We start from the raw sequence: 54,325 nt of genomic DNA, 5'->3' as shown, positions 1-54,325 counted from the left end.
GGATTCCCTGAAAAAATCCGAGGGCGGATCATCGTTCTTGATTCGCGTACAAGGCTGGTTCATGTGGAGGAAAACGAAACAATACGGAAAATCCCCTTTCTGGACATCATGAAGGTGAGTTACGAGTAATTACCAGCGCATGTCTCTCTAGGTATTGATACAATTATATCGGTGATGCTATATGGGGTACCTTCGGCATAACGCGGAATTACCTTGATTGACAACTATTACTTAAAAAAAGGAAAACGCCTCGAATAATCGGGGCGTTTTTTGTATGTATAGATTATTTTACTGAATCCTTTAGTTCTTTACCTGGTTTAAACGCAGGCATCTTACTCGCAGCGATTTCAATTTCTTCTCCAGTTTGAGGATTACGACCCTTTCGAGCAGCTCGCTCCCGCACTTCAAAATTGCCGAATCCAATAAGGGATACTTTGTCCCCTTCTTTTAGCGCATCTGCAATAGCATCTAATATAGCATCTACCGCTTTTGTAGCATCTTTCTTAGTTAATTCGGAGGTTTCAGCGACTTTTGTAACCAGTTCAGTCTTATTCATGAAAACACCCTTTCCTCAAGATATCCTCATTTTACTAGAAAAATAGAGGGAATGTAAGTGTTTGGGGAACATTCGTTTGTGGTATCTGTGATTAATAGCCTGAAAAACGACATACCAGAATGTATCGAAGAGATTGCTAATCTATAAAAAAGAGGCACCTTCCTGGTTTATAGGAGGTGCCTCGTCGTGTTATTTGGTATATTCCATCACCTTAAAGGATTGAATCTTACTGAAAGCTACATAATCTTATCTATAAGTAAATGGCCCCTTATTAAAAACATGTATGTTTCTTTGCCGCGTCTGTCTGCACGGCCATTATACCAGGTGATGAAGTCCTTTACTTCAAATGCAGTTAGAATCAAAGGCAGGTTGTTTTTTTATTTGCTCTATGATGACCCGTGTTCCTGTGTTTAACGGATATCAATCTGACTTTTTATAGATGTCTGGAGGAATTGCGAAAAGTTCAAGCCAGCTTCTTCTTTAGTCTGCTTCAAACTTTTGGGCAATTTTTCGACATTGATTTGGTTGCTTCTACATCTCGGTATGGTGGCATTTAGTTGCCGAGGATACCAATGGGTATAGGTTGAATATTTAGAAAATATAAATTTTGATGAATCGACATTTAGTGACAAAGTGTAAAATATATAGTAAAAATATACAAATCAAGGAGGTAGTTTAAAAGCATGAAAAGAATATTGTCAGTAATATTGGTAGCTTCTCTAGTATTTACTTATTCTGGAGGTGCTCAGGCTGCAAGTCATAATACAAAACTATTGTCGGAACAAAGTGAAGAGCTCAATCACTTTTTCTCAGAAACAAAAGATATCTTTGGAGAAGATGGCGAAGTCATCGGTGAAGAAGTCATAAATGTTTTTAGAAAAGTAGAAGTAGATGAAAATGATACAAAGAAGGTTACAATCACTAAACAAGTAGAAGAGAAATATATTGACGATCGCGATTCAATCAAGAGTGAGAAAACATTTGAACTGGAAATCACAAGCGATGGAAAGTATTTTATTAATGGAGAAAAATTAAGCGAAAAATTTTTACAATCTCCTGGATACGAAGAAAGTAACAACGAGAATAAATCTTCAAAGAAACTAAAGGCAGAATATGATGGTCAATCGGGTGGGATATTCAACATTTGCTCTTACGACGAAATTAATAAGCGCTATTATTAATTAGTTGCAACGCCTGATGCTGATGACTATCTGGAAAGGGGTAAAGGAAAGCGATTAACGAAGTATTCTTATAATGATGAAAACGTAAGCGATTTTAAAAGGTATTGTGATAAAGTAGAAGATGCTAGGGGCGATTTAAGAGAGGCTCAAGCTGAGTTAGCTGTAGTTATAGGTGTTGCTTTGGTAACGTGGGAAATGATACTTCCTTTAATTGCTGAAGGGGCAGCAGGTGCTGTTCTTGCTTACAAAATCTATGATTCCAGTAAATCTGGAAGAGAAGATTTAGAAACTGCATATAACATACTAAAAAATGATATTACTCCATACTAATTAATGTTAAACGATCCGCAGTTAAGTAGTTTTTCTGCGGATCGTTCTTAGATTATAATTATTTTTGGAAGGATATCGGCTAATACTTAAAGAGAAAGGATGGTCAGTCAATATTGTAGCCATCATATTTGTCGTATGCACCTTGTTGTTTTTACTGCTCGTATCATTGTTAATTTTCAAAAAAAATAAGAACCAAAAAGAAATATTTGCTTATATTGTATTGGCTCTAATAATGTTACACCAAGCCATCGATTCGTTTGGGAAAATGAACCAATGATATCATTAAAACGAAACTATAAATAAAATCCTTGCTGAAAAAAAGTTTATTTTAGCTGGCTAGAAAACAACCCGTCCCTGTTTTGAGGAGACGGGATGTTTTGTTAATACCTGTCCATGTAGTCAGCCAAATATACGAAATGCTTTCCTCCACCAATCATGTAGCCCTTGAGTTTCTCACGGAACACTCTGTCAGCAAGTGCCAACTCAACAACAAACGCTTGGGCACTTCCTAGCGACCTATTCCGTTTCGCTCGACCTGAAATAACAGATTTTCCATTATTCCAAAAAAGCGGTTTTGTGATAGAAGCGGTAGGAGTTCGCGATTCTGTTACCAAACAAGCATGAGAGAAAAGGCCATATATTATAAAGCAAAATCCACACAGGAGCTTGGATTACCCCTAGGTGCACTTAATTTGAAGAATATCGAGATTTGTGTTTGCCCACTATTTTGCCCACGAAAATTTGAAAAGGCTTTGATGCCGTTTGAAACAACAGTAGGTGAAACTGTTGATATTATGCGCTTTCCAGGGAGTATTAAAACTGATCGAAAGCCAAGGATATGTTCCGCACACGCGTTCACGACTGGGAGCGCGAGCAATACATGACTGCTTACTAATAAGCGAAACCCCTTGTGCCTGTAGGTGCGAGGGGTTTTTCTATTTGGTGGGCAAATTTGATTTTTTAAGGGGTTTTACATTTTTGCCCACGATTTGCCCACTATTTTTTTCTGAGTACACACTTTCCATGTAGCTTTCAAACTTGTCCATGTTGTCTAATTCAATTTTCTTTGAGATGTGTGCATATACATCCGAGGTGATCTGGATGCTACCGTGGCCTAAACGTTCTTGGATGTATTTCATATCAGTTCCAGTTTCTAATAACAGCACTGCGTGAGTGTGTCTCAGAGAGTGAATAGGGATAGAGGGAATGTTCAATCGTTTAAGTGTACGTGAGAAAGCGTTAAAGAGAGACGATTTAGGGACGATATTACCATCGTCTCTGGTTAAAACGAGATTCAAATCGTGGTGATAAAGTTCGTTTAAAGCCAGCTTTTTTTGGTTCTGGTATTTCATGTGTTGCTTTAGATCATCAGCTAATGTTTTGCTCATACGAATAATTCTAGTTGAGTTGTATGTTTTTGTATCGCCAAATAGCTCACTTTTGTCTTTTGCTTGAAAGTCCAGTGTCTTGTTAATACTTATCGTCATATTCTTAAAATCTATGTCCGACCACTGTAAAGCTCCTGCTTCCCCTTTACGCATACCAGTTTCAATTAGCACTTTAAAAAATAGCCAATAAATGTAGCCGTAAAGGTGTACCGCTTGTAAAAATCGGGGAATGTCACTTGTCTCCATAAATTTTAAACCGGTCTTATTTTTTTCGCGACCCTTGATGGTAACACCGCTGCAGGGGTTTTTCTCGATCTTATTCAAAGTCAAGGCTTTTTCCATTGCGTTGTTTAGAGTTGTGTGGATCAATTCGATAGTTCGCTTACTGTAGTCTTTATCTTCTGCAAGGTGATTTATAAATTTTTGGTACATAAACGGTTTTAATTCTTGTAACATGATTTTTTTGAAATATGGAACAATATGGTTTGAAATGTTTCGGCTGTGTAATGTAAAGGTATTTTTACGCACTGTGTCTTTTTTGTACTCATCTAACCAAATCATAAGAAAATCTTGGAGCGGTAGATCCTTTTGCTCGTATCCCTCCAACAAGCCGTTTTCAAATTCAGTGGCTGCGATTTGTGCTTCTTTCTTAGTTGCAAAACCCCCTTTTGTTTTTTCTTTGTACTCCTGAGTGAAAGGATCAGTGTACTTTAATCGATACTCCCATTTTTTTCCTCGCTTTCTGAAACTCGCCATAACGTTTTCTCCTTACATTTAGAATGTAAAAAAAGCGCATCCGATTGGGTGCGACTTTTTATTGATGCCTTTTTTGAAGCAAAGTAACAATGTAATTGCTCAAGCTTCTGTTTTCATTTTTCGCTTCTTCTTCCAGTTTCTTTTTTAATTCTACAGGCATGGTTATAAGTGCTTTAGTAGTTTCTGATGACATGATATTCACCTCCTATCCAAAGTATAAACAATCTAATATAGTATTGCAATACTGTGAATCTATGTATATACTTTGGATATCTAATAGATATAAAGGAGATATCCATATGGATAAGAGCATGCTTTTAGAAATGCAACCTTTTAGTTATTTTGCTTCAAAAAGGGACCTAAGACAGTCTATCAACGAACGGGTAAGGAAATTAAGAAACAAGCTTACTCCATCAACTTTGTGTGTTCTAGATGTATTAAGGTTACGATCGATGAAAGTTTTAGGAGTCGCATACCTAAAAATCGAAACAATCATTGCTTTAACAAAAGTAAGCCGGGCAAGTGTGGAAAGGGCGATTAGGAAGTTGGAGCAGGAAGGGATTATAAAACGTATCTTTACTTCCAGAAAAACAGGGCTCCAAGGGGCGAACATTTACTATTTTTTACCCTTGAATGACGGGGTTGAAGTGACGGGGTTGGACAAGCCTAAAACGCCTGAAATATCAAAGGTTGAGGCTTCCAATCAGGAATCTAATACAGGGATTTTTAATACTCCAAAAAGACCAAAAGAAACTAAGAAAAATAACGTAAACGGAACGCATCTCGCAAAAGACAGCTCTGTAATTCCTTCTTACATCCCGAAAGAATTCGCTAAGTTGATCCAGCAAGGATTTTCATGCGGAAGAGTAATCAAACAGTTCTGGGGCAAGGTGGTGATGTTTAAACGCGCTACAGGGTGGACTCGTAACGAGAACGTGTTGCCAATTGCTGCCAATGCCTGGGAATACACCAAGATCGAGTACAAGAGGGATAAAAAAGAGTGGGAGCTTGATCGTTTCCTGAAATGCTTCTATGGCACGATGAAGCGGATCGAAGAGAAAAGAGTCGAGGAATATGCTGCTTTGTGGGTGTGATTTCTTAAAAAAATTTTCTGATACAATAAAATTTTGTTAAGGAAAATGTTATACTTGTTAGGTGAAATTTACTTTTATTAACGATCGATCTAAAAACTGGTAAAAGCAAAAAGCCAACGGGGTACGATTGGCCACGAACCTTTCGTACTCTTTACCACCAAGACCAGACCTTGGTGGCGGGCCGAAACCGCTTTCCGTCGACATAAACAATATTTTACAGCTTTGAACAGGATACAACAAGTGGTACAAATTCGGTTTATTACTTAAATCCTGCCATCATAAAATTGGTGTAAGGCTTTTGCTTCTCAAAGGAGAGAAGTAATAAATGCTATATCATAAACGTAAACAATTCGGGCTGTTATTGAAGAATCTGAGAAATGATCGAGGATGGAACCAGGACAAACTAGCCGAAGAGTTGGACGTCTCAAGACAAACGATTGCAAACACAGAGCGAGGCCAAAATGTCCCGAAAGCAAAATTTGTAGAACACGCTTTTCAATTGTTTGGTTCGGAAGAGTTAATCAGGCATTACATCAGTATACAAGAGGACAGGAAAGAACTTATGGCATTGGCCGATGCTGTTGTATCAGATCAATACCATCCTGTTATTAATTCAGTCATGAAACAGGTAATCAAGGAGTCTTTAAAGACTAACGATCTTCACGCTATTTTCTCGACGTTATTCCAGATGATCATGTGGGAATTGAAATTCAAAGGGAAAGTGAATCGCCGTAAAAACGATTGGCTGATTAAGGTAACGCAATATCTTGATCCAGACCCAGAGGCTTTCTTTGAAATGATTGAAAAGCTTTACCATCATTCACGTGAGTCCAGTAACTTCTCTGCTTTTATTACGATTACCGAGGGCATAAAATGCAAGGTAACACTAGGGAATAGTCGCCTGTCACAGATTCTTTGTTACCAAGCCAATGCGTATTTCTACTCTGGTAATATTCGAAAAGCTTACAAAGTATCATCAAAGGCACTGGACACTATGAACGGTGAAGTATATAAGCATACAGCCTTTGCATACCATCGGCACGCCCTGATTTGCATGCAACAAATTGAATTCGAAGAAGCTCTTGAGGCCGAACTGGTCAGTCTTAGTCTCCTGAAGCCAACTGAATATCACCATTCGATTGTTAAAGCAGGGCTTGCTCGTTTGTACTACATGAACGGGGATTATGGTAAAGCGAACGAGTATTGGGAAGATGTATTCACAAAGTATGATGTACTCGATCCGGCTAGGGCGCATTCGTTAAATGACATGATAATGATGGAAATCAAACTGGGTAATCTGGAACAAGCGCACGCTAAGATCGTCGAATGCGATAGGCTCTTAGATCGCGCAAAGAAAAACAAATGGCCACATTACGATGTAGAAAGTATGCTTTTGAGAAGAAACAAAATTATGCTTGAAGCAGTCGAGACTGGAAACTTTCTCTCCCCAGAAGTAGGGAATATTCTTCAAGAACTTAACAACAGCTATTTAAGAGACGAACGTGAGCTAACAAAAAATTTCGTCCTAGAGAGAATGTTTTTATCTAGTAGAATATAGGTATCTCGGAAAAGGAGGGGTTATTATGAAAAAGTTACTTGTTGTACCTGTTACGGCTTTGATGTTGGCACTTGGGGTGTTTAGTGGATCAGCTCTTGCTGGACCACCTGAATGGGCACCGGCACAAGGAGATCCGGTGCTGGTGCCATCTAGCAATGGGAATATTGTAGCTCTTAGCGGCCCACCAGAGTGGTAAGGGTTTCGGTGAATCTAAACATAAATGTAAAGTGATTTACAAATTTTGGAGAAAAAAGTTGTAGCACTTTACAGAAAAAAGAATTTGACTGGTATAAAATAACGTTAGGCATATGAGCCTGGCGTTATTTTTGTTATAGGACTGGAAACAGTTGCAAAATGTGCAAGATACTCACACAATCAAAAGAGAACAAGTGTTCGAAAATAGGGGGATTAGTGCATGGAGAATGTAGCGACACAGTCAGACAAGACTAAGCTCGAAAAACTCAATTACATAGCAACGACCTGTACACCGGAACAGATAAATGAATTATATAAAGCATTTCTGGAATATTCCCAGAAAACGAAATAAAAAAAAAACCGCCCGATTAAGGGCGGTTTTGTGCTTTTGTTTGAAGCGTCCACATGGCAAATTCGAGAAACTTATCTTGTTCGCTTGGGGCCATCTTGGCTAAAACCTCATTAAGGGTTTTGCTGCTAGCAATCATGGCTTCTAAACCTTTGATTGGAGTCCTATTATCTGTCCTGCCTAACATATAGTCTGTACTTACGTGAAAAAATTCAGCAAATCCGATAAGCATATCAAATGTGGGTGTTCTGGTTCCACGCTCATATCCAGAAATAGTTACTTTCCCTACCCCAAACGTTTCGCCAAGTTCCTCTTGAGACATATCCTTTTCCATTCGTAACGAACGCAATCTTTCCCCGAAGAGATTATCCATTAGATTACTCACCCTTATATCATCATATCCCTATTTTAATCAATGTGTTAGCGGACTGCAAACAAAAAAATTGGCATTTTAATAAAATTATAGTTGACTGTAAGCGATTTGCTAACTTATATTAAAAGAACGAAAGCGAAATGCTAACAAAATTTAAATCAAGATAGCAAATTGATAACTGGATGTGATGTTATGCATAACAGAATTCGAGAGTTGCGAGAGAAAAGGGGGTTAAGGCTAGAAGCTCTCGCCAAATTGGTCAATATCTCAAAGGGTTATATGTCCCAAATTGAAACTGGGGCACGCGGGAAAAAGATTTGTTATCCACTTCTGACAAGAATCGCGACCGCTTTGGAAACTACAGCAGAATACTTAATGAATGGTGAAGCGAATGACCAAGAAGCTGAACAAATCGGTTCCAGAGCAGGGCATTGAATACGACAAGCGTGGACGTCTGATGTACCATCCAGACTTTCATCCTAATCAGGGAAAACGATTTACGGATGATGAGACAGCCTACCTTTGTAAATTCTATGAAACTGACTCTTTGAAATCCTTATCACTGGCCCTTGGTCGCCTAGAAAGGTCGCTAGAGTACAGAATCGCATACCTCAAGAAAGCAGGGCTTTTCGATTACTACAGGGTCAAATGGGATCGCCAATTAACGCTTAAAGAAGGGAGTGAATATTATGAAAAAGCTAGTAGCAGTAGATGTAAATGAACAAGAGATAAGAAATATGTGCCGAGAAAAGATTTCGGAATTGATCAAGGAAGTTGATGCAGAGTTGGTGTTTTGGGATAAGAAAGAGCTATTACGTAGAACCATGATGTGCTGGCCCACTATTCTTAATCAGTTCTTTTACGATCCTAGATTCCCCAAACATAAAATCGGCACTAAATGGTACTTCCCAGCTAGGGAGACTAGAGAGTTTTTAACTCAGTGGTTATCCGAACAACCAAAGCATTGATTTTTTTGGTGGACAAGTTTCAAACAGGGGAGGTAAACCGTGTGAGCAAGCTGATTCTCAATCCTGAATACGGTCTTTACGAACGTAATGGTCAGGCATTTTGCAGCAGTCGGCAAGTGGCTGTGGAGTTCGAAAAAGAGCATAAGAATGTCCTTCGCGATATCGAAAATCTGGATTGCAGTGAAGGATTTAGACGGCTCAATTTTGAGCAGTCCTCCTACAAGAACGAGCAGAACAAGAAACAACCCGAATATCTCATGACGAAAGACGGATTCACCTTTCTGGCTATGGGGTATCGCGGAGCAAAAGCAGCTCGTTTTAAAGAAGCTTACATTCGACGTTTTAACGAAATGGCGGCATTCATTCAATCACTGCAAGCAACCAAGATTGAATTTCCGGCGTTTACGGATGCGATCATGTCAGCACATGAAGAGCCGAAACATTACCACTTCTCCAACGAGATAAACATGATCTACCGGATTGTATTGGGGATGGATGCAAAATCATTCAGGGAGCAAAATGGACTCGCTAAAGGTGAGGTCATTAAGCCTTATCTATCCTTGGCGCAAATTCAAGCCATCGAGACATTACAGCGTGTGGATATCGGCCTGATCATCGCAATCCCTGAATACGACCAACGTAAACAGATGCTTGCACAGTATCTTGACCGGATGAAGTTGAAACGAATTGCGTAATGGACAAGCCTGGGAGGAGGAGAGTGGGAATGGATGAAAAACGTATTCGCAAGATTGTTCAGGAGGAAATTGAAAAAGGAAAAGTGGGCGCAAGTAGCACCACGCCCATTGGACAAGCAACAAACGAGTTCATGGATTTGATGAAACGCCACGATTTAACGTTTCGTGAAGCCACGATGATTTTCCGAGATGCAAGGAATCGGCTCTGGCCGTCACTGGAAGATCGGGATTAAACTCTAATCCACTCAGATAGATCCGTAGGGGCATCAAGGACTTGACCGTCGAGTCTGTCCCATGCAGAACAGCCAGTTACATGCATATAAACGTTATCCGCAGCAGATTGAGCACTATCGTGATGGTCATAAATAGTTTGACCAATTTGTAAAGCGTATTTTCCAACTCTCTTATCAAAGTAGATCAACATTACGCCGACACGGCTGTTGTAACGAAACATAAGAGTACTCCTTTCTGTAACGATTTGGTAAGTCTGGACAACTTCCAAATTCGACAAGAAGGGTTGAAATCCTACAAATTAATATCCTGATCGGAGGGACAAGAGCAATGGGCAAATTTACACCTGTTTTTAAAGAACTGGAAATGGAAGTCACCAAAATACTCAATAAGCTGACTGCAATGGGCATACGTGCCACGATCCTGAGCGATACGGTCAGAGCGGTGTCGGAAGAAGTTTACACTCGTACCGTGTTGATCGCTGATTCAATGGGCTTGCATACGGTGCATCAGTTTTGTCATCAATCACCAATAGGTAAGGTCGATGGGTTTGGTCTTAGCGTGAATTGTGTAGGTGTTTCAGATGTTAGAAAGTATACGCGGTATTTGGATGGTGAGGGGGTATGAGGTACGACTTTGATTCTGCGATTAACCGAATAGCAGAACTTTGGAGAATCTACCGTTCTCTGCGCGATCAGCCAGCTGACGGAACTTGGGACTGGTGGATTGTTAATGAAGTAAACGAGCTGGAAAAGGAAATGGCCACTGCTCGCAACAGTGACCAATTCAACACTCAAACAAACTTGAATAGTCCTATCCTACCACAGTTACTTGAGGGTGGACAAGCACTATGACACGAGCTGCTGCAGCCTTTGTCATTGAATCGGATGAGCTGGGATACACGCAATGATCTTGTATCTAACTGAAATTACAGGAGGAATAGGGATATGAAATCAATAGGCGTTGTAAGAAAAATCGATCCTTTGGGACGAGTTGTTTTGCCAATGGAGTTGCGTAACACCCTTGGTCTTCCGGAAGGGACTCCAATGGAGTTCTTCGTGAACAATGACCAAATCATTATTAAGAAGTATGTGCCTGGTTGCGCTTTGTGTGGGAGTGTTGAGAACGTTCAACCTCACAAGAGCGGAAAATTGGTTTGCAAGGCTTGCCTGTGAAACGCGGGCTTCGGCCCTGCGTGCAGCTGATAGAAAAATGTCAGTTGCACGGAGGTTCGAACCTCCAAATACATAGCGAGGTCATCGGGATCAGTCAGCGGAGCTGTACGGCTGGCAGAGAGGTTGGGCTGCTGGCGGCCTCGCAATCAAATAGTGAGGGGAGGTGAATGGGGATGGATGAACAGCAGATCATGCTGCACTTTCAAGAGATCATTGAAGGTTTCAAGTTACACATTGATAAAGTTGGCGTTGAAGATAACGAAACTATTAAAAAGGCGCTCCATGAGGACTTAGATCAATTGTCTTATGTGGTTAACGAAATGAAAACCCGCTTGGAATCAAACGGGTCCTAATGATTACGAAAAATTTCCTCATTGTAATGCTTTCGATTTCTCGGATATGTTAAATACCCAATTTATTGCTGCTTTATCTTTTACCTTAAATCCGCATTTAAGCATTGCACCTTTGAAGGCACCGTTTCCAACGTAATAACCGCCTGTTTTCTCAAAAATGTGCTTCAAGCCATAGGAAGTATGGCGGGTATTGAAAGACTCAATGGGGTCGAGGTTAGCTTTGATCCAATCTGTTAAATGGGATTGTTGACCGAGAGTCAAATAGTCAAAAGCTTCTGGTTGGTTATACAGCTCTTTACCCGTTTCACTGGACAATATAATTCACTCTCTTCTTTAAAAATTGGTATGTCTGGACCATTTCGACAAGAGGGATGGAAAATCCTACAAAACGAAGGAAGACCCAGCGCGGGAACGCTGAGTCCGAAACAAAACACATTTGATTGCCACCATTGTATATCGATGGAGGTCCAAAAACAAGGAGGTAAACATGAACGTAAACATCACCATCCAAGCTCCCGAGCTGGTAAGTGCCATTCAAGCCCTGGCTCATTCGATCACGGGGAATCAGTTGATCGCCGCAGCAACACCACAAGCTGTTCCCACATTCACGCCGCAACCTGCCGCCGTACCACCTTTTACGCCTGTACCAGCACAAACTGTTCAAGATTATTACCAGCAACCGCCGCAAATTGTACCTCCAGTACCTCCGACGTACCAACCGGAGCAAGCTGTACCGGTAACACCATCTGCAGCTCCACCAGTAGTACCCGGGGCAGTTCCTGGCGTCAATCCTGGAGCAGTCCCTACCGAAGCACCGACTTATTCGATTGATCAATTAGCAGTAGCAGCTACTCAACTAGTAGATGCCGGGCGGCGCGAAGAACTTGTCCAACTGCTTTCCGCTTTCGGTGTACAAGCCCTGACAGCTCTCCCTAAAGAGCAATTCGGCGCGTTTGCGACTCACCTTCGAGCCATGGGGGCGAAAATATGAGCACTGTAAGGCATGAGGAGCGTTCACACGCGCTCCTCTCCGCCAGCAGTTCACATAGGTGGCTTCACTGCACCCCGAGCGCGAGGATCGAGGAGACACTTCCTGACACGACATCAAGGTCTGCGGCAGAGGGAACGCTGGCGCATGAGATTGCAGAGCTAAAGCTGCGGAAGTACTTCATCGAACCCATGGGGGCAAGAACGTTCAATTCACGTTTAAAAAAGCTCAAGGAGAAACAGTTCAACGGTGAGCTGGTGTACGAGGAAGAAATGCTTCGGCATACGGATACCTACCTTGAATACGTGCAGGGAATCGTCCACGGATTCAGCAGTCCGCCGTACATTGCAATTGAAAAACGGATCGACTACAGCATGTATGCACCCGAAGGCTTTGGAACTGGCGACTGCAATATAATCGGCGGCAACACGCTACACATCGTAGATTTCAAGTACGGCAAGGGTGTTGAGGTGTCTGCAGTTGATAACCCGCAAATGAAGCTATATGCGCTGGGCGCATTCATTGAATATAGCATTCTGTATCCGATTGAGAATGTCCATCTTGCAATCGTGCAGCCTCGCTTGAACAACATTTCTGAATACCAAATGTCGATCACAGACTTACTGGCTTGGGGAGAGAGTATCAAACCAGTGGCGCAAATGGCTTTCAATGGAGAAGGATCGTTTGTGACAGGCGACCATTGCAAGTTCTGCCGTGCTAAAGCAGTTTGCAGGGCACGAGTAGACGCGCATATGGCTCTCGAAGAGTTCAAGATGATGAAGCCGCCACTGATTTCTATTGAGGAAGTAGGACTCATCCTCGAAAGGGCGCGGAATCTGGCTTCTTGGGTGAAACAATTGAACGATTACGCATTGGCTGAATGTTTAAAAGGGAATGACGTTCCTGGTTGGAAAGCGGTTAATGGTCGTGGTGGAAGAGAGTATAACGACATTGATGCAGCTTTCGCCCACCTCGAAGCCAGTGGGATTGACGGGGCTATGTTGTTTGAACGTAAGCCGCTGACAGTTGCCCAACTAGAAAAGGTTCTCAAACCAAAGCAGTACAAAGAGCTCTTACTGGAAGCCGGGCACGTCAAGACGATTCCAGGCAAACCGACACTCGCGCCATTAAGCGATAACCGTGAAGCGATTAAACGTATAAGCGCAAGCGATGACTTTAAATCCGAGGAGGAACCAAAAAATGAGTAACCAAGACCCAAAACGCGTTGTAACCGGAAAAGTGAGACTGAGCTATGTTCACCTGTTCACACCACGGGCCGGATTGAACGGCGGCGAGCCGAAATTCAGTGTTACGCTTCTGATTCCTAAATCTGATGTGGCGACGAGACAACGTATCGATGCTGCTATTGCTGCGGCGATTCAAGAAGCCACAGGGACTAGATGGAACGGTGTACGTCCTCCAATGGTTGCAACACCGATCCATGACGGGGATGGAGTAAAGGCTGATGGCACTCCATTCGGTGAAGAATGCCGGGGGCATTGGGTTATGACAGCATCCACTCAAGCAGACCGAAAGCCAGATGTCGTCGATATCAATTTGAACCCGATCATTAACCAGTCCGAAGTCTATTCTGGAATTTATGCGCGTGTGTCCATTCGATTCTTCGGATATCTCAGCCAGGGCAAGAAAGGGATCGGTTGCGGACTGGGTAACGTGCAAAAGCTTGAAGATGGTCAGCCGCTTGGTGGCGGAGGCGCTTCCGCCGCATCCGATTTCGGCATCTTGGCAGATCACGCGCCGTCTGTACCAGCGTATCAACCGCCAACATATCCGCCACAAGGGTACGGAGCTCCACAGCAACCTTCGGTCTATGGTCAGCCTCCTGCATACGGCCAGCCGCAAGGGTACCCTCAACAGAGTTACATGCCTCCAGCGCCACCTGTACAGCAACCGACGGGCTATCCACCAATGCAGCAGGGGTATGGTCAGCAACCTCCAGTAGCGCCACCGACTCAGTTTGACCCGATTACAGGGAAACCGTTTAGCGGCGGAATCATGGGACTGTAAGCCATGCGGCATCTATCAATCGACATTGAGACGTTTTCGAGCGTCAACATCAAAAAGGCGGGACTGTACAAATACGTGCAGTCCCCCGATTTTCAAATCCTCTTATTTGCTTACTCTTGGGACGGAGGTCCAGTGCGAATCATAGACCTGGCTCAAGGCGAGCAAATACCTGTAGAGGTTGTCTTCGCTCTTGCTGATCCAAATGTAATTAAGCACGCCTACAATGCGCCGTTCGAGTGGTATTGCCTGAACAGAGTTTTTAACTCGCCGCTGGAACAATGGCGCTGCACGCAACTTCACGGACTGTATTGCGGGTACACTGCCGGTCTTGCGGCAACGGCAGTAGCGCTTGGACTTCCAGAGGATAAACGTAAAATGGGCATCGGTAATGCACTGATCAAGCTGTTTTGTACACCAACAAAGCCGTCAAAAGCAAACGGCCAACGCACGCGAACGCTTCCGCACCATGAGCCTGACAAATGGCGGTTGTTTAAAGAATACTGCATTCAGGACGTTGTTACCGAAATGGAAGTAGATCGACGGCTATCGGCTTTTCCGGTCCCTGTTCAGGAGCAAAAGCTGTGGGAGCTTGACCAGCGTATCAATGCTCACGGTGTTGCTGTTGACATGGGTGTGGTGGAAGGATCGCTCCATTGTTACGAGCTGGTAAGTGGTGAACTGATGACCGAGGCAATTCGGTTGTCTGGACTGGATAACCCGAAAAGCGTTAAGCAGCTCATGACCTGGCTAACGGAAGAGATCGGGGAAGAAGTGGACAACCTCCAGAAAGGGACCGTCAGCAAGCTGATCGACAAGATCGACGAGGGAAAGGCAAAACGAGTCCTAGAGATCCGGCAAGAGCTTTCAAAAACATCGGTCAAAAAATACCAGGCAATGAGAGAGGCTGTTTGTGTAGACGGACGTATCAGAGGGCTCCTGCAGTTCTACGGAGCAAATAGAACAGGTCGGTGGGCTGGCCGTTTAGTACAGGTCCAGAACCTCCCTCGTAACTACCTTGATACCCTGTATCATGCACGCGAATGTGTCAAAACGAAGAAAGTGGATGCTCTGAAACTCATTTACGGTAACGTTCCGGACACACTTTCCCAACTGATCCGCACGGCGTTTATTCCGTCCGTAGGGAATGTCTTGCTGGTATCTGACTTCAATGCAATCGAAGCACGAGTTCTCTCTTGGTTGTCGGGCGAGCAATGGAGACTAGAAGTGTTTTCTACGCACGGCAAGATTTATGAAGCATCTGCTTCCCAAATGTTCGGCGTCCCTCTTGAGCTTATCACAAAGGGAAATCCAGAATATGAGCTGCGACAGACAGGCAAGGTTGCAGAATTGGCTCTTGGGTATCAAGGCGGGGCTGGAGCGTTGATATCGATGGGAGCCTTGGAGAAGGGGCTTACGGAAGAGGAGCTACCGGATATCGTACGACGGTGGCGAGGATCGAACAAGCGAATTGTGGACCTGTGGTACGGCTTAGAAAATGCTGCATTAGAAGTCATGCGAACGGGGCAACCAGTCGGTATCAGGGGATTGATTCTTACACGAGAAATTGACTCCTTCAACCAACAGGATTTTCTCATTATCACGCTGCCGAGTGGTCGGAGATTGTTTTACGCCAGACCGTTTCTATCGAATAACGATTTCGGAAAGGAAGCCCTGTATTATCACGGGGTTAACCAGAAAACGCGCAAATGGGAAGTCGTGCCGACGTATGGGGGTAAGCTTGTGGAGAATGTCACGCAGGCGATCGCAAGGGATTGTTTAGCGGAAAGTCTTGCTCGTCTGGATGCTTGCGGCTATCAAACAGTAATGCACATTCACGACGAGGCAGTTCTGGATGTTCCCTTGGAAATTGCAGACATCGATACGATTACGACAATCATGGGGCAGCCGATCAAGTGGGCGCCAGGCTTACCGCTCCGCGCAGAAGGGTTTGTGACGGAATTCTACATGAAGGACTGATGTAGATGGCAGCTTATCGAGCTAAAAGGGCGGGAACGCCAATCCCCAAAAGGGAAGTCGAATTAAAATCATCCGGCAATGGACCGGTTATCTCGTATCAATTAACGCCAGAAGAAATCGAAAACTGGAAAAGAGAGGGGTTTCACTCCATGTTAACACGAGAAAAGTATTTACAGTCCCGTTTGGATGGGATGTCTCGGACACACATCCAGCGCAACTATTTTCCTAGTAACCCGACGAAGTTCTATGCTCTGCTTTCGGAATGGGGCCTTAAAGAAAAAGATGCAGAGGAACGGGCAATGGATTTGATTACACCTCAAAAACAAGAGGCGGCAGACAATGTGGTTGGTACGAGTCCGCCAGAAGCGCTGACCGCCAAATTGCAAAACCAAATTGCCACTATGGAAAAGGAGATCCAGGACTACATTTCGGAGCTGCACGGGGAGCGCTCAGAAAATGCTCGGCTTCTAAAAGAATTGGATGAAAAACAAAAAGTAATTGATGAATTGAGCGCGGATCGCGAGATGCTCCTAAGCACGATTGATCAGGCCGTAGAACAAGGGCAGCAGGATGATCCTGTAAACCACCCGGCGCACTATACCACCGGAGGCATTGAGACAATCGATATCATTCGTGCCAAGCTGACCAAAGATGAGTTCGTTGGCTTCTGCAAGGGAAACGTGCTCAAATACGTTACTCGTGCAAGTCTCAAAGGTGGCGAAGAGGACCTACGTAAGGCTGCCAGATATTTGGAATTTGTGCTCGAAAAAGAGCGTCTCCATCCAGTAACTGAGGAAACAATGCGTTAGAGGCGGATACGTCAATCTGAGGGAAGATGTGGTCCAGGAATGTCTGCTGCAACAGCATTCCTGGTAGATACCGAGAAACTTAGGAGGCTTGTATCTATGCTATCAGATGCGATTTCGAAATTAAAGGCTGAAATAGAAAGCGAGAAGAAAAAACCGTATATCAAAGTGATCGGTGATTTTCTGATTCAGCACCTAGAAGCTAACCCGGAACAGGCAGAGAATGTAATGACTGGAGACAAAACGATTGCAAAAAGTTTGGAAGCAATGAAGGCCGAGGCGAAGAAAAATCAGCAAAACGGCATGGCAATGTTAACTGACGCCGAGGGATTCGCAATTGTGTTCAAGTATTTCGGCATTAAAGGAGCGATTGCATCAACTCCTGCTCCAGCTGCACCAGTCCAGGCTCCAAAACGAATCGAACAGCCAACAGATGCATCAGACTTCGAAATCAACTTGGAAGATTTTCTGTAAGGAGGGGGTGCTGTCATGGGAAAAAAGCAAAGCCAGGAGTTTCTTGAGTTTAGTCAGCATTTCCCTTCCGATTACAGTCCTGAAATTGTTGATTACGTTACGAACAACGTTTTGCTCGATAGTAGGTACATCTTCACCCGAAGGGCAGCTGGTGTGCAATTTGGACACTGCACTCACTGCAAAAAGAATTTTCCGTCGGTCGCGCTAAAGCATAACGACAAAGCTACATGCCCAATATGTGAATCGTACTGCACAGTGAAAGCAAGCGGTAAGGGGCGTAAATATTTGATAGATCGTGCATATGTCGTGTATTACGAAAAATCAGTCTTGGACCCTCAGGTCATAATAGCGCGTGGATTCAGCGTTCAAAGGGATTATTCGAAGGATTATCTTTCTGTAGAAACTAAGTACATCCCTCATGTTATGTACGTTTTCCAAATGGGCAACAGTCAGATGTTTTGGCAGTCGTTCTACAACGGAGCATGGCGTAAAGAGGACAAAGTAAAATCCATATTCAGTAATTCACAACATGCCAATGACTGGTGCTCCTTTACAAGCATTGAGAAGGCCGTTGTCGGTACTCCTTTTCAGTACAGCACGTGGGAGCAATACCGTGACACGGATATGGTTAACTTCTTTGCTCTCTATTCCTCATATCCATGCATCGAATACCTTACCAAATTGAAGATGCGGTACTTTGTAACAGCCAAGTTGTACGGCGCTAAAACTTATGGAGCAATCAATTGGAGGGGTAAGGGAATAGATCAGGTCCTCAAATTGAATAAGCAGAGGTCGAAAGAAATCATAGCTTCGATTAGTGGGACAAGCCTGCATCCTCTAACACTTCGGTTGTTCCAGATTGCTTGCAAAGAAAGATCAGACCTCGCTATCCCTGAGTTGAATGAGCTTGCCGTTAAATACGATGAATACTTTGAAGAATTCAAGAAAATGTTGAAGCATACAACAATTCGCCGAGCACACGGCTATGTTAATCGGCAAATTGAAAAGGAAAAAAAGGCAAAGCGACCAGCTAGGGTCCGTGACATCCTAATAACTTGGAAGGACTATGTGAGTGATTGCGGTCGTCTCGGGATGGACCTGAAAAACGACAGTGTTCTCTTCCCGTCTAATCTGCATCAGGCGCATCAAAATACAATTAAACAAGTGAAGATAAAAGAGGACGAGGAGCTTACAAGGAAGATTCAGCTTAGACGTGAGACTCTCGCAAAATACCATTTCGAATCTATGGGTTTTGTTATAAGAGCGGCCACTGATTCTAAAGAGCTAATAGAAGAGGGTAAAAAACTACAGCATTGTGTTGGAACATATGCCGACCGTTACGCTGATGGTAGGTGCGACATTCTGGTCATACGGCAATCTGAATCCCGTGACACACCGTTTTACACGATGGAAATACAGAATGGGAAAATCGTTCAGTGTCGGGGATTGAAGAACTGCGGGATGACCGAAGAAGTAGAGCGATTCGTTGAAGTGTTCCGTGAAGCTCGGCTTGAAAAGAAACCGAAAAAGCAGACACGCATTGAAGTAACGGCAATCAATCAAAGGCAGGAGGTAGCGGTATGAGTGAACTGGTAAGAAGTGCAGAAGTTATTGCGGCTGAGATTCGTAGCATCGATGCACAGACCCGAGAAATCGTCCTACGTAGCGCCATTGAGATCGGTAATCGTCTGAATGAGGCCAAGGAGCTTGTGGCTCATGGAGAATGGGGGCCTTGGTTAGATGCCAATGTCCATTACAGTCAATCAACAGCTAACAACTTCATGCGGATCGCGGAGGAATACGGGTCAAATTTCCAAGCGATTGAGAATTTGACCTATACAAAGGCGCTGGCTTTGCTAGGAGTACCGGCTGACGAACGTGAACAGTTCGCACAGGAGAATGACGTTGATAATATGTCGGCTCGAGAGTTGCAGCAAACAATCAAGGAAAAGAAGCAGCTTGAGAAGGAGCTAAAAAAGATCCAGCAGGCGGCGGAGAAGGATCGCAAAGAGCGTGAGGCTCTTGCGGAACAAGTTGCGAAGTTACAGACGGAATTAGCTGACGCGAAGATCCTGGGCGATGCAGAGGAAGCGCAAAAGCTGCAAGATGCGCTTGCCGAGGCGCAAGAAAAAGTGAAGAAACTAGAAAAGGATCTGAAAGCGAAACCCATCGACGTGCCTGCCGTCGTTGAGGTGATACCGCCAAACGTTGAAAAAGAACTGGCTGAGCTTCGGACGTTGGCAGCTCAGCCTAGTAACGAGACGCTGACAAAGTTTAAGGTTCAGTTCGAAGGACTCGGGGCGCACTTCCGCGATCTGCTGGCTACACTGGCAAAGATTAAGACAGCCGATCCTGAAACGTACGAAAAGTACAAAGGCGCGGTGCTTAGGCTGATCGGGAAGATGGAAGACGTGATATGAATTACCTTGGAGAAGCTTCTAAAAGCATTATTCGTTCTTTGTAGTTTTCTTCAAGGCGATCTAGGAAGTCTGAAATATTTCTTAAAACATCGTCACAGAAACGTTCACCCAAATATATTTTGGAATGATCCAGTTCGATATATTTCATTTTAGATAACACACTCGTTATCTCTTGTGCTTTCCTCATCTCATCAACCTCACCTAGAGTGTGAGCGATGCAATTCCTAATAATGTTGTAACCTTTAATCGCATTCCATGATTCAGTGTTATCGGGAAAGGAGATATTTGCGACTTTCTTCAAATATTTCTGGAACTTCTCTATGCCGTTTCCGGCCAAATCTTTATGGGAGATGGTTAATTCTAATTCACTCTCTGCTAATTTGCAGTATCTCAACAAAGTATGTTCTAAAAGTGAATAGGCTTGGGTGAATACGGAGTATCTCAGGACCGTTGGGAATTCTTCTGACATTACATAAATCTTGCCATAGTAGAAGTCCCATAAATCATCTTCCTTATCTACTAGGTCTATGGCTTGTTCCAACTCTGACAACTCTGATTGTAGAAAAGATTCTATACGAGTCACGTAGTCTTGTAATTTCTGAATCTCGAAATTGATTAACCAATGTGTTGTTCGATCTAATGGAAAATTCAAGAACAACCCCTCCTAAAAGTTAGATGAAGAAATTATATCAAAATATGGAAGGGTCGATTAGTGTGAACGCATGGAAGGCTGTCCAGTTGATGAAGAAGTATTCAAAATGCGCGGAATGCGGGAGCGAGGTCGTGGGAAACGGCGAAGGGACTCTTGATATTAACGATGATACTTTCAAGCGCACTTGCAAATGTGGCTGGAGCATTGAGGTCAAGGAATAGGGGGAGACGGAATGGAAAAGCCGCCATTGGGGATTATGCCGCGCTACATTTGGGATCAGCATCGATTGCAAGAACTCACAGCAGCAATAGAACGATATAGAGCGGCAAACCACGAGATACATCCAGATTCGATCGATGAATTTAACGAACTGTTTGAACGCCTGAGTTTATCGGGCGACCTGGATCTTGGGCACGAGGAAAAGAGGGAAAGGGATATCCATGAATGGTTCGAGCTTACGTATGCGCAATACCTGACGATACCGCGAAGTATTCTCCAATCCATGCCTGTTGAATGGCAAAAGAAGTTTGTCGTACTCCTGGAGGAGTTAGATGAAACGCAATGGCTATCTCTGCTACCAAAGGATACCTGCTACAAGGTAGAACTCAGGCAAATGAAAGACTCTCTTAATGGCAGAGGGTGGACATGGGGCAGAAAAGTGGCGGACCCACTCGCTGATTATCAGAGAGGCAGAAGAAATGTGTTTGCTGAGTGATCATTGACAAACCACACGATTTGTTAAATTGTCAGCCTTAAATTCAATCTTGAGTAGGTGAAGAAGCTGTGAAACTCAACCTAACAAATCAACAAAAAGTAGTAATACGGCAGTACGCTGAATGGGCAGAATCAGAAGCCAACAATCCTACTAAAACGAAATTAGCAAGAACCGTTTTGTTAGATCGCGCACTTGCCTACAACAAACTGCTGACAATTGACAATACACATAGTGGTGACATCAAGAAAGAGATCCAACGGGCATTTTAACAAAACAATCGATTTGTAAAGGAGGCGCGAATCATGGATAGGAAGCAGCTTCTTATTGATGCAATCGCGGGGAATAAAGAGATTGTAGCTGAACTGAGAGACTTTGCAGAAAATGAAGGACATCCAAATACGCAGGTGATGTTCGCGGTATGCAGTGAGATCACTAAGTTTGAAAAGCAAATAGTGGAAATGGAAATGAAATTGAATAGCAGCGAGAGTGATGGAGAAACGAATGAGGATAAATACCGTAAAGCACACGATTTAGTTTCAAAATTGAGTATTTGGTACGATGATAAATTGCTAGTTTTATCTGTAATTGAACGGGCTCAGCAGTTGGAAAAAGAGGCTGAGAGACTTGCATTAGAAGTCGAGATACTGAAAAGGGCTTAACACTGTCCCTAGTAATTCACCTATTGAAAGGATGGCTGCCATGTTTTACGACCGACAACTTACCATTTCCTCCGCTGGCAGCCGCAAGGCGACGCACTGGCCAGCGCAACAAATTTACTGGTCAGAGCTGGTGGAGCGACTGCGAGTTGCGGTCCGCGGCACCGAAACGCTTGCCGAATATCTGCAGCTGTCAAAGGGCAAACAGGATGACCTCAAGGACGTCGGCGGCTTTGTAGCAGGAACACTTGCAGGTAATCGCCGTAAAGCAAACGCTGTAACCAGCAGGGACATTATTACGCTTGACCTTGACAATATCCCTGCTGGCGGCACAGCAGAAACCTTGCGCCGTCTGGAAGCCTTGGGGTGTGCCTATACAGTGTACTCCACGCGAAAGCACGAAGAGGCTAGGCCGCGACTCCGCGTACTTGCTCCATTCAACCGGACGGTATCGGCAGATGAATATGAACCGCTTGCGCGTAGACTTGGCTCCATCATCGGAATAGAGCTGTGCGACCCGACGACGTTCCAAGCAGTCCGGCTCATGTACTGGCCGAGCTGTTCAGCAGATAGTCAGTTTATCTCTCACTATGCGGACAAGCCTTTCCTCGACGCTGATGGGCTGCTTGCGACATACACAGACTGGCGTAACGTAAATGAATGGCCACAAGTTCCAGGAGCGCAGCAGGCTCACATTCGTATGGCGGCAAAGCAGGGCGACCCGACCGAAAAGCAAGGTGTCGTTGGTGCCTTCTGCCGACAATACGACGTGTATCGTGCCATGGCAACTTTTTTGCCGGGTGTGTACATAGAGACAGACGACGGATCCGGACGCCTTACCTTTTCGGGCGGTAGCACGACAGGCGGAGCGATCGTTTATGACGACGGCGCTTTCTTGTACAGTCACCACGCAACAGACCCGATAGGTGGTAGGCTCGTTAACGCGTTTGACCTGGTTCGGCTTCACAAGTTTGGTGAAATGGACGATGATGCAGCGCCGGGCACTCCAACGAATCGGCTCCCGTCTTTCACGGCCATGTGTGGCTATGCTTTACAGGATGCAGGCGTGGCCACGCTGTTAAATCAAGAACGTTATGAGAAGGCAGTGCAGGACTTTGGCACTCTTCCAGCAACAGAAGAGGAGACGGCCAACTGGATTAGTAAGCTGCAGGTGAGTGCGACAACAGGGATGCCAGCGAAGACGACTGATAATGTGTTGATCATCATGGAGCATGATCCACTGTTAAAGGGCAAGCTTGCTTTCGATGAATTCGCCAACAGGGGAGCCGTGCTGGGGCCGTTACCGTGGAACAGTAGCACAGAGCGGCGCGGCTGGTCCGATGTGGACGACGCCGGGATGCGGCACTACCTCGAGCGCACATACGGCATAACAGGTAAAGAGAGGATCTTTGATGCAGTCGCCTTGTACGCCCACAGGCACACATTTAATGAGGTGCGGGATTGGCTTGTGAGCCTAAAATGGGACGGCGTGAAGCGGTTGGACATGCTGTTGAGCGACTATCTTGGAGCAGCAGACTCGGTATACACCCGAGCAGTCTCCAGAAAATCGTTGGTGGCTGCAGTAGCCCGTGCGATGAATCCAGGATGTAAGTATGACCAAATGCCGATTCTAGCGGGACCGCAGGGGTTAGGTAAGAGCACGTTTTTGCGCTTGCTGGGTAGGAAATGGTATTCCGATAGCCTACAGACGTTTGAGGGGAAAGAGGCGTCTGAAATGATACAAGGTATCTGGATCAACGAGATCGGCGAGCTGACGGGGATGTCAAAATCTGAATCGAATGCCGTTAAGCAGTTCCTGAGTCGGACAGAGGACATTTATAGGGAGCCGTTTGGCCGTCGTACAAAGGCGTTTCCTCGGCAGTGTGTGTTTTTCGGAACAACCAACGACAGCGAGTTTTTAAAGGATAAAACCGGGAACAGACGATTTTGGCCAGTGGATGTCGGCGTGCAGCCGGTGACAAAAAGCGTTTTCGTCCATCTGGAGGATGAAGTCCCACAGATTTACGCAGAAGCCTTTGCATATTGGCAAATGGGAGAAGCCCTGTATCTCACAGGACAGGCGGAAGCAGAGGCAAAACAGCAGCAAGAGGCCCATCAGGAGAGTAATGCAAAGGAAGGCATCATACGCGAATTCGTGGAACGGCGGGTGCCGATTGGCTGGGATAAACGGTCTTTGGGTGAACGGAGACTTTATTGGTCCGGGGAGTTTGGCCGGAGCGAGGAAGGCACTGTGGAACGGGATCGGGTATGCGCCGCTGAGGTTTGGAGCGAATGCTTGGGAGGCGATATCAAGTTTATGAGGCGATCAGACACCATGGAAATCAACGGGATATTGGCTTCTATACCGGGGTGGAAACGGCATAACAGTACGGCGCGTTTTGGGCCATACGGAATCCAGAAAGGCTTTGTAAAGTTGTAAACTTTCTCTGTAAACTTACTCGATTTTGTAAACTTTCTCTGTAAACGTTGTAAACCTTCCAAACAGAGAAAGTTTACAGGAAAGTTTACAACCCGAGGCCACGCCACTAAAGGGATTTCCCCTACTTGTAAACCTTGTAAACTTTCTAATCTATATAAATAAGAAATAGAGAGATTAGAGGGTATATGTGTATGCCTAAACCGCCTAACGCGCCTAATTATATAAATATAAGGGAAAAACGTGCCGAAAGTTTACAACGTGAAATTGAACGGAGGTTTGAACATGAGGGAAAGTGCCATTGAGAAGTATTTACGTGAACAGGTGAAGGCTGCAGGAGGACGGGCTTATAAATTCGTTTCGCCGGGAAACGCGGGTGTGCCAGACCGACTGGTACTGTTTCCCAAAGAGCGCGCCTATTTCGTAGAGTTGAAAGCACCAGGTAAAAAACCGACTCCTTTGCAGACCGTGCAGGGCGATAAGCTGAGAAAACTAGGATTCACCGTCGAAGTAATTGACAGCAAAAAAGGAGTCGATGAGTTTATCCGAAAGCACGGAGTGAGTGCCTCGTGAAATACGTCCCACACTCCTATCAGAGATACTGCATAAATCGTCTTTTGACGGATGAGGCACTCGGGCTGCTACTTGATATGGGACTCGGTAAGACCGTTATCACTCTTACGGCTGTAAACGATCTTAAATACAACCGCTTTGCGGTAGGAAAAGTATTGGTGATTGCACCGAAAAAAGTAGCAGAGGGAACATGGAGCAGGGAAGCGCATAAGTGGGATCATCTTAAACTTTTGAGAGTTGTACCTGTTCTGGGCTCTTTGCAGAAAAGGGTCAGAGCACTGAATACGCCTGCGGATATTTACGTGATCAATCGTGAAAACGTGCAATGGCTGGTGGAGTATTACCGCAACGCTTGGCCGTTCGATATGGTCGTGGTGGACGAGTTCAGCAGCTTCAAGAACCCTAAAGCCAAGCGCTTCAAGTCGCTGACATGGGTACGGAAACACATCCGCCGCATCGTCGGATTGACAGGCACACCAGCGCCTAACGGATTGCTTGATTTATGGGCGCAAATCTTTCTTCTGGATGAAGGGAAGAGACTCGGACCGGAATACAACGGCTTCCGCGAACGTTATTTCGAACCCGATCAGCGCGACAGAGATCGAATCCACAGTTATGCGCCGAAACCAGGCGCAGATGAAATCATTAGACAGCAAATCAGCGATATTTGCGTGAGTATGAAAGCAGAGGACTATCTGGAACTGCCCGACTGCATTATCAATATCGTACCGGTTATTCTGGACCAAAAAGCGCAGGCTGCCTATAAAGAGCTTGAGAAGAAAAAAATTCTCGAACTGCTTGAAAGCATCGAGGGAGAAAAGAAGGTTATCGATGCAGGTTCGGCCGCAGTCTTGACAAATAAGCTGTTGCAATTATGCAACGGGGCTATCTATGACGAAGACCGGAATGTTTTCGAAGTCCACAAATGCAAGATTGAAGTTTTCATGGAAATGGTCGAGGGGTTAAACGGGAAACCTGCTTTAGTGTATTACAACTTCCAACACGATCTGGCACGAATCAAAAAGGCATTGACCGGATCAGGATTGAGAGTACGAGAACTGAAAGGACCAAATGACGAGAATGACTGGAATAACCGTCAGGTAGACATTCTACTTGCACACCCAGCAAGCGCTGCATATGGGTTGAACTTGCAACAAGGCGGAAATCACATTATCTGGTTCGGTCTGAATTGGTCCTTGGAGTTGTACCTGCAGGCGAACAAACGACTTCATCGCCAGGGCCAGACTGAAAAGGTGTTTATCCACCATCTGGCTGTCGAAGGCGGTGTCGACGAGGATGTTATTGCGGCCTTACAAGCAAAAGGCAGTATACAGGATCGGCTAATGGACGCACTAAAAGCAAGGATCGATAGAGTGAGCGCCTAGCAAAATCCCAAGCGCTTGGGAATTTCAACAGAGAGGGTGAACAAGCATGGCAGAAAAACAAGCACTTAGCCCTGAAATGATCGAAGAGATTACACGCACAGCATTACAAGTGGTGCGGGATTATCAGGAGAAAGAGAAACAAAGGCAGCAGAAGGAAAAACGGGACTGGCGACTCCGCAATACAAAATTGCTGTTGAAACATTATCGGTCATTTGTGAGCCATGTGGAAGGCGCAAGGGAAAAGGTTACGGCGATGGACTATGCTGATGCCATGGAGAGCCTGTACACCAATAGGTTAGCGTTGGAGTCCATCAAGCGTAGCAGGCAACGAACGATTGTCATGGTGAAATTCGTTCAGAAAATGATCGGTGTTTATCAGGCAATGTGTGAAACCTCAGGTCAGCAAGAGGATTTACGTCGATACCACATCATCTACGAGATGTACATTTCAGAGAAGAAACAAACGGTTGAGGAGCTCGCAGAATTTCACAAAATTGAGCCTAGAACGGTTTACAATGACGTGAAAAATGCGGTGAATACCTTGTCAGTTCTAGTGTTTGGCGTAGATGGGATCGAATTTAACTGATTTCATTTTCGTTTCAAAAAGTGTTCATTTTCCATTCAGTGAAACCGTGTTACTATGGTAACATCGATAAATTATGAATAGCGAAACGTGTAAGCCATCCGGCGTGTCGGGTGGCTTTTTGCATGCATTTTGCAAGGAGGAAAAAGGCGTGAACATTCGAAAAATACCTGTTTCTATGATTAAGCCAGCCGATTACAACCCCCGCCTTGATCTTCAACCAGGTGAAGACGAATACGAAAAGCTGAAAAGATCAATCGAGGAGTTTGGGTATTTAGAGCCGGTGATTTGGAACGAAGTCACAGGGAACATCGTAGGGGGACATCAACGGTACAAAATTCTGGTGAACGAGCAGGGCCGTACCGAGATTGAAGTAGTTGTCGTCCAACTGGAGCCAGAAAAGGAAAAGGCGCTTAATATCGCACTAAACAAAATAGGTGGCGATTGGGACCTTCCCAAATTGCGCGATTTGATGATTGACCTGCAAGGGCTTGACTTCGACCATTCGCTAACAGGATTTGATACGGCTGACTTGGATGAATTATTCCAAAGTGAGCCGTTTTCTTTTGAGCCAGAGAATGTAGAAGTGAAAGAGGATGATTTCGATGTCGATGACGAGCTTTCTAAAATCGAAGAGCCAGTCACAAGACCAGGCGATCTTTGGATTCTCGGGAGACATCGCCTTTTGTGCGGAGATTCGACCAACCAAACGGACGTCGAACGGCTTATGGATGGCAAGCTTGCTGCGATGGCATTCACGGATCCGCCGTACAACGTGGATTACACAGGTAAAACGAAGGATGCCCTCAAGATTGAAAACGACAAGATGGCAGACAGCCAGTTCAAGGAATTCCTGATGTCCGTCTATCAAAACCTCTTTCACGTATCTGAAGAGGGAGCGCCCATCTATGTATGTTATGCAGCTACGGAGGGTGCAAATTTTAAATCAGCCATGAAAGAATCGGGATGGCTTTTGAAACAGTGTCTCGTGTGGGTAAAAAATAGTTTTTCTATCGGCCGTCAGGATTACCATTGGAGACACGAACCCATTCTCTACGGATGGAAACCGGGGGCTGCACATCGATGGTACGGCGACCGTAAGCAGGACACGGTCTGGGAAATCGATAAACCAGTTCGAAATGCAGAGCATCCCACGATGAAACCTATTGCCCTGGTATCCCGAGCATTGCAGAACAGCAGCAAGCGAGGAGACATCGCAGTCGACTTCTTTGGTGGTTCTGGATCCACGCTTGTTGCAGCTGAGCAAACCGAACGAGTAGCCTACCTCATGGAGATTGACCCTAAATATTGCGATGTGATTGTAAAACGATGGGAACAGTTCACTGGTGAATTAGCTACGAAGGCATAAGAAAAGGAGAGTGCAGAAACACTCTCCTACTCAAGCCGGGTCACCCCAGCAGAGATAGTGGAACACCGTGGCCACGGATTCTTCAAGCCACTATCTCATTTTCCATATTAAAGGAAAGCTGTGGAGGCATCAATGAAAAAGCAAAGAGACGAACTGTTGATCGACTTTGTTGACACGAATCAGAAATATAGAAAGGTGATCCATGCGGTCATAGCTCAGTGGGTTAAGGATTACCAAAGCGGGAAGATTGCCATTAAATCCGTGCGAGATTTGCAGTGGCTCGTGAAGATGGAGCAAGAGTTGCAGAAAGCGATAGCGGCTGATTCCAAACAGATCGAGGGCGAGTAATCGGGTAGCCCAAGGATATCGCCAAAGAGTATGTGCGACACCAATGAGATATACATCGAATAGAATTGTGTTGAAACTAGACACAATTCAGACGGCTTGGGTCCTTCCGGGAAGTCTAATTCTATGCGGGTCGATCGAGCCCCGAAATCCAGCTAGACTCAAAATTTTGAAGTCACTTCCTATTCACTGATCGTTGCTACTACTGAAAAAATCGCTTCATCTACTGTCCCGAACTGCATTGGGTCAAGAAGAGGAAGCGATTTGTTTTTTACTTCCGAAAGAAAGGAGAGAACTCATGGATATGATTGTGGGCACACAGCAGTTCGCTGATGTGATCGGAAAAACCCCTAAATGGGTAAATACACTCACCCGGGATGGTGTCCTCCAACAGATCAGCAGAGGAAAATACGATCTAGCAGACAACGTTCAGCGGTACATTAAATACGTGCAGCATCTTAGCGATAATACAGACATCGATTACAACGAGGAAAAAGCGCTGCACGAACGTGCCAAACGGAAAATTGCCGAGCTGGAACTGGCAGAAAAAGAATTGTCGCTTATTCAAGTAGATGAAGTGGTGAAGATTCTGGAGCGTATGGGTGGTTTGTTCAAAGCGCGCTGCCTTACAATCCCATCGAAAGTATCTCCTTTGCTCCAATTTGAAACAGAAATGCCGGTAATCATGGGGATATTGCTAAAAGAGATTAAAGAAGCATTGCAAGAACTGGCCGATCATTATACCAATTTTGCTGAAAAGGGCACGGTCGAGCCAACTGGTGAAGAGCATGAATCAGAAACATCGTAAGCTTTACCAGGCTATCGCCCAAATCGTTTCTCCTCCAACCGATTTGACAATTACTGAGTGGGCAGATGCCTACCGTTATCTATCTCCTGAATCGGCAGCTGAGGCAGGGAAGTACAGAAGTGATCGTGCGCCATATCAAAAGGGCATGATGGATGCAGTCAGTGATTCAGAAGTAGAAGAAGTAGTATTTATGATGGGATCACAAGTTGGAAAAACGCTATCCCAGGAAAACATCATCGGGTATTACATTGATCAGGACCCGTCTCCCATGATGCTCGTTGTTCCTACACTTGATATGGGGAAAAGCTTTTCGAAAGACCGACTTAGCACAATGATACGGGATACGCCAGTTCTGACTAAAAAGGTAGCTGATTCGAAAGCCAAAGATTCAGGAAATACCATCTTGCACAAATCATTCCCGGGCGGTCACATCACGATCGTGGGTAGTAATTCACCTGCCTCCCTGGCGAGCCGCCCGATCAGGATATTGCTGGTCGATGAGTTAGACCGATTCGAGGCAACTTCTGAGGGTGACGCATTGGATTTGGCAAGAAGGCGGACGGCCACATTCCACAATAGAAAAATCGTTGTTGCATCTACGCCGACAATTAAGGGCCGTTCGCGGATCGAGCAGCTATACAATAACTCTTCGAAAGGTGAATGGAATCTTCCATGTCCGAAGTGCGAGGCACTCCAACCATTGGAGTGGACTCGGATCGTATTCGATACGGTATCGATGCGCTGCTTGCATTGTGGCTTTGATTCTCCTGAAATCGATTGGAAGAAACAACAGATTGCCGGAAAAGGTGAATGGATACATGAATTCCCGGAACGAAAAGTAAAGGGATTCCACATGAACGCGTTAGCGTCTCCATGGACTCGTTGGCAAGAAATGATCGAAGCCTTTTTGATTGCACAGGAAGAGTTGAAAAAAGGAAATCCCGAGCAGATGCAGGTTTTCGTCAATACGCTTTTGAGTGAGACTTGGGAGGATCGCGGGGATATTCAGGACGAAAACGTTCTCCTGGAACGACGAGAAAGCTACGATTCTGAACTACCGAACGGCGTTCTTATCCTTACAATGGCAGTCGACACCCAGAATGACCGATTGGAGTACGAAGTTGTCGGATGGGGCAAAGAAGAAGAGTCTTGGGGAATCGAAAAAGGAGTCATCTGGGGAAAGCCAGACAATCCGCAAACATGGAGAGAGCTCGATGATAAGCGGGAACGAGTCTGGAAATTCGCCAATGGTGCAGGACTGATTGTAGCATGTACTTTTGTTGACTCTGGAGGCCATTACACCGATGAAGTTTATAAATACTGTGGGCAGAGACTCCAAAGTCGTGTTTTCGCCATTAAAGGGGAAGGCGGTTCAGGCCTTGAGTTAATTCGAAAGGTCTCCAAAAACAACAAATACAAGCTTCCTCTCATCCTTCTCGGTGTGGATTCTGGAAAGACGACGATCATGCAGCGCTTGCTGATCCAAGAGCCGGGACCGCACTATTTTCATTTCCCGATTGAAGAAGAGCGCGGATATGATCAGATTTATTTCAAAGGTCTTGTTTCTGAGCGGCAGGTGTTTCGAAGAAAGAATGGCCAAACGGTCATGGTTTGGGAAAATGTCGCCAAAGACAAGAGGAATGAGCCGCTGGATTTACGGGTCTATGGTCTTGCAGCGTTGCGTTTGCTGAAACCAGACTTTGAAGCACTCGAAAAACGCTTGCGGGAAACTGATCCTCCCGTAAAACATACACCTGCAGCAAAGCAAATATCAGGCTATCAAGCAAAGCAGCTAGTCAAGCGCTCAAAACTTTGGTGAGAGGTGTAGGATATGGCTTATGATCCGAGACAACAGAAAAGGATAGAAGATGAGCTAGAAATTGTTAAGGACCGCCTGAGTAAATACTACGAAGCTGAGACAGCCATTCTGACAGGCGCACAGGAATACCGTATCGGGTCCAGGAATTTCCGGCGTGGCGACTTGAAACTCATTAAAGATGAGATCGAGAAGCTACAAGACCGAAAAAAAGAACTAGAAATTGCAGTAGAATCGGGCGAGAGCCCGTCAAAGCGTAAGGCATTTCGAGTCATCTATCGAGACTTGTAAGGGGGTGAGTAATTTGTGAAGTTCATAGACAAAACAATTGAATGGCTATCACCAACTATGGCGCTAAGGCGAGAGGTGAATCGCGCAAAGCTATCGGCACTTCGGAAGGCTACGAATAGTGGTTATTCGAATAGCGGAGCCAGTCGAAGAAAAAACTCAATGAAAGGCTGGAACAGCGATAGTAAAAGTCCGCAAGAGGACATCGGGCAAAACCTTGCTGTGCTTCGGGAACGTAGCCGTGACCTTTACATGGGTGGCGGTCTTGCTACAGGGGCCATTAAGAAGAATCAGTCAAACATCGTGGGTTCGGGACTCACACTCAAATGCCAACTCAATTACCGTTTACTGGGCATTACGGCGGAGCAGGCAAAGGAGTGGGAAGATCGCACAGAGTTTGAATTTAATCTTTGGGCATCATCCAAGATCGATAACACCGGGCTGAATGACTTCTACGATGCACAACGGATCATGTTGACCGGATGGCTACTGAACGGTGATTCCCTTGCTGTTATGAAATATGCAGATGCCGCAGAGCGGCTAAATCCGTATCGTATGCGGCTTCATCTTATTGAGGGCGACAGGCTCAACAATCCGAATCATACGCAAGGATACTCCCCAATCCTTACTACTGAGGGCTTCTCGCTTTCTGAATATGTGGAGCTATCAGATGGCCGTGCTATCCGTAATGGAGTCGAGACAGACCCGAACGGTAAAGTGATCGCTTACTGGATAAGCAATAAACACCCGAATAGTACGATTCCACAAGGACATATCACACAATGGGCGCGCGTTGAGGCACAGAATCCGGTTTCTGGATTACCAAACGTGCTTTTTGTGATGGATGCGGAGAGGGCAGAGCAATATCGCGGTGTACCCTATCTTGCACCTGTCATCGAGCAAGTCAAACAAATGGATCGTTATGCCGAGGCAGAGATTGCAGCGGCGATCATTAATAGTTTTTTCGCTGCCTTTATTACACGAAAAGAAGGAGCAAAAAACGAAATACCGTTTTCCAATCCCATTCCTGAAAGTGAGCAATTGAAACTGTCACCAGAGGAGCGTCTTTCCAGTTACGAGTTGGGGCCGGGAACCATCAACATGTTGGCAGAAGGTGAGGAAGTGACCTTTGGCGATCCTACGCATCCGAATGCTGGCTTTGATTCGTTTACAAAGATCATGGCTCAGTTAGCAGGCGCAGCGCTGGACATGCCTTATGAAGTGCTGCTTTCTGTGTTCAACAGTAGCTATTCAGCGAGTCGAGCTGCACTCTTGCAAGCGTGGAGATCCTTCCGGGACCGTCGTGATTGGTTCTCGCATGATTTCTGTCAGCCGACCTACGAGACGTGGTTGTTTGAAGCCGTGGCAACCGGACGTATTAAGGCTCCGGGATTCTTTAACGATCCAGTCATGCGAAAGCTTTGGAGCCAAGCCATTTGGATTGGACCGAGTCCTGGTCAAATCGACCCTGAGAAAGAAGTAGATGCTGCCGTGAAACGAATCAATAACGGATTTAGCACGCACGAACGGGAAACGGCGGAGCTCACAGGGATGGACTGGGATAGCAATATTGACGTGCTAATGCGCGAGTGGGAGGCACGTCGGGACCTGCCACAAGCACATATTCCGGGCATGAAAGGAGGTGACAAACAAAATGCCAAAACGGATTGAAGTTAGAGGCGTAATCATACCGAATGACCATCAATGGATTTATGACTTATTCGAAATGGATGCAACAAGCCCTGGAAAAATATCGAAAGCGATCGCGGAAGCAAACGGCGATGATCTTGAGGTTATTATCAACTCAGGTGGTGGCGATGTTTATGCGGGCAGTGAAATCTATACCATGTTGAAAAGTCATCCAGCTGGTGTTGACGTCCAAATCGTTGGCGTGTCAGCTAGTGCTGCTTCTGTCGCGTCCATGGGCGGAAAGAATGTAAGAATGTCACCAACGGCACAATTCATGATTCACAACGCAAAGACTCGGACTCAGGGAGATAAGTGGGATCATCGGCACACAGCGGATTTCCTCCAAGCGGTCGATAAGTCCATTGCGAATGCATACCGACTAAAAACAGGGTTGTCTCAGAACGAATTGAGTACCCTCATGAACCGCGAAACGTGGATGACGGCACAAGAAGCATTGGCGAAAGGCTTTATCGATGAAATCATGTTCGACGAGTCGAATCAACTCAGTGCTGTTGCACATGCAGGCATCGAAATGATTCCCCAACAGGTGATAGACCGTGTCCGAAATGAAATTATGAAGTTCCAAACGGAAGGAGCGAGCATTATGCAAGTAACCAATCAAACACAAGTAATCGATCCACAACCACCGACTGCATCAAATACTGCACCACAGCCACCGACAGCATCAAATACAGCACCACAACCACCCGCGCCGAGTCAGGCACAAAATACTCAAGATGCAGCTGCACAAGAGAGAGAGCGCCTTCGCGCCATTGACGCTATTGCAGCAAATATCGATCCTGCTTTGGTAAACGAGGCGAAGTATGGGGAAAACCCAATGACAGCCGCTGATCTGGCGCTTAAGGCTATGCAAGAGGGCAAGATGATTAATAACGGCCTATTCAATGCGGCAGTAGTAGCTAATCAAGCGTCTGGAGCACTTGATGTGACAGCTCAATCACAACAACAAAATACGGAAAAAGAGTATGACATGAACAACTTGAAAGACGTGAATGCAGTCTTCCAGCAACTCGCGCATGCACATTCAATGCAGCGTCTACAAAGATAAGGAGGAATAACCATGGCAAACATTTCTACTACATTTGGCACGGTAGATAATCAGTCTTTTTTTGCGGGAACGGAAGTGTCCGCAATGACCACAGCAGTGACATTACTTGCTGGTCAAGGGAAGCTCAAAGCCGGATCGGTACTCGGCAAGATCACAGCCAACGGGAAGTATGCGTTGGTAAACAAAGCAGCAACAGACGGGAGTCAGATCGCGTCATTGGTTTTATCTGAGGACGTGGATACAACCGGAGCTGATGTAAACTCAGTAGCGTATAAAACGGGTGTTTTTCGGTATGATGCCCTGAAAGTTGCTGCCGGCGACTCAGTGGCTAACCACAAAGAGGAGCTTCGTACTGTAAATATTCATTACAAAACTGATCGGGGGTAAACAACAGTGAAAATTAGACAATCCGCCATTGCAGGACGCTTTATGAGTCCACAAAATGCCGCAACCGTTACAGGTGGCAGCATCAGCATCTATGAACCACAAACCATGCTTCCATCGTTTCAACGAAGAATGCCAGTTACAACGTTCCTTCGGGACATGTTCTTCCCTGGAGAGGCGACTTTCGATACAAAGCATGTCCTAGTGGATTTCTACAAAAACCGCCAACGTGTTGCACCACTTGTTGCAGAAGGCAGTATGCCAGTTAATATCAAGCGAGATGGATTTGAAACGAAAATTTATACGCCACCTTTTATCAACCTGTCTTCCCCAATTGATATCAGCATGCTACAAACTCGCATGCCTGGTGAAGCGGTATTTGGCGGTATGTCGCCAGATGAGCGAGCTGTACAACAGATGAACCGCGACTTTTTGGAGCTCTCTGACATGGTCACGCGCCGCGAAGAGCTGATGGGTGCAGAACTTATGCAAACGGGGAAAGTGACCGTATCTGGTTACATCGATGATGCTGCAACAGTAGTTCGTACTGATATCATTGACTTTGGATTCGACAACATGATTAATCTTACAGCTGGAAGCCAGTGGAACCAGTCTACGTCCAAAAAGTATGAAGACTTAGAGGAAGCGGTCAGAAAATCTCGTAAGGCAGGATACAATCCAACTGTCGCCCTCCTTGGTGATGAGGCGTGGGCTAATCTTCGAGCAGACGAAAATTTTATGAATAAGTTTATGGACCTGCGATACGCCCAATTCGGAACGATCAATCCCCAACTCAACATTGAGAATGGAAATGGTTTTACTTACATTGGCCGTTTAACCGAACTTGGACTCGACTTGTACCGATATGATGCGTGGTACTACGATGACACAACGCAGTCTCTTAAACCATACATCGACCCCGAAAAGGTCATTGTCGCGCCACGAAATATCGGAGAGCTTTTGTACGGTGCGAATACATTCATCCCGGAAGATAGTATCAACTACGTAACGGTAGCAGGACCCCGTGCGACAAAGGTAACGGTCAATCGTGATACCGATGTGAAATCTCTTATTGTGAAGAGCCGCCCATTGCCGAAGCCGTTTGACGTTTCTGCATGGTCTGTTATCAAAACACGCGTGTAGGAGGACACTATCATGCGATTTCGAGTGCAAATTGGAACAGTGAAACATAATGGTGTCTTTCATGAGAAGGGCGCCATTTTTAATGCTAACAAAAAGGATGTAGCGCATCTGATCGGTGATGGCGCGGTATCTGTGTTTACAGAGACAGATGTTGGCGGAGACGTTGAAGTAGGATCTGATGAAGTGACAAACGAGGATAGCGAACAGGACGAGCATTCCGACGATAATCAAGAGATTGTCTTCGAACTGAATACGGACGAATTGATTGTAGATGCTCCCCAAGGTAGGAAAGGCAAAGACGAATGAGCGCATTCAAGGATCAACTAAAGGCGGATGCTGCAGTCTTTCTCAATCCGGGTGAATTTGCAGATCAAATCGACATCGATGGGAAGAAGATTACCGGATTGATTGAACCTGTCGCAATCGGTGGGGGGAATAGATCGTACTCCTACCCGACCCATGACCGCGAATACACGGAAGAAATAATGCTCTATGTGAACCGAGCCGATTTCACATTCATTCCAGCAGTTGGACACACGTTAAAAATCAATAAAAAAGCGTATGTGGTCGTAGCTCCACCTGCTGATCTTGATGGCATTTTGGAAATCCGCCTTGGCGGGAATTCAAACCCATGATTGATTTCGACAACTCCATTAAACAGAGGCTGAAAGAAGCAGCAAATCTTCTGGCACATATTCCGAAGCAAATTCCAAAGGTACAGGCACGGGCTATGAACCGTGCCCTGTCCAGCGGGAAAACGGAAGCGGCAGCCAGGGTGAGAGACACGTATCTTGTCCGAAAAAAAGACGTCAGCGAGACAATGGAGCTCAAAAAAGCTTCCGCGAATGATCTGAATGGCCGTCTGGAATCAAAGGGGCATGTGATGCCACTGATTCGGTTTCGTGTCACGCCGAAAGCACCGCAACCTGGTAGGAAAAAACCAATCTTGGCCCAAGTATTACGAGCAGGCGGGAAATCTCCGATTCCTGGTGCGTTTGTTGCGAAAGTCAGAAATGTGGCCTCTGTATACAGACGAACGACACCGAAGAGGTTCCCAATCAAAGGACTCTACGCGCCTGCTGTACCGCAAATGCTAGACAACGAGAAGGTACGAAAATCAATACAGAATAAAATGCTGGAGACATTGGACAAGCGTCTCGAGCATGAAATAGGACGGGTGCTAGATGGTTAATGTTGTCCTAGTTAATAAGCTGAAAGAGCGTATTGAAACGCTCGTGAAAGATTTTCTGCTACCCACCAACGTAGATGGCCACGATCACAAAGCCCCACAGGTAGTTAGCGGGTTTCTGAGTGAGAGCAAACATTCACCTGTAGCCGATCCGCAAGAAATCAAAGCGGAGCTGCCCGCCGTTGTCGTTCGTTTCCTGAGAGAGAACGACGGGAGGCAGGCAAACATCGTTAAAATTCGAGTAATCGTCATCACATACAGCGAAGATGAACAAAACGGCTGGATTGATAGCCTGAATGTCGCGAATCGGATAAAGATTGGGTTAAAACGAGATCCGATCATTGATGAACGCTTTCAGATCGACGACGAATCGTTCGAAATAGAGCAGCCAGACGAGCAGCCATTTCCTGAGTGGGCGACTTACATCGCGTTTGACGTACTGGTTCCGCAAGTACAGTCGGAATTTGATTGGGAGGTATTTTATAAATGAGCAGAGCAGAACCAAAAGTGACTGCAAAAGAACCAATGCACGTCATCTACTGCGGGAGTAGTTTACGTGATGGCACACTTCATCGATACGCACTATTTACGGACGGAATTCCACAACATCTGAGCAAGCACGTCGAAGCATGCCCAGCCATCAAGAAAATGTTTGTGCCCGTTGAAAAACTGTCCCAAACAGAAGCAGCGATCAGAGATCATGGCACACCAGAGAGCGTCTTTTTTCAGCAGACTGCTGATTACGCCGTAGGAAAGAGAGTTGAGGAATAGTGGCATATAAACACCAGATAGGCGTCTCTGAGAGTGATACGAGTATTCTTTCTCCTGTTGAGGCTACAGCCGGACTGCCCGTATATTTCGGTACGGCGCCTATTCATTTGACAGACAATCCAACAGCATACGTGAATAAGCCGGTACTTGCCTACAGCTATGAGGAAGCGGTGAAGGCTCTCGGGTATCATTCCAACTGGGACGATTATACGCTGTGCGAAGCAATCAAAGCGCAATTTCAGCTTTTCAATGTTGGCCCAGCGGTATTCGTCAATGTGCTTGATCCTTCCATTCACAAGGTAAACGTGAAGGACAGCACAATTAATCTATCTTTGGGTAAATACACGATTGCTGCCGATGGAGTTCTATTGGCGAGCCTCATGGTTAAGCTCACAGGTGCTGGTAATGCGCTAGTCCGTAATAAGGACTTTACAGTGGTATTCAATAAGTCGGGCCACCCTGTTATTTCGCGGGTGGATGGTGGAGACATTCCAGCAAACCAAGTCGCATTGATTGTATCCTACGATAAGCTCACGCCTTCAGCTGTAACGGATGCCCAAATTATCGGGGGAATTGATTCGGCAACAGGAAAGGTGACTGGGCTAGAATTGATCAACAAGATTTTCCCATTGTATCGGTTGGTGCCTGGACAAATTGTTGTGCCGAAACACTCAAAAAAGCCGGCCGTTGCTGCAGTCATGAAAGCAAAAGCTGTGGGAATTAATAGCCTATTTAAAGCCATGGCAATTGCCGATATTGATTGCTCGCCAACAGGTGCGGCCGTTTACACAGATGCGCCCGCATGGAAAAACTCCAACAATTACAGCGACCCTTATCTAATAGCTTGCTATTTGAAACCGAAATTGGGTGACGAGAATTATCACGAGATTTATCACCTTTCCACGCAATTTGCAGCATTGAATAGCAGAGTTATTGCTGACAATGGCGACGTTCCCTATGTATCTCCTTCTAACAAAAACATTCAAGCAAACGCGTTGGTGAATGAAGCTGGTACTGAGATCAATCTTGGCGTAGATCAGGCAGCGTACCTCAATGGCGAGGGGATTGTCACAGCAATCAACTTTACTGGTGGACATAAGATGTGGGGCAATAATACGTCCACTTACCCAGCCAATACAGACGTGAAAGACAGATTTATACCCGTCCGTCAGATGTTCAACTGGATCGGAAATACGTTGGTTCTGACACACTGGCAAAAAGTTGACAACCCGACAAACAGAAGGTTGATTGACACGGTTGTGGACTCAACAAACATCTGGCTGAATGGACTGGCAGCGCAAGGTTCCATACTCGGCGGGCGTGTAGAATTCCGAGCAGTAGATAATCCGGTCACATCGCTACTGGACGGAAAAGTTTCCTATCGGTTGTTCCTGGCGGCTCCCGTACCGGCTGAAAACATCGAGTTCAAACTTGAATTTGATGTGGCATATCTAAAAAATCTCTTTGCAGCCTAATCATACAAGGCAGGTGGATAAACAATGGCAAATAAAGCAATTCCTGATCGCGTAAAGGATTTCATGATATACAAAAACGGTACAACAGACCTCGTGGGGGTGGCAGATATTCAGTTGCCATCCTTTTCTTTTGCTACAGAGGAAGTCAAAGGAGCTGGTGTATTTGGCAGTTTTGAATCCTCGGTAGGGCATTTCGGTAGCCAAAAAGTCACATTGAATTGGCACACGATCACCGATCTACTGTTTGACTTTCTGGAGCTGGGTGCCCATCGACTAGATTGTCGTGGAGCACTACAAGAGCATGATCGTAGCTCTGGTCGTCCAATTACACGTGCGCTACGGATCGTTGTTCAAGGGCACACCACCGGTGGGGAACTGGGAAAGCTAGAAAAAAACGCAACAACAGACAGCAATACAGAGTTGGAAATCACTTATATAAAGATCGAAATGGACGGAAAGAACGTTCTGGAGCTCGACAAACTGAATTACATCTATCGAGTGAACGGCAAGGATCAATTAGCTGATACGCGCCGGGCGCTTGGACTATAGAAGGGAGTTTTGCGAATGATTATGCCGTTGAAAAAACCATTGAAGGTGAATGAGAAGGAGCATACCTCTCTATCGTTTGATTTCGATAGTCTGACAGGTGTAGATATTATGGCGGCTTCAGAAGAGGCACGACACATCGGGGGAATATCCGCGCATGAGATGCAATCATCGGTTTTCCGAGCTGTAGTAGCAGCGAAAGCTTGCGGAGTCCTATACCATGACTTACTAAGACTCAATGGACGGGATTTTTATCTTGTAGTAACAGCGGCACATGCTTTTTTGCTCGGTATGGATTTGAAGGAGATGGAGGAGATAGAGGAGACGAAGGAATAATAGAGTTTCGTAAACTTGTACTCAACATGGCGAGGAACACGTATACCAGCATGGAGTTTTTCCTTGGCATACCCCTGTACGAGTTGAATGCATGGATACAGGCAGCCATGGAAAATTCGGAGGGAGGCGAAACGGATGGGTAGGAAACTGTATGAATTCACGATCAAGATGTCTGGGAAAATGAATAGATCGTTCACCGGCGCGTTCGATAACGCTTCCCGTCGCATGCAGGATATGCGAAAAAAAATCAGCGACTATCAGTCTTCTATTGAAAAAGCAAACAGCAAGCTGCAATCCATGACCAGTTTGCACACGAAAATGTCGGCCGCGATTGATAAAACCAAGCGCGGCCTTGCTGCTTTGGAGCGGAAATACCGAAGTGGCGCGATTAGCGAAGAGGCGTACAGACGGGAAAGTACGAAGCTACAAAACGACCTTCAACGGTTTACCAACGTACAAAGAAGAGCGTCCTCACAGGTCGATAAGTTTAAACGGAACATTGCCGAATTAAATCGAGAAATGAGAAGTGAACAAAACAATCTGAACTCTTATTCTCGTCAACTTCAAAGCATGGAAGCAACAGCACTTGCAGCGGGATTCTCTATCGGTGAAATAGCCATGGCCGGGGCAACGTTACTCCCACTTGGGGGCTACCTGGCAACTGTTGGGGTAGGATTGGCTGGAATTGCTGTAGGGGCCAAGACGGCTAAATCTGCTTTTGATTTGATGATGGATAGCGTTAAGAAAGCAGCGGATAGAGAATACAACATTGAAGTCATCGAATCATTGCTTCGGGACCAAAAGAAAGCAGACCAGCTATTCAACTGGATGGAGAAGCGAGCCATCGAATCCCGTTTCGGGATGACGGACTTCTTCGAATCGGGTAAAGCGTTTCTGTTTAAAACAAAAGACCTGAGACAAGTCCAAGACTTGCTGGATATATCCGAAAAGTTAGGGACAATCAATAAATTACAAGGTATGCAGGGTGCGGCAATCGCCCTCAACGAGTTATTAATTGGCGATACTGTCTCCATTGTTGAACGTTTCAATATGCCCCGCTCAGACATTAAGAAGTTTGCGAAAAAGGATATTGATGGCATTATCAAAGGCATGAATGAGCTGCTAAAAAAACAGAACATCGATGCCAAGTTGTTGAGTGATGTCGATACTACTGGTCTTGTTATGTATGAACAGCTCGTGGAAAAGCTCCAACTGACATGGACGAAGATGGGGGCCGACGCATTAGATTCATTGAAACCAGCCCTAAAGGAAATAGACAATTTGACCAAGACAGAAGCGTTTAAAGACTTGGCAAAGTTGGGATCAGATGCTTTTGCGGAAATGGGAAAAACGATTACGAAGTCCGTTCAGTTTGCCTCGAATCGCTTGCAGACGATTTTCAATAATCCGGAATATAAGAGGTTGGATGTTTGGGGGAAAATCGAGTTTATCGTAGCGGATGCATACGAGACGTTCAACAAATGGTGGAGCTCGGGAGGGAGTGAAGCCACGCAACGTGTCACTTATGAAATTGCATCGAAGCTCGGCGAGTTGATCAAGGCGGCAGCTGTACCTCTCATTCCTATTGCTCAAGAGGTAGGGTATGATGTCGGCAAATCTATCATTCAAGGCATCTGGGATGGAATGTGGGGAGAAAACAAGCTGGAAACTCCCTTTAGCAAACTGGAAGCCCGAATAGAGAGAATGAGAGCTGCTGGTCAAGATCCGAAGACTACACCCGTTTACGGTGGACCAAACGCAACCATGACGGCAGGGCCGGAACCAGCATGGTACGAAAAAGCGTGGGATTGGGTAAATGGTTCCCACGCAAACGGACTGCCCTACGTCCCGTTCGATGGATACCGTGCGGAGCTCCACGAGGGTGAGCGGGTATTGACTGCCCAACAGAATCGCAATCTCGATTCAAACTTATGGTCAAGAGCGAATCAGGCGTTGTCGTCACGCAACGGGAATCAGACGCTTGTTTTTCAGTTCTCGCCAAACCTTTCAGGAGGCAATCGGGCGGAAAACGAGTCGATGCTTCGAGACTCTTATCCTGAATTCAAGGCGAATATGCAGCGGTTCATAAGGAATGAGAGGGCGGTGAGGTTTTCCTGATGGCCGGAACATATACAACGAATGCAGGAGACATGTGGGACTGGATCGCGTATAAAACGATGGGCAGCGAGTATTTCATGCCACAGTTAATTGAAGCCAATTTAAAGCATCGAGAGACGGTAGTCTTTTCATCGGGAATCGTCCTGGTTGTTCCAGACAGTGACACCGGCACGGAGCAGGACACATCAAATCTGCCTCCTTGGAAGAGGGAGTGATGACGGGTGGCACAGCCGAGACGAGTTAACTTTGAACTTTTCTATGACAATAAGAATATTTCTAATGATCTGCAGCCGTACCTCATCTCGTTTGAGTACACCGATAATCTCTCTGGCACGGCGGATACCATATCTATCAACCTAGCAGACCGGGAACGCCTGTGGTGGGCAGCGTGGATGCCAGAATTGTATGCAAGCATAAAGGCAAAAATCATTCGTGAAAATTGGATCGATGACGGGAAAACGGATGCTTTAAATTGCGGGTATTTCGAAATCAACGAGATCAGCCTAACAAGTCCACCCAATGCGGTCGCCATACAAGGCGTGTCTGTGCCAGATGCATCGACGATTCGGGCACAACGAAAATTCCGCGCATGGGAAAAAACGCGATTGTCTGTGATCGCAAAAGATATTGCAGGCAAGAATGGCCTCAAACTTCTTTTTGACGCAGAAGACGAGGACTATGATCGGATTGAACAAACAGAGGAAACCGATCTTGGTTTCCTCATGCGCCTGTGCGATGATGCTGGCATTGCTGTTAAGCTGACAGGCAAACAGATTAGTTTATTTGATGAAGCCAAATACGAGGAGAAACCTCCTGCTTTTTCGCTCAATTACGCAACGTCCAAGATCAAAAGCTTTTCGGCACAGGTGACCACGACAGGTATCTATAGTCGCGCTGTTGTGAACTATCACAGTCCGAAGGGGAAAAAGAAGATCCACTACACCTATATGCCCCCCAACGCCCCAAAAACGGGTCGTACGCTGTATATCAATGAGCGCGTAAAGGATGGACGTCAGGCAGAACGAAAAGCCAAAAGTGCGCTGCGCCAAGCGAATAAGGACCAGCACAAGGCAAGCATTACTTTGATGGGAGACGTTAACCTGGTAGCTGGTATGACGTTTATGCTGAACAATTTTGGGGCTGTGAGCGGGAAATACATCATTACCCAGGCGGTTCATGCTTATAGCGGAAATGGCTACGAAACTTCGCTTGAATGCAGAAAGGTATTGGGTTGGTAATGGATATGAAAAACATATTGCGTGTCGGCATTGTATCGAGCGTAGACGAGAGGGATGCGACAGCAAGGGTCGTCTTTGGTGACCGCGAGGATGTGGTGTCCAACAAAATGGATATCCTTTCTCGTGGTTCTTTTTTGTTAAAAGATTACTGGCTGCCGGATGTGAATGAACAGGTATGGTGCCTATTTTTACCGACAGGGAACGCAGATGGGATTATTCTCGGATCAACGTACAACCAAGAGGACCCAGTGCCAATCAAGAATAAAAATAAACGCCACATCCGTTTTGGAGATGGGACATTCATCGACTATGATCGAGAAACGCATACCCTGACGGTCGATTTTCTTCATCCTGGGAAAATCGTCTTCAATAACGCCGATATCACATACAACCAAACGACGCAGCGAGGTGAACCAGAATGGCGGTCATCGGAAGTCTTGGAGAAGTGATTTTTGAAGTATCTTCCCAGCGTGTGCGTACTTTTGATGAACTGACAAGAAACGGCTCGAGCCGATGGGTAACCCATGACATCCATCGAAATAAACCGATTCCGGAATTCGTAGGTCCTGGTCTTGAAGAAATCAGTCTTTCTATTCAGTTGAAAGCCTCGCTCGGGGTAGATCCAGAAGCAGAACTGAAAACCTTGAGGACCAAAAGGGATACAGGACAAAGGGATTTATTGGTCATCGGAAACAAACCTATTTCAACTAGCCAATGGGTTACCGAGTCGGTCAGCGAAGAACACACAAACTATGACGGCCGTGGTCGTTTACTATCTGTTAACGTTGAGCTGCGTCTCAAGGAGTATCCGAAAAAGGCGGGAAGCTAATGGCTCAAATCGTAACGATAACAAGTGATTTTAATGAGGTTATTTTCGGTGCGACTGGAGAAACAGAAGTTATTCAAAATGTGAGAACGATCATGAGGAGTATGATTCATACGTGTCCAATGTATCGTTTATTCGGGTGGGACCCAAACATTGATGCTCCTGTAAATGCCTATATGGCAATCACTTCGGCACGACTCATTGAAAAAATCCAACAGTATGAGCCGCGCGCAGAGGTACAGGAAGTTACGTATGAAGGTGATGAAAACGGGATGTTAAAACCTTCGGTAAAGGTGGCGATAAAAGGTGTCTAGGTTTGACTTTTTACCAGATGTATCGTTCGCCAATAAATCGCCCCAACAGATCGAAGCGGATCTGATCGCAAACTATGAAAAAGAATACAAAAAACCACTTTCACCAGCCGATCCGGTACGACTCTTTATCAAGAGCATCGTGCCTTTTTTTGTACAGCAAAGAGTCATTATCGACGACTCTGCTAAACAGAACTTGCTTAAATATGCGAGAGGAAAGTACCTGGTCCTTATTGGTATCTTGCTGAACGTATTAAGAATACTGGCTACAAAGGCTAAGACCACGATTCGTTTTACCTTATCGACACCAGTATCCCAGACTATCCCAAAAGGGACTCGAGTCACAGCAGGGGACAACGTATTTTTTGCAACAACCGCGGACGTCACAGTCACAAGCGGGGAAACGAAAGTAGAGGTCAAAGCGGAATGTGTATCCGTGGGCGAAATTGGAAATGGGTATCCAGTGGGGAAACTGAACCAATTGGTTGACCCTCTGCCATTTGTACAATCGGTATCTAATGTCACAGAATCGGGCGGTGGGGCAGATGAAGAGGACGACGATTCATATGCGGAACGAATCCGGCAGGCACCTGAGAGTTTTTCCGTGGCTGGCCCATCGGGTGCCTATGAGTTTTGGGCAAAGTCAGCCAGTACGCTTCTGGGGGACGTGAATGTATCAAGCCCAAGGGCTGGAGTGGTAGAGATTCGACCTCTGCTCAAAACGGGCGAAATACCTGATCAGACAATCCTCGATCAAGTCGCGGCTGTTTGCAACGATAGAAAGATTCGGCCACTCACCGACCAGGTATTTGTTTTGGCCCCGTCTCAAAAAACATACAACATCGAGGCCACATACTGGATTGATACGGACAAGGAAAGTGCTGTTACCACGATTCAGGCAAATGTGAATAAAGCCATCGCTACCTACCAACTTTGGCAAAGAGCCAAGCTTGGCCGTGACATCGATCCGTCCGAGCTGGTTTTTCAAATGAAAAAGGCGGGAGCTAAACGGGTATCTGTGACAAGCCCGGTTTTTACCACACTGACTGAATCGCAAGTAGCCAAAGAACACACGGTCAACGTGGTGTATGGAGGATTGGAAAGTGGTTGATATCTACAACGCAAAGCTGTCGGACATCCTTCCATCGTCCATAAAAGAAGATAAGAAGATTCGAGCGTTGGCTGCAGCCATTACAAAGGAAATGCAGGACATATCCTCCGATATGAAACTGGTGCTAATGTTTGCCCGGATCGATGAACTAGATTCAAATGTTGTGGACATTTTAGCCCACCAATTGCACGTCGATTTCTATGATTCAACGTTATCCCTTGAAAGTCGGAGAGAGCTCGTCAAAACGGCAATTGGAGCTCATCGATATAAGGGCACGCCTTGGGCAATCGAGCAGGTCGCATCCATCGTGTTCAAAAACTCATCGGTCCGCGAATGGTTCGAATATGGTGGGGAACCACATCATTTTCGAATTGAGACGGAACAACTGGTATTTGCGCCAGGCGACCTAGCAAAGTTCCGCCGCCTTCTGGAAGGTGTGAAGCGCAAAAGCTCCTGGCTTGACGACATTGTTTTCAAGATCATAGCAAGTACGATCGAAGTGAATGTTTCCGCTAAAAAATTCAGAGTTGATTACTTTGTGTGTAATACCTTTTACCCTGACGAGGTTGTTGTCAATGCTCCAAGCTTGCCCGTCTTTGTTGCGCCTGGCATGCCTATGTTTACAGCAACGGAATGATGAAGGAGGGAATCAGATGCCAATTGGCACAAGACATATATTACGTGACGGCGGTCTACTCCCGGTCCCGCAATATTTTAACGGGACGAAGGATGAATTTCAGGAAATTCAGGGTAATAAAGGCGCTATGTTCGTGCAACTTCGTGGCTTATCTGCAAAAGAGCCTTTTAGTGGTGCCACAGATACTACCCAAATTTTCACTGAGCCCATGTATGGGTTTGTTATCAAAAACGATGGAACGAGCGATTTGACCTTCACCATTAACACGCACACCTTTACAGTCAAAGAAGGAGAAGTGTTCGAAGAATCTTTCGAACCGTTTACCCAAGTGATCATCAAAACAACTTCTCCGTTTCGTGCTTACGGGAAGGGGTAATCCAGATGGCTATTAAAGTGGAACCTGCTTTCCTGGAATTCATCCGAAACACGGTAAGTGCAAAACTGAGCAATGCGATCATCACTGTTGACGGGAAATCGGTCGTTCATCCGATTACGCAAACGAAGCACCTCACCAACGCCCAGAAAACGGTTGTGCAGCTGTACGTTTACTTGGACGCCGTGGACGCAGCAGGCACCATTACAGAGGCAAAACTAGTGGACGCAAGCGGGACGGCAATGATTACCTCTGATGCACAGATTACCTCGCACGAAACAGGGGCATTGTTGCTGTTCGAAATCCCTTTCGAAGTGAGGAGTGTGTGAAATGCCTTACGAACGGCAATTTTGGACTGACCGGCTTGTAAATACGGAAACAGGTGAAACGATCCAAGATGGTACTCGTTTTACCGCACGGCGTATGAATCACATAGAAGAAGGTATTAAGGACATCGATGGCGTTGTTATCAGATTAGAAAATCGCATTCTCTACCTGCACGCCAAGATCACGACAGGAGACAGGACTGCGGGGAATAGTGGGATTTTTGTTGATTTGTTTGACGGCATCCAGGATGCGGTCATTTCCTTGGATAGGACGAGAACAACCATCCAGTCGATTTCTGGTACGAATGTTACCGTTGCATCGGTGGCAGGATTTGCAGTTGGGCAAGAGGTTACGTTAGCCTCTGTCAACAATCAGGAGGAGCGTATCATCACAGCAATTAATGCGTCGACAAAAATTATCACACTAAACGCAGCTCCAACAGCAACCTATTCGGCAAATGCCATACTGGCAAGGTCAACCGTTGAAATTGATACAGCGGCGAAACGTATGCGACGAGGGTCAATCGATACTTATAGTGTGAAAATATCTGTAACGTAAGAAAGGAGGCGGTTAGATGGCTAGTAAAACAACTGTTGTTGGCATCCCAGAGTCTACATCGCAAAGCCGGTCACAAAAGATAATCGTACCCAATCTAAAGCGTGTTGTCTCTGTTGCAGTCAATACGGGCAAAGTTACACATTCTATTAATGGCAGCGAAGTAACGATCAATGTCAGTGATGGCTCCTATACTCGGTATACCACATCCAGTACCCCGAACACCAAAACTGTATCGGATACTCGTACGAGCAGCACGGATAGTTTTCAGTCGACTATCAGCTATAACGATGGCACCTATAGTGGCACCTTGACTAAGTCAGGAGGATCAACTCCCTATGTGGTCAGTGGTAGCGGGCCTGACCAAAAATCTGTAACAGCTACTCGTGATTCTTGGTACGACTATGGCGGGTCTTGTAGCGGCGCGCAAAGTGGCGCATTGTCGGCGTTACCATCCTCCATTTCCTATTCGGACGGAGAAGGATACACTGGCACTTTGCAACGTACCGGGTCATCAGCGGGAAGATGTCAACTTTTAAATGACGAGGGAGGCGGAGAAAAAACATACGGAGCCTCTGCAACAGGCACCTATTCCGGTACGGTGTCTAAGCCTGATACGCGTAAGTACAACTACTCCCAAAGCTATTCCGGAACTGTGTATGGACCATCTTCGGTATCTTATACCTACTACTACGCTTATACCGTAACCGTTACGTATGAGGACAACTTCGGTCAGACGCTCACGCTTACTGCTCCAGCAAGCGGGGTCAAGTTGTCTGTAGGTAATACCTACACAGTTACCGGAACCACATTGGACACTGATCCTGGTGATATCGTATCAGTCTCTGTACGTGTCAACAAAGGCACTGCCTATCGTATCCTGCAAGCATCTGCGGACGGCGTAAATCCACTCGCTTTTAGTAAAATTTTTACCTTTGCGGGCGGGGCCATTAAGGACGGTACGACAGCCGTTTCTGGGCTACTAGATGAGGGAACTACGCACCTGTTAGAAGTATGGTCGGAGGATACCAAAGGTGGTACTTCCATCATTGCTGAACGCACGTTTACCGTGATGCTGAATCGTCCGCCAACTCTTACACACACATTCGTGGCGAACAATGATAATTTGTCGGATGATTCCCCCATTACAATCAAAGGGACGGTTTCCGATCCAGATGGGCAAGCAGTAACCATGAAGTATCGTCTAAACGGCGGTGCAGATGTCCCCATATCGATCAACAGTGGCGCGTGGACGATAACCGTCACACCAAAGCAGATGGTTAATGGACCGAACAGTCTCGTCATAACAGCAGCCGACTCATTGGGAGCAACGACAGTCCTCACGTTTTCCTTGACCAGATCCGTGACGAAAACACGCCTCAAAACTGCCCATGCTCGCTACAAGCTATCTCCTCAGTCAACCACAGCCAAAGAAGTCCTGGCTTGGCTCCAACATGAAACAGGAGATTTGAATGTGGACGGAGCTCTTTCCATCGTAGCGGCTGGAGCTGCTGAATCTTACAAGCCCATGACCAAAACGTCTGCACCTGTAATCACTGGAATCGTAGAGAAGGAATTCATCGGAACGTACGCGACACCAGACGCTCAGCTCCATTTGAAATTTACACTAACCAGTAATGACGCCAACTCAACAGCTGCAGCGACGAATTTATCGGGGGCGATCAAAGCATGAGATACCGGAAGCGTAATCCTGACGGATCGCTAGGGGACTGGGTTTACACGCCAGCAGGAGAGGAAGAGCGCCGGCAGGAAGAGGCACTACAAAAAGAGTTGGAAGAATTGCGGAAAGAAAATGAGAAGCTGAAAAATGCTCATAAAGAGGGTGGAGAAAATGGCGTGGGCTAAGCCGACAGACAAGAAAAGCAAAGACTTGATTCTGGCCCAGGTCAGGGATTACAAGAAAGGCCGTCTTGTGGAGCCATTTAGCGATACCAACGCCTGGCTTAAAGCCTATGGCGGCGGATCAGTGTCATTTAACAATGGCAAGCTGCAAATCACTTCGACAGGCACATCGATTGCCGCACGCCGAAACGTCCTCTTAAGCTTGTCAGGTGCAAAGACCTTGAAGATTAGATTCTATGTAGACAATTTGACCGACTTCTATGAGTTCCAGCTCTATTTGGCTCATGATACTGGCTATGCCGAATTTTTAGGTTATACTGTACGCGCTTGGAGAATGGCGATTGGTTGGAACGAGCATATCATCGATGTCAGCAAGCTGGAGCCCGTTGGAGCTGCAAGCCTGACCAGGGATATCGTTTCTATGCAAATCCGAGTGAAGTCCAATGAGAACACTACGGCATCGATCGTTTTTGACTCGATCATTCGAGATGAGTCGCAGCGGGGGAAGGTCATTTTTATGTTCGATGATGGCTGGTCTTCTCAATACACCGAAGCGTTCAAGTACATGGGAAAATATAATCTACCAGGTGTCATTGCCGTCATTCCGTCGCACGTAGGGTGGTCTGGCTATTGCACGCTACAACAGCTAAAGGAAATGTACGATTATGGCTGGGACATGGCCAACCATACGATGAACCACGCGACGCTCAAAGACCTGAAAGATATAGCGACAATCGAGAAAGAGGTAGCGGACGCTGAAAAATGGTTGAATGCAAATGGCTTTACGAGAGCGTCAAATATCTTGGCCTACCCATACGGGGCGTATGATGCAAGGGTGCTACAAGTCATGCAGTCTCGCAGAGCGGGCCGCACTGTCCAAGAAGATACGGCAACCACACCGCCACCGGATAAACGGACGATCAAGATTCGAAATGTGGAGCATACGATTACACCTGCCACACTAAAAGGACACATAGATGATGCGGCAAAGGTAGGGGGCGTGTGTTTGTTCATGTTCCACAAGATCGTTAGCGGCGAAGCCACGTCCAGCATCGAGTATAACGTAAGCAACTTCCAAGAGGTTGTTGATTACGCATATTCCCGGCGAGCTGATATCGATATCGTGACAATGAGCGAATGGCTGGACAGTTGCGGGTTGTAGTAAAGAATATTGTTTTTCATGAGGAGCTGCTAACGTGGCTCCTCTTACTTTTGCCCATAGGAGGGCGAGGAGGACCGCAACACATGAAATTTCTACAGAGTTTAGAGAATGTAGCAACTCCAGCAAACGGTTGGGCGACAACAGCCGGTGCAATCGTATCGCCCGCCTTTTTCTATCTGTACGGCACGAACCGCCAGGATATCCTGATCGTGCTCTTTTTTATGATCGCTCTTGATTGGATCACAGGCATTTCCGCAGCGAAAAAGAACCAGTCGTATTCGTCCGATTATGGCATATCCAGGATTCCACGGACTTTGTTTCTATTTGCATTGCCAGCCGTTGGAAATATGTTGGATCGGGTCATGGGCACACCAGGATTCCTGTTCTACGGCGTCACCTTCGGCCTCATTTACCACACATGGACAAGCCTCACCGCCAATGCTCACCGCGCAGGCTGGCCTATGCCGAAGTCTATCGAGAATCTGGTTGGGTCAGAGATTAAAGCAAAAGCAGAGAGATCCGCACGAAAGGAGTAAAAGTAATTATGATTCTTATGATGAAAGAGTATCGAGTAACCAGTCCTTACGGTCCACGAATGAGCCCTTTAAATAGAAAGCAAGAATTCCACACTGGGATTGACCTTGTAAAGCCTGCATATGCAAAGATCCAAGCTTTCGTTGCTGGGACGGTTGTTTATGCAAACATGGGGCAAGCGGGTACTGGAGTCGGCGGTTTTGGAAACACAGTAATCATCAAAGACAAAGACAATCACCTACACTTGTACGCACATCTCTCAGATTACTGTGTTTCAGTTGGTCAGTTCGTCGTTCAGGGTCAGGTGATCGGGCGGCAAGGGAACACTGGAAAATCCTCAGGTCAGCACTTGCATTATGAGGTGCGGAAAAATGGTTCAAGTTTTGGTTTTGGAAACCACATGCATCCAGTGAAGTACGTCGACGATTTTTATGCGAGGGAATGTCCACAACCAGAGAAAAAACCTGTTGATAAGGTATCCATCGAAATCAACGGAAAGCTGCTGTCAGACCAAGGCTACCTCAAAGATGGCATTTCAACCCTGCCAGTACGCGCGGTATCTGAGGCTGCGGGAGTCACGCCAGAATGGTGCCCTACGACTCAGCAGGTGAAAGTGGCAGGACACGATTTGACAGAGACCATTGAGGCTGGAGTCTCCTACGCCCCGGCTCGGGAGCTCGCTGCGGCGCTCGGCCTTCAGGTGGAGTGGGTACAAGAGATAAAAACAGTGAAGTTGAAAGGATGTGTGACAGTATGAAAGAATGGCTGACAAAGAATAAAAAGAGCGTGCTGCTGATTCTAACCGGTGTCCTTGGAATCGTAGGCGGAACCGTCATTGGTTTCAGTGAAGATCTGCAACTCCAAATCGTTAGTATCTTTGATCAACTACTGTCAGGGGCTGTCCAAAAAGGGCATAACGGCTAAATTTCAAAAATTAGAAAACATAGATTTACCAAAGTTCTGGAAAATTAATAGGGGCAACTCAAGCCAAAAAATCGACTTTTGAGATAGCCCCTACTAAACTTCATATTCTTATAGTTCGTTTTTAGTTTGTGCGAGCTTTACCGATACAATGCCAGACATATCCTCTACTGATGTAACTGAAACGGTATGAGTTCCAGTACCCCAACCGGAACTACCTTTTTTGTCAAAGGGTTTACCTGGTTTTGCTACTCCGCTCATAACCTCGTTGCCGTTTGGATCGGTAACTACGACATTAATGTCAGCTGTTCCTGTATTTTGTACATACACTTTAACCCATCCATATCCAGCAGGAATATCAAATTCAAAATCATCTTGGGTATTATTGGCAATATTCTCACCGTTAACCGGCTTTCTAGTTTTAAAAGGTTCAAAAAGACCATTTACAGAAACATCAGTTTTTTTTATCTTCCCCTTCGTAACTTGACTGTCCTGATTTTGCTGTTTTACATCTACATTGGATGATGATGCAATAACACTAGATCCAAAAGATAGAGAGCTAAGTAAAAGAGTTGCTGTTATTGTGCCTTTAATGAATCTTTTCATAAATATCCCTCCTAAATGAAATATGTTTACAACTGTATTAATATTTTACATAATCTTACAAACAATGTAAATGATAACACCAGCAAAACCAGAAGAAACATGTTAAATAATAGGTTAAATCATAGCCACTACCAACTGAAATTGATCCTAGCTAATACCAAATTACGAAGGAACGGACAGCAGTCTTCTACTTATGCACGATGTGTGGCGTGCTCAAGTAGAACAAAAATTCAAGTATAGATTATTTTTTCTCTATGGTATGATTATTGGCAACATCTTCATAAGGGCGGGGCTAGTAATGAATACTTTGTTTGTTTCGATAATGGGTGTTAACGAAGCATCCGAATTGTGGGAACTTAGTAATACAATAATCAGAGGCCTATGTAAAAGCGGCAAAATTGTAGCAACACCTATTGATGACACTTGGGCTATAATGCGAGAGCAACCAGCAGAAGCTCTAAAATCGATTGAGGATGCCCTCAAGAAAGAGAGCCTGTATCATATAGCTTTCTCTTCACCCGATGAACCAATTATCAATTTTATCAAGGATGGCATGGGCATGCTTTCTTTAGAACAGCCTATCGAAGCAATTTTTGTACATCATCCTGGTCCACTTTCTACTCGAGCTGCAAATTCACTTAGAAGAGTTGGTATTAGTACAGTGAAACGTTTGGTTGAATCTACGTTAAATCAACTTTGGCCAATTCGAAATTTAGGGAATCGCGCCTTGAGGCATACTTTCGATGCTCTAAAACAAGCAACAGATAACCCGTCCCAGTTTTAAGGAGACGGGTTATTTTATTAGTACCTGTCCATGTAATCAGAAGTGTATACGAAGTGCTTTCCTCCACCGATCATATACCGTTTCAGTTTCTCACGAAACGACTGGTCTGCAAGTGCCAATTCAACCACAAATGCCTGGGCACTCCCTAGTGACCGATTTCGTTTCGCCCTTCTATGAAATATCGGATTGTCCATTTTTTCGCGAATGAGGGCTTGAATAATCTTTAGATCCCTTGTCTAAACTGCGGATAAGGTCAGTTAAATAATTTTAAAAGGTGAATATAATTGAACAAATCCGTAGATATTCTCGAAGTAATCGTTCAGCAACTATTAGAGGATGATAGGCTGGTAAAGATGTTGATACCGAGATTACTAGAAAGGATGGAGACGAGAGGCGAGCCTACGATTGAAAAGTGGTTAACTGTTAATGAAGCAGCCAAATACCTGAATATTTCTTCTTACACGATCTACATTATGGTACGTGAAGGTACATTACCAGCATCTCGACTCGGATCATTAAGTTCACGAAAACCAGCACTTCGCTTTCAACTCAGTAAATTAAATGATTGGATGGAAGCTGGAGGGGTCCGCGATCCTGTTAACAAACAAACATGAAGGAAAGAAATTATTCCATATAGTAAAGTGCACCCAGGAGTTTGATGCCTCACGGGTGCACTTTTTTAAAGAATAGTCCTTTCGAATTTTGCCCACTTAGTTGCCCACTTTTTGCCCACTTTCTTACTACAAGATATTAACGGGAATTGATACTTTGGAAGAGAAAAGCCTGATTTATCAAGGTTTTTTAATGAGCATTTACAGGAATTTAACGTAAAAAC

At 45.5% G+C, this 54,325-nt stretch carries 74 protein-coding genes (1 of these 74 cut by a window edge); 66 read left to right on the top strand and 8 right to left on the bottom strand.

Annotated features, from left to right (window positions below; genetic code table 11):
- On the top strand, positions 1–129 hold the 3' portion of the coding sequence (locus HP401_RS33565; protein WP_173606782.1) for a YolD-like family protein. It extends 117 nt beyond the left edge of the window; only the last 129 of its 246 coding nucleotides appear in the window; its start codon lies off the left edge, out of view; it ends in the stop codon at positions 127–129.
- A gap of 154 nt (positions 130–283) precedes the next feature.
- On the opposite strand, the gene HP401_RS33560 is transcribed toward HP401_RS33565, so the two are convergent.
- Positions 284–556 carry an HU family DNA-binding protein gene (locus tag HP401_RS33560; protein ID WP_173606781.1) on the bottom strand — a complete coding sequence of 91 codons (273 nt, stop codon included), beginning with the start codon at positions 554–556 and terminating at the stop codon, positions 284–286.
- 683 nt (positions 557–1,239) lie between these two features.
- On the opposite strand from HP401_RS33560, the gene HP401_RS33555 reads away from it, so the two are divergent.
- Together HP401_RS33555 and HP401_RS33550 are read left to right on the top strand one after the other, a co-directional pair.
- Positions 1,240–1,737 (top strand): hypothetical protein, encoded by a 498-nt coding sequence (locus HP401_RS33555; protein ID WP_173606780.1) that lies wholly within the window; start codon positions 1,240–1,242, stop codon positions 1,735–1,737.
- A gap of 180 nt (positions 1,738–1,917) precedes the next feature.
- Positions 1,918–2,067, top strand: coding sequence for a hypothetical protein (locus tag HP401_RS33550; protein WP_173606779.1), 150 nt, complete (start codon positions 1,918–1,920; stop codon positions 2,065–2,067).
- 935 nt (positions 2,068–3,002) lie between these two features.
- On the opposite strand, the gene HP401_RS33545 is transcribed toward HP401_RS33550, so the two are convergent.
- Positions 3,003–4,211, bottom strand: a complete 1,209-nt coding sequence (locus HP401_RS33545; RefSeq protein ID WP_173606778.1) for a site-specific integrase — start codon at positions 4,209–4,211, stop codon at positions 3,003–3,005.
- A gap of 58 nt (positions 4,212–4,269) precedes the next feature.
- Positions 4,270–4,404 carry a ribbon-helix-helix domain-containing protein gene (locus tag HP401_RS33540; RefSeq protein ID WP_173606777.1) on the bottom strand — a complete coding sequence of 45 codons (135 nt, stop codon included), beginning with the start codon at positions 4,402–4,404 and terminating at the stop codon, positions 4,270–4,272.
- Between the two features lie 106 nt (positions 4,405–4,510).
- Here HP401_RS33540 and HP401_RS33535 point away from each other — a divergent pair, with 106 nt between their 5' ends.
- From HP401_RS33535 to HP401_RS33525, 3 genes are all read left to right on the top strand, one after another.
- Entirely contained in the window at positions 4,511–5,305 is a 795-nt protein-coding gene (locus HP401_RS33535; protein ID WP_173606776.1) for a Fic family protein, read from the top strand.
- A 325-nt stretch (positions 5,306–5,630) separates the two neighbouring features.
- Entirely contained in the window at positions 5,631–6,863 is a 1,233-nt protein-coding gene (locus HP401_RS33530; RefSeq protein WP_173606775.1) for a helix-turn-helix domain-containing protein, read from the top strand.
- Positions 6,864–6,888: 25 nt separating this feature from the next.
- A complete protein-coding gene (locus HP401_RS33525) occupies positions 6,889–7,059 on the top strand; it encodes a hypothetical protein (protein WP_173606774.1) in 171 nt (56 codons plus the stop codon).
- A gap of 367 nt (positions 7,060–7,426) precedes the next feature.
- Here HP401_RS33525 and HP401_RS33520 read toward each other — a convergent pair whose 3' ends face one another.
- Positions 7,427–7,780, bottom strand: coding sequence for a helix-turn-helix domain-containing protein (locus tag HP401_RS33520; protein WP_173606773.1), 354 nt, complete (start codon positions 7,778–7,780; stop codon positions 7,427–7,429).
- Positions 7,781–7,972: 192 nt separating this feature from the next.
- On the opposite strand from HP401_RS33520, the gene HP401_RS33515 reads away from it, so the two are divergent.
- The 4 genes from HP401_RS33515 (at position 7,973) to HP401_RS33500 (ending at position 9,676) form a co-directional block, all read left to right on the top strand.
- A complete protein-coding gene (locus HP401_RS33515) occupies positions 7,973–8,215 on the top strand; it encodes a helix-turn-helix domain-containing protein (protein ID WP_173606772.1) in 243 nt (80 codons plus the stop codon).
- Positions 8,216–8,469: 254 nt separating this feature from the next.
- Complete coding sequence (locus HP401_RS33510) at positions 8,470–8,748, top strand: group-specific protein (protein WP_173606771.1); 279 nt, start codon at positions 8,470–8,472, stop codon at positions 8,746–8,748.
- Positions 8,749–8,789: 41 nt separating this feature from the next.
- Positions 8,790–9,443: a Rha family transcriptional regulator gene (locus tag HP401_RS33505; RefSeq protein WP_173606770.1), complete on the top strand. Its 654-nt coding sequence runs from the start codon at positions 8,790–8,792 to the stop codon at positions 9,441–9,443.
- Between the two features lie 29 nt (positions 9,444–9,472).
- Positions 9,473–9,676: a hypothetical protein gene (locus HP401_RS33500; RefSeq protein WP_173606769.1), complete on the top strand. Its 204-nt coding sequence runs from the start codon at positions 9,473–9,475 to the stop codon at positions 9,674–9,676.
- Here HP401_RS33500 and HP401_RS33495 read toward each other — a convergent pair.
- Positions 9,673–9,897 carry a hypothetical protein gene (locus HP401_RS33495; RefSeq protein ID WP_173606768.1) on the bottom strand — a complete coding sequence of 75 codons (225 nt, stop codon included), beginning with the start codon at positions 9,895–9,897 and terminating at the stop codon, positions 9,673–9,675. The two genes, HP401_RS33500 and HP401_RS33495, sit on opposite strands and share 4 nt — an antisense overlap.
- 107 nt (positions 9,898–10,004) lie before the next feature.
- On the opposite strand from HP401_RS33495, the gene HP401_RS33490 reads away from it, so the two are divergent.
- The 4 genes from HP401_RS33490 to HP401_RS33475 all read left to right on the top strand — a co-directional run bounded on the left by HP401_RS33490 (position 10,005) and on the right by HP401_RS33475 (position 11,202).
- Complete coding sequence (locus tag HP401_RS33490; protein WP_173606767.1) at positions 10,005–10,301, top strand: hypothetical protein; 297 nt, start codon at positions 10,005–10,007, stop codon at positions 10,299–10,301.
- The gene (locus tag HP401_RS33485; protein WP_173606766.1) at positions 10,298–10,528 is read left to right on the top strand and encodes a hypothetical protein; all 231 of its coding nucleotides are present in this window, start codon (positions 10,298–10,300) and stop codon (positions 10,526–10,528) included. Before HP401_RS33490 ends, HP401_RS33485 begins: the two co-directional genes overlap by 4 nt.
- A 93-nt stretch (positions 10,529–10,621) precedes the next feature.
- Positions 10,622–10,849, top strand: coding sequence for an AbrB/MazE/SpoVT family DNA-binding domain-containing protein (locus HP401_RS33480; protein ID WP_173606765.1), 228 nt, complete (start codon positions 10,622–10,624; stop codon positions 10,847–10,849).
- A gap of 173 nt (positions 10,850–11,022) precedes the next feature.
- Positions 11,023–11,202 carry a hypothetical protein gene (locus tag HP401_RS33475; RefSeq protein WP_173606764.1) on the top strand — a complete coding sequence of 60 codons (180 nt, stop codon included), beginning with the start codon at positions 11,023–11,025 and terminating at the stop codon, positions 11,200–11,202.
- An 18-nt stretch (positions 11,203–11,220) separates the two neighbouring features.
- Here the strand turns inward: HP401_RS33475 and HP401_RS33470 are convergent, their stop codons facing one another.
- Entirely contained in the window at positions 11,221–11,517 is a 297-nt protein-coding gene (locus HP401_RS33470) for a hypothetical protein (protein ID WP_173606763.1), read from the bottom strand.
- Positions 11,518–11,689: 172 nt separating this feature from the next.
- On the opposite strand from HP401_RS33470, the gene HP401_RS33465 reads away from it, so the two are divergent.
- The 8 genes from HP401_RS33465 (at position 11,690) to HP401_RS33430 (ending at position 19,895) form a co-directional block, all read left to right on the top strand.
- Positions 11,690–12,193, top strand: a complete 504-nt coding sequence (locus tag HP401_RS33465) for a hypothetical protein (RefSeq protein ID WP_173606762.1) — start codon at positions 11,690–11,692, stop codon at positions 12,191–12,193.
- Complete coding sequence (locus HP401_RS33460; RefSeq protein ID WP_173606761.1) at positions 12,190–13,398, top strand: DUF2800 domain-containing protein; 1,209 nt, start codon at positions 12,190–12,192, stop codon at positions 13,396–13,398. Before HP401_RS33465 ends, HP401_RS33460 begins: the two co-directional genes overlap by 4 nt.
- Positions 13,391–14,218, top strand: a complete 828-nt coding sequence (locus HP401_RS33455) for a DUF2815 family protein (RefSeq protein ID WP_173606760.1) — start codon at positions 13,391–13,393, stop codon at positions 14,216–14,218. Before HP401_RS33460 ends, HP401_RS33455 begins: the two co-directional genes overlap by 8 nt.
- A 3-nt stretch (positions 14,219–14,221) precedes the next feature.
- A complete protein-coding gene (locus tag HP401_RS33450; protein ID WP_173606759.1) occupies positions 14,222–16,195 on the top strand; it encodes a DNA polymerase in 1,974 nt (657 codons plus the stop codon).
- A 5-nt stretch (positions 16,196–16,200) separates the two neighbouring features.
- Complete coding sequence (locus HP401_RS33445; protein ID WP_254457160.1) at positions 16,201–17,004, top strand: DUF3310 domain-containing protein; 804 nt, start codon at positions 16,201–16,203, stop codon at positions 17,002–17,004.
- A 96-nt stretch (positions 17,005–17,100) separates the two neighbouring features.
- Positions 17,101–17,475, top strand: coding sequence for a Cas9 inhibitor AcrIIA9 family protein (locus tag HP401_RS33440; protein ID WP_173606758.1), 375 nt, complete (start codon positions 17,101–17,103; stop codon positions 17,473–17,475).
- Positions 17,476–17,490: 15 nt separating this feature from the next.
- Entirely contained in the window at positions 17,491–19,059 is a 1,569-nt protein-coding gene (locus HP401_RS33435) for a PcfJ domain-containing protein (RefSeq protein WP_173606757.1), read from the top strand.
- Positions 19,056–19,895, top strand: a complete 840-nt coding sequence (locus HP401_RS33430; protein WP_173606756.1) for a DUF3102 domain-containing protein — start codon at positions 19,056–19,058, stop codon at positions 19,893–19,895. The genes HP401_RS33435 and HP401_RS33430 overlap by 4 nt, the downstream gene beginning before the upstream one ends.
- 1 nt (position 19,896) lies before the next feature.
- On the opposite strand, the gene HP401_RS33425 is transcribed toward HP401_RS33430, so the two are convergent.
- Entirely contained in the window at positions 19,897–20,547 is a 651-nt protein-coding gene (locus HP401_RS33425) for a hypothetical protein (RefSeq protein WP_173606755.1), read from the bottom strand.
- A 62-nt stretch (positions 20,548–20,609) separates the two neighbouring features.
- On the opposite strand from HP401_RS33425, the gene HP401_RS33420 reads away from it, so the two are divergent.
- The 42 genes from HP401_RS33420 (at position 20,610) to HP401_RS33215 (ending at position 52,103) form a co-directional block, all read left to right on the top strand.
- On the top strand, positions 20,610–20,768 hold the full coding sequence (locus tag HP401_RS33420; protein ID WP_173606754.1) for a DUF3797 domain-containing protein: 159 nt from the start codon (positions 20,610–20,612) through the stop codon (positions 20,766–20,768).
- Between the two features lie 11 nt (positions 20,769–20,779).
- Positions 20,780–21,262 carry a hypothetical protein gene (locus HP401_RS33415; protein ID WP_173606753.1) on the top strand — a complete coding sequence of 161 codons (483 nt, stop codon included), beginning with the start codon at positions 20,780–20,782 and terminating at the stop codon, positions 21,260–21,262.
- Between the two features lie 68 nt (positions 21,263–21,330).
- On the top strand, positions 21,331–21,531 hold the full coding sequence (locus HP401_RS33410) for a hypothetical protein (RefSeq protein ID WP_173606752.1): 201 nt from the start codon (positions 21,331–21,333) through the stop codon (positions 21,529–21,531).
- A gap of 33 nt (positions 21,532–21,564) precedes the next feature.
- On the top strand, positions 21,565–21,921 hold the full coding sequence (locus HP401_RS33405; protein WP_173606751.1) for a hypothetical protein: 357 nt from the start codon (positions 21,565–21,567) through the stop codon (positions 21,919–21,921).
- A gap of 40 nt (positions 21,922–21,961) precedes the next feature.
- Positions 21,962–24,358, top strand: a complete 2,397-nt coding sequence (locus tag HP401_RS33400; protein WP_173606750.1) for a virulence-associated E family protein — start codon at positions 21,962–21,964, stop codon at positions 24,356–24,358.
- 282 nt (positions 24,359–24,640) lie between these two features.
- Positions 24,641–24,928 carry a PDDEXK family nuclease gene (locus tag HP401_RS33395; RefSeq protein ID WP_173606749.1) on the top strand — a complete coding sequence of 96 codons (288 nt, stop codon included), beginning with the start codon at positions 24,641–24,643 and terminating at the stop codon, positions 24,926–24,928.
- Positions 24,925–26,313, top strand: a complete 1,389-nt coding sequence (locus tag HP401_RS33390; RefSeq protein ID WP_173606748.1) for a DEAD/DEAH box helicase — start codon at positions 24,925–24,927, stop codon at positions 26,311–26,313. Before HP401_RS33395 ends, HP401_RS33390 begins: the two co-directional genes overlap by 4 nt.
- A 46-nt stretch (positions 26,314–26,359) precedes the next feature.
- Positions 26,360–26,899 carry a hypothetical protein gene (locus tag HP401_RS33385; protein WP_173606747.1) on the top strand — a complete coding sequence of 180 codons (540 nt, stop codon included), beginning with the start codon at positions 26,360–26,362 and terminating at the stop codon, positions 26,897–26,899.
- A 148-nt stretch (positions 26,900–27,047) separates the two neighbouring features.
- Positions 27,048–28,265, top strand: coding sequence for a site-specific DNA-methyltransferase (locus HP401_RS33380; protein WP_309145154.1), 1,218 nt, complete (start codon positions 27,048–27,050; stop codon positions 28,263–28,265).
- A gap of 132 nt (positions 28,266–28,397) precedes the next feature.
- Positions 28,398–28,613: a hypothetical protein gene (locus tag HP401_RS33375; protein ID WP_173606746.1), complete on the top strand. Its 216-nt coding sequence runs from the start codon at positions 28,398–28,400 to the stop codon at positions 28,611–28,613.
- A 295-nt stretch (positions 28,614–28,908) separates the two neighbouring features.
- A complete protein-coding gene (locus tag HP401_RS33370; protein ID WP_173606745.1) occupies positions 28,909–29,418 on the top strand; it encodes a hypothetical protein in 510 nt (169 codons plus the stop codon).
- Positions 29,399–31,237, top strand: a complete 1,839-nt coding sequence (locus HP401_RS33365) for a phage terminase large subunit family protein (protein ID WP_173606744.1) — start codon at positions 29,399–29,401, stop codon at positions 31,235–31,237. The genes HP401_RS33370 and HP401_RS33365 overlap by 20 nt, the downstream gene beginning before the upstream one ends.
- Before the next feature lie 12 nt (positions 31,238–31,249).
- Complete coding sequence (locus HP401_RS33360) at positions 31,250–31,525, top strand: DUF6148 family protein (protein ID WP_173606743.1); 276 nt, start codon at positions 31,250–31,252, stop codon at positions 31,523–31,525.
- Positions 31,526–31,540: 15 nt separating this feature from the next.
- A complete protein-coding gene (locus HP401_RS33355) occupies positions 31,541–33,193 on the top strand; it encodes a phage portal protein (protein ID WP_173606742.1) in 1,653 nt (550 codons plus the stop codon).
- The gene (locus HP401_RS33350; protein WP_173606741.1) at positions 33,177–34,280 is read left to right on the top strand and encodes a head maturation protease, ClpP-related; all 1,104 of its coding nucleotides are present in this window, start codon (positions 33,177–33,179) and stop codon (positions 34,278–34,280) included. Before HP401_RS33355 ends, HP401_RS33350 begins: the two co-directional genes overlap by 17 nt.
- Before the next feature lie 12 nt (positions 34,281–34,292).
- Complete coding sequence (locus tag HP401_RS33345; RefSeq protein ID WP_173606740.1) at positions 34,293–34,667, top strand: head decoration protein; 375 nt, start codon at positions 34,293–34,295, stop codon at positions 34,665–34,667.
- Between the two features lie 6 nt (positions 34,668–34,673).
- Positions 34,674–35,807: a major capsid protein gene (locus HP401_RS33340; RefSeq protein WP_173606739.1), complete on the top strand. Its 1,134-nt coding sequence runs from the start codon at positions 34,674–34,676 to the stop codon at positions 35,805–35,807.
- A gap of 12 nt (positions 35,808–35,819) precedes the next feature.
- Positions 35,820–36,113, top strand: coding sequence for a hypothetical protein (locus HP401_RS33335; RefSeq protein WP_173606738.1), 294 nt, complete (start codon positions 35,820–35,822; stop codon positions 36,111–36,113).
- Complete coding sequence (locus HP401_RS33330; RefSeq protein WP_173606737.1) at positions 36,110–36,442, top strand: hypothetical protein; 333 nt, start codon at positions 36,110–36,112, stop codon at positions 36,440–36,442. The genes HP401_RS33335 and HP401_RS33330 overlap by 4 nt, the downstream gene beginning before the upstream one ends.
- Entirely contained in the window at positions 36,439–36,999 is a 561-nt protein-coding gene (locus HP401_RS33325; protein WP_173606736.1) for a phage tail protein, read from the top strand. The genes HP401_RS33330 and HP401_RS33325 overlap by 4 nt, the downstream gene beginning before the upstream one ends.
- Positions 36,992–37,486, top strand: a complete 495-nt coding sequence (locus tag HP401_RS33320; protein ID WP_173606735.1) for a hypothetical protein — start codon at positions 36,992–36,994, stop codon at positions 37,484–37,486. The genes HP401_RS33325 and HP401_RS33320 overlap by 8 nt, the downstream gene beginning before the upstream one ends.
- Positions 37,483–37,767: a hypothetical protein gene (locus tag HP401_RS33315; protein ID WP_173606734.1), complete on the top strand. Its 285-nt coding sequence runs from the start codon at positions 37,483–37,485 to the stop codon at positions 37,765–37,767. The genes HP401_RS33320 and HP401_RS33315 overlap by 4 nt, the downstream gene beginning before the upstream one ends.
- Positions 37,767–39,242, top strand: coding sequence for a phage tail sheath family protein (locus tag HP401_RS33310; protein ID WP_173606733.1), 1,476 nt, complete (start codon positions 37,767–37,769; stop codon positions 39,240–39,242). Before HP401_RS33315 ends, HP401_RS33310 begins: the two co-directional genes overlap by 1 nt.
- Before the next feature lie 24 nt (positions 39,243–39,266).
- The gene (locus HP401_RS33305) at positions 39,267–39,791 is read left to right on the top strand and encodes a phage major tail tube protein (protein ID WP_173606732.1); all 525 of its coding nucleotides are present in this window, start codon (positions 39,267–39,269) and stop codon (positions 39,789–39,791) included.
- Positions 39,792–39,806: 15 nt separating this feature from the next.
- Entirely contained in the window at positions 39,807–40,124 is a 318-nt protein-coding gene (locus tag HP401_RS33300) for a phage tail assembly protein (protein ID WP_173606731.1), read from the top strand.
- Positions 40,125–40,259: 135 nt separating this feature from the next.
- Complete coding sequence (locus tag HP401_RS33295) at positions 40,260–42,242, top strand: GumC domain-containing protein (protein ID WP_173606730.1); 1,983 nt, start codon at positions 40,260–40,262, stop codon at positions 42,240–42,242.
- Complete coding sequence (locus HP401_RS33290) at positions 42,242–42,457, top strand: tail protein X (RefSeq protein WP_173606729.1); 216 nt, start codon at positions 42,242–42,244, stop codon at positions 42,455–42,457. Before HP401_RS33295 ends, HP401_RS33290 begins: the two co-directional genes overlap by 1 nt.
- Positions 42,458–42,463: 6 nt before the next feature.
- Positions 42,464–43,480: a phage late control D family protein gene (locus HP401_RS33285; RefSeq protein ID WP_173606728.1), complete on the top strand. Its 1,017-nt coding sequence runs from the start codon at positions 42,464–42,466 to the stop codon at positions 43,478–43,480.
- 5 nt (positions 43,481–43,485) lie between these two features.
- Entirely contained in the window at positions 43,486–43,929 is a 444-nt protein-coding gene (locus tag HP401_RS33280; RefSeq protein ID WP_217366197.1) for a phage baseplate assembly protein V, read from the top strand.
- Positions 43,899–44,309, top strand: coding sequence for a phage tail protein (locus tag HP401_RS33275; protein WP_173606726.1), 411 nt, complete (start codon positions 43,899–43,901; stop codon positions 44,307–44,309). The genes HP401_RS33280 and HP401_RS33275 overlap by 31 nt, the downstream gene beginning before the upstream one ends.
- Positions 44,309–44,620, top strand: a complete 312-nt coding sequence (locus tag HP401_RS33270) for a hypothetical protein (protein ID WP_173606725.1) — start codon at positions 44,309–44,311, stop codon at positions 44,618–44,620. The genes HP401_RS33275 and HP401_RS33270 overlap by 1 nt, the downstream gene beginning before the upstream one ends.
- Entirely contained in the window at positions 44,613–45,728 is a 1,116-nt protein-coding gene (locus tag HP401_RS33265) for a baseplate assembly protein (RefSeq protein WP_173606724.1), read from the top strand. Before HP401_RS33270 ends, HP401_RS33265 begins: the two co-directional genes overlap by 8 nt.
- Positions 45,721–46,365, top strand: coding sequence for a phage tail protein I (locus HP401_RS33260; protein WP_173606723.1), 645 nt, complete (start codon positions 45,721–45,723; stop codon positions 46,363–46,365). Before HP401_RS33265 ends, HP401_RS33260 begins: the two co-directional genes overlap by 8 nt.
- A gap of 16 nt (positions 46,366–46,381) precedes the next feature.
- Entirely contained in the window at positions 46,382–46,741 is a 360-nt protein-coding gene (locus tag HP401_RS33255) for a hypothetical protein (RefSeq protein ID WP_173606722.1), read from the top strand.
- 5 nt (positions 46,742–46,746) lie between these two features.
- Positions 46,747–47,067, top strand: coding sequence for a hypothetical protein (locus HP401_RS33250; RefSeq protein ID WP_173606721.1), 321 nt, complete (start codon positions 46,747–46,749; stop codon positions 47,065–47,067).
- 1 nt (position 47,068) lies between these two features.
- Positions 47,069–47,623 carry a hypothetical protein gene (locus HP401_RS33245; protein ID WP_173606720.1) on the top strand — a complete coding sequence of 185 codons (555 nt, stop codon included), beginning with the start codon at positions 47,069–47,071 and terminating at the stop codon, positions 47,621–47,623.
- 16 nt (positions 47,624–47,639) lie between these two features.
- Positions 47,640–49,313 (top strand): Ig-like domain-containing protein, encoded by a 1,674-nt coding sequence (locus tag HP401_RS33240; RefSeq protein WP_173606719.1) that lies wholly within the window; start codon positions 47,640–47,642, stop codon positions 49,311–49,313.
- On the top strand, positions 49,310–49,486 hold the full coding sequence (locus tag HP401_RS33235) for a hypothetical protein (protein WP_173606718.1): 177 nt from the start codon (positions 49,310–49,312) through the stop codon (positions 49,484–49,486). Before HP401_RS33240 ends, HP401_RS33235 begins: the two co-directional genes overlap by 4 nt.
- The gene (locus HP401_RS33230) at positions 49,473–50,645 is read left to right on the top strand and encodes a polysaccharide deacetylase family protein (protein WP_173606717.1); all 1,173 of its coding nucleotides are present in this window, start codon (positions 49,473–49,475) and stop codon (positions 50,643–50,645) included. The genes HP401_RS33235 and HP401_RS33230 overlap by 14 nt, the downstream gene beginning before the upstream one ends.
- A gap of 83 nt (positions 50,646–50,728) precedes the next feature.
- Positions 50,729–51,181 carry a phage holin family protein gene (locus HP401_RS33225; RefSeq protein WP_173606716.1) on the top strand — a complete coding sequence of 151 codons (453 nt, stop codon included), beginning with the start codon at positions 50,729–50,731 and terminating at the stop codon, positions 51,179–51,181.
- A gap of 8 nt (positions 51,182–51,189) precedes the next feature.
- Positions 51,190–51,936 carry a peptidoglycan DD-metalloendopeptidase family protein gene (locus tag HP401_RS33220; protein ID WP_173606715.1) on the top strand — a complete coding sequence of 249 codons (747 nt, stop codon included), beginning with the start codon at positions 51,190–51,192 and terminating at the stop codon, positions 51,934–51,936.
- Positions 51,933–52,103 (top strand): hypothetical protein, encoded by a 171-nt coding sequence (locus HP401_RS33215; RefSeq protein WP_173606714.1) that lies wholly within the window; start codon positions 51,933–51,935, stop codon positions 52,101–52,103. Before HP401_RS33220 ends, HP401_RS33215 begins: the two co-directional genes overlap by 4 nt.
- Positions 52,104–52,211: 108 nt before the next feature.
- Here HP401_RS33215 and HP401_RS33210 read toward each other — a convergent pair whose 3' ends face one another.
- Positions 52,212–52,706 (bottom strand): hypothetical protein, encoded by a 495-nt coding sequence (locus tag HP401_RS33210; RefSeq protein WP_173606713.1) that lies wholly within the window; start codon positions 52,704–52,706, stop codon positions 52,212–52,214.
- A gap of 193 nt (positions 52,707–52,899) precedes the next feature.
- On the opposite strand from HP401_RS33210, the gene HP401_RS33205 reads away from it, so the two are divergent.
- Both HP401_RS33205 and HP401_RS33200 read left to right on the top strand, forming a co-directional pair.
- On the top strand, positions 52,900–53,490 hold the full coding sequence (locus HP401_RS33205) for a DNA-directed RNA polymerase subunit alpha C-terminal domain-containing protein (protein ID WP_173606712.1): 591 nt from the start codon (positions 52,900–52,902) through the stop codon (positions 53,488–53,490).
- A gap of 284 nt (positions 53,491–53,774) precedes the next feature.
- Positions 53,775–54,104: a helix-turn-helix domain-containing protein gene (locus HP401_RS33200; protein WP_173606711.1), complete on the top strand. Its 330-nt coding sequence runs from the start codon at positions 53,775–53,777 to the stop codon at positions 54,102–54,104.
- Positions 54,105–54,325 lie beyond the last annotated feature (221 nt).

The sequence above is a fragment of the Brevibacillus sp. HB2.2 genome (genome assembly GCF_013284275.1).
Lineage (GTDB): Bacteria > Bacillota > Bacilli > Brevibacillales > Brevibacillaceae > Brevibacillus > Brevibacillus brevis_D.
The sequence above is the reverse complement of the archived record's forward strand: the minus strand, read 5'-3'. Positions and strand labels throughout refer to the sequence as shown.

Excerpts from the sequence above, each read along its gene's own strand:
- HP401_RS33335 (WP_173606738.1), top strand. The coding sequence starts at position 35,820 with ATGCGATTTCGAGTGCAAATTGGAACAGTGAAACATAATGGTGTCTTT.
- HP401_RS33485 (WP_173606766.1), top strand. The coding sequence starts at position 10,298 with ATGAGGTACGACTTTGATTCTGCGATTAACCGAATAGCAGAACTTTGG.
- HP401_RS33435 (WP_173606757.1), top strand. The coding sequence starts at position 17,491 with ATGGGAAAAAAGCAAAGCCAGGAGTTTCTTGAGTTTAGTCAGCATTTC.
- HP401_RS33445 (WP_254457160.1), top strand. The coding sequence starts at position 16,201 with ATGGCAGCTTATCGAGCTAAAAGGGCGGGAACGCCAATCCCCAAAAGG.
- HP401_RS33280 (WP_217366197.1), top strand. The coding sequence starts at position 43,486 with ATGAAAAACATATTGCGTGTCGGCATTGTATCGAGCGTAGACGAGAGG.
- HP401_RS33500 (WP_173606769.1), top strand. The coding sequence starts at position 9,473 with ATGGATGAAAAACGTATTCGCAAGATTGTTCAGGAGGAAATTGAAAAA.
- HP401_RS33450 (WP_173606759.1), top strand. The coding sequence starts at position 14,222 with ATGCGGCATCTATCAATCGACATTGAGACGTTTTCGAGCGTCAACATC.
- HP401_RS33255 (WP_173606722.1), top strand. The coding sequence starts at position 46,382 with ATGCCAATTGGCACAAGACATATATTACGTGACGGCGGTCTACTCCCG.
- HP401_RS33225 (WP_173606716.1), top strand. The coding sequence starts at position 50,729 with ATGAAATTTCTACAGAGTTTAGAGAATGTAGCAACTCCAGCAAACGGT.
- HP401_RS33370 (WP_173606745.1), top strand. The coding sequence starts at position 28,909 with ATGGATATGATTGTGGGCACACAGCAGTTCGCTGATGTGATCGGAAAA.
- HP401_RS33495 (WP_173606768.1), bottom strand. The coding sequence starts at position 9,897 with ATGTTTCGTTACAACAGCCGTGTCGGCGTAATGTTGATCTACTTTGAT.
- HP401_RS33540 (WP_173606777.1), bottom strand. The coding sequence starts at position 4,404 with ATGTCATCAGAAACTACTAAAGCACTTATAACCATGCCTGTAGAATTA.
- HP401_RS33330 (WP_173606737.1), top strand. The coding sequence starts at position 36,110 with ATGAGCGCATTCAAGGATCAACTAAAGGCGGATGCTGCAGTCTTTCTC.
- HP401_RS33520 (WP_173606773.1), bottom strand. The coding sequence starts at position 7,780 with ATGGATAATCTCTTCGGGGAAAGATTGCGTTCGTTACGAATGGAAAAG.
- HP401_RS33275 (WP_173606726.1), top strand. The coding sequence starts at position 43,899 with ATGGCGGTCATCGGAAGTCTTGGAGAAGTGATTTTTGAAGTATCTTCC.
- HP401_RS33530 (WP_173606775.1), top strand. The coding sequence starts at position 5,631 with ATGCTATATCATAAACGTAAACAATTCGGGCTGTTATTGAAGAATCTG.
- HP401_RS33515 (WP_173606772.1), top strand. The coding sequence starts at position 7,973 with ATGCATAACAGAATTCGAGAGTTGCGAGAGAAAAGGGGGTTAAGGCTA.
- HP401_RS33460 (WP_173606761.1), top strand. The coding sequence starts at position 12,190 with ATGAGCACTGTAAGGCATGAGGAGCGTTCACACGCGCTCCTCTCCGCC.
- HP401_RS33455 (WP_173606760.1), top strand. The coding sequence starts at position 13,391 with ATGAGTAACCAAGACCCAAAACGCGTTGTAACCGGAAAAGTGAGACTG.
- HP401_RS33220 (WP_173606715.1), top strand. The coding sequence starts at position 51,190 with ATGATTCTTATGATGAAAGAGTATCGAGTAACCAGTCCTTACGGTCCA.
- HP401_RS33490 (WP_173606767.1), top strand. The coding sequence starts at position 10,005 with ATGGGCAAATTTACACCTGTTTTTAAAGAACTGGAAATGGAAGTCACC.
- HP401_RS33240 (WP_173606719.1), top strand. The coding sequence starts at position 47,640 with ATGGCTAGTAAAACAACTGTTGTTGGCATCCCAGAGTCTACATCGCAA.
- HP401_RS33350 (WP_173606741.1), top strand. The coding sequence starts at position 33,177 with ATGCCAAAACGGATTGAAGTTAGAGGCGTAATCATACCGAATGACCAT.
- HP401_RS33345 (WP_173606740.1), top strand. The coding sequence starts at position 34,293 with ATGGCAAACATTTCTACTACATTTGGCACGGTAGATAATCAGTCTTTT.
- HP401_RS33400 (WP_173606750.1), top strand. The coding sequence starts at position 21,962 with ATGTTTTACGACCGACAACTTACCATTTCCTCCGCTGGCAGCCGCAAG.
- HP401_RS33245 (WP_173606720.1), top strand. The coding sequence starts at position 47,069 with ATGCCTTACGAACGGCAATTTTGGACTGACCGGCTTGTAAATACGGAA.
- HP401_RS33480 (WP_173606765.1), top strand. The coding sequence starts at position 10,622 with ATGAAATCAATAGGCGTTGTAAGAAAAATCGATCCTTTGGGACGAGTT.
- HP401_RS33210 (WP_173606713.1), bottom strand. The coding sequence starts at position 52,706 with ATGAAAAGATTCATTAAAGGCACAATAACAGCAACTCTTTTACTTAGC.
- HP401_RS33235 (WP_173606718.1), top strand. The coding sequence starts at position 49,310 with ATGAGATACCGGAAGCGTAATCCTGACGGATCGCTAGGGGACTGGGTT.
- HP401_RS33395 (WP_173606749.1), top strand. The coding sequence starts at position 24,641 with ATGAGGGAAAGTGCCATTGAGAAGTATTTACGTGAACAGGTGAAGGCT.
- HP401_RS33440 (WP_173606758.1), top strand. The coding sequence starts at position 17,101 with ATGCTATCAGATGCGATTTCGAAATTAAAGGCTGAAATAGAAAGCGAG.
- HP401_RS33250 (WP_173606721.1), top strand. The coding sequence starts at position 46,747 with ATGGCTATTAAAGTGGAACCTGCTTTCCTGGAATTCATCCGAAACACG.
- HP401_RS33305 (WP_173606732.1), top strand. The coding sequence starts at position 39,267 with ATGGCAAATAAAGCAATTCCTGATCGCGTAAAGGATTTCATGATATAC.
- HP401_RS33545 (WP_173606778.1), bottom strand. The coding sequence starts at position 4,211 with ATGGCGAGTTTCAGAAAGCGAGGAAAAAAATGGGAGTATCGATTAAAG.
- HP401_RS33375 (WP_173606746.1), top strand. The coding sequence starts at position 28,398 with ATGAAAAAGCAAAGAGACGAACTGTTGATCGACTTTGTTGACACGAAT.
- HP401_RS33415 (WP_173606753.1), top strand. The coding sequence starts at position 20,780 with ATGGAAAAGCCGCCATTGGGGATTATGCCGCGCTACATTTGGGATCAG.
- HP401_RS33290 (WP_173606729.1), top strand. The coding sequence starts at position 42,242 with ATGGCCGGAACATATACAACGAATGCAGGAGACATGTGGGACTGGATC.
- HP401_RS33360 (WP_173606743.1), top strand. The coding sequence starts at position 31,250 with ATGGCTTATGATCCGAGACAACAGAAAAGGATAGAAGATGAGCTAGAA.
- HP401_RS33300 (WP_173606731.1), top strand. The coding sequence starts at position 39,807 with ATGATTATGCCGTTGAAAAAACCATTGAAGGTGAATGAGAAGGAGCAT.
- HP401_RS33365 (WP_173606744.1), top strand. The coding sequence starts at position 29,399 with ATGAATCAGAAACATCGTAAGCTTTACCAGGCTATCGCCCAAATCGTT.
- HP401_RS33535 (WP_173606776.1), top strand. The coding sequence starts at position 4,511 with ATGGATAAGAGCATGCTTTTAGAAATGCAACCTTTTAGTTATTTTGCT.
- HP401_RS33430 (WP_173606756.1), top strand. The coding sequence starts at position 19,056 with ATGAGTGAACTGGTAAGAAGTGCAGAAGTTATTGCGGCTGAGATTCGT.
- HP401_RS33320 (WP_173606735.1), top strand. The coding sequence starts at position 36,992 with ATGGTTAATGTTGTCCTAGTTAATAAGCTGAAAGAGCGTATTGAAACG.
- HP401_RS33465 (WP_173606762.1), top strand. The coding sequence starts at position 11,690 with ATGAACGTAAACATCACCATCCAAGCTCCCGAGCTGGTAAGTGCCATT.
- HP401_RS33385 (WP_173606747.1), top strand. The coding sequence starts at position 26,360 with ATGGCAGAAAAACAAGCACTTAGCCCTGAAATGATCGAAGAGATTACA.
- HP401_RS33205 (WP_173606712.1), top strand. The coding sequence starts at position 52,900 with ATGCACGATGTGTGGCGTGCTCAAGTAGAACAAAAATTCAAGTATAGA.
- HP401_RS33230 (WP_173606717.1), top strand. The coding sequence starts at position 49,473 with ATGGCGTGGGCTAAGCCGACAGACAAGAAAAGCAAAGACTTGATTCTG.
- HP401_RS33510 (WP_173606771.1), top strand. The coding sequence starts at position 8,470 with ATGAAAAAGCTAGTAGCAGTAGATGTAAATGAACAAGAGATAAGAAAT.
- HP401_RS33475 (WP_173606764.1), top strand. The coding sequence starts at position 11,023 with ATGGATGAACAGCAGATCATGCTGCACTTTCAAGAGATCATTGAAGGT.
- HP401_RS33270 (WP_173606725.1), top strand. The coding sequence starts at position 44,309 with ATGGCTCAAATCGTAACGATAACAAGTGATTTTAATGAGGTTATTTTC.
- HP401_RS33325 (WP_173606736.1), top strand. The coding sequence starts at position 36,439 with ATGATTGATTTCGACAACTCCATTAAACAGAGGCTGAAAGAAGCAGCA.
- HP401_RS33555 (WP_173606780.1), top strand. The coding sequence starts at position 1,240 with ATGAAAAGAATATTGTCAGTAATATTGGTAGCTTCTCTAGTATTTACT.
- HP401_RS33560 (WP_173606781.1), bottom strand. The coding sequence starts at position 556 with ATGAATAAGACTGAACTGGTTACAAAAGTCGCTGAAACCTCCGAATTA.
- HP401_RS33405 (WP_173606751.1), top strand. The coding sequence starts at position 21,565 with ATGGATAGGAAGCAGCTTCTTATTGATGCAATCGCGGGGAATAAAGAG.
- HP401_RS33215 (WP_173606714.1), top strand. The coding sequence starts at position 51,933 with ATGAAAGAATGGCTGACAAAGAATAAAAAGAGCGTGCTGCTGATTCTA.
- HP401_RS33525 (WP_173606774.1), top strand. The coding sequence starts at position 6,889 with ATGAAAAAGTTACTTGTTGTACCTGTTACGGCTTTGATGTTGGCACTT.
- HP401_RS33315 (WP_173606734.1), top strand. The coding sequence starts at position 37,483 with ATGAGCAGAGCAGAACCAAAAGTGACTGCAAAAGAACCAATGCACGTC.
- HP401_RS33295 (WP_173606730.1), top strand. The coding sequence starts at position 40,260 with ATGGGTAGGAAACTGTATGAATTCACGATCAAGATGTCTGGGAAAATG.